At 50.4% G+C, this 57,671-nt stretch carries 51 protein-coding genes and 1 riboswitch (2 of these 52 only partly in view); of the genes, 50 read left to right on the forward strand and 1 reads right to left on the reverse strand.

Annotation, left to right across the window (positions count from 1 at the left end; all coding sequences use genetic code 11):
- From sucD to rny, 38 genes are all read left to right on the forward strand, one after another.
- On the forward strand, positions 1–765 hold the 3' portion of the coding sequence (gene sucD / locus J4760_RS01455; protein ID WP_237604550.1) for a succinate--CoA ligase subunit alpha. Its footprint begins 144 nt before the window's first position; the window shows 765 of its 909 coding nt (coding positions 145–909); its start codon lies beyond the left edge, outside the window; it ends in the stop codon at positions 763–765.
- Positions 766–919: 154 nt separating this feature from the next.
- The gene (gene dprA, locus J4760_RS01460) at positions 920–1,720 is read left to right on the forward strand and encodes a DNA-processing protein DprA (RefSeq protein WP_237604551.1); all 801 of its coding nucleotides are present in this window, start codon (positions 920–922) and stop codon (positions 1,718–1,720) included.
- 105 nt (positions 1,721–1,825) lie between these two features.
- Complete coding sequence (gene topA, locus J4760_RS01465) at positions 1,826–3,892, forward strand: type I DNA topoisomerase (protein WP_145285363.1); 2,067 nt, start codon at positions 1,826–1,828, stop codon at positions 3,890–3,892.
- Between the two features lie 203 nt (positions 3,893–4,095).
- Complete coding sequence (xerC, locus tag J4760_RS01470) at positions 4,096–4,977, forward strand: tyrosine recombinase XerC (protein WP_145285366.1); 882 nt, start codon at positions 4,096–4,098, stop codon at positions 4,975–4,977.
- A 4-nt stretch (positions 4,978–4,981) separates the two neighbouring features.
- Positions 4,982–5,521, forward strand: coding sequence for an ATP-dependent protease subunit HslV (hslV, locus tag J4760_RS01475; RefSeq protein ID WP_145285369.1), 540 nt, complete (start codon positions 4,982–4,984; stop codon positions 5,519–5,521).
- A 14-nt stretch (positions 5,522–5,535) separates the two neighbouring features.
- Positions 5,536–6,906 carry an ATP-dependent protease ATPase subunit HslU gene (hslU, locus tag J4760_RS01480; protein ID WP_145285371.1) on the forward strand — a complete coding sequence of 457 codons (1,371 nt, stop codon included), beginning with the start codon at positions 5,536–5,538 and terminating at the stop codon, positions 6,904–6,906.
- Between the two features lie 19 nt (positions 6,907–6,925).
- Positions 6,926–7,693, forward strand: coding sequence for a GTP-sensing pleiotropic transcriptional regulator CodY (gene codY, locus J4760_RS01485; RefSeq protein ID WP_145285374.1), 768 nt, complete (start codon positions 6,926–6,928; stop codon positions 7,691–7,693).
- 157 nt (positions 7,694–7,850) lie between these two features.
- On the forward strand, positions 7,851–8,615 hold the full coding sequence (gene rpsB / locus J4760_RS01490; RefSeq protein WP_237604552.1) for a 30S ribosomal protein S2: 765 nt from the start codon (positions 7,851–7,853) through the stop codon (positions 8,613–8,615).
- Positions 8,616–8,716: 101 nt separating this feature from the next.
- Positions 8,717–9,595 (forward strand): translation elongation factor Ts, encoded by an 879-nt coding sequence (gene tsf / locus J4760_RS01495; protein WP_145285380.1) that lies wholly within the window; start codon positions 8,717–8,719, stop codon positions 9,593–9,595.
- Between the two features lie 68 nt (positions 9,596–9,663).
- Positions 9,664–10,386 (forward strand): UMP kinase, encoded by a 723-nt coding sequence (gene pyrH / locus J4760_RS01500; protein WP_145285382.1) that lies wholly within the window; start codon positions 9,664–9,666, stop codon positions 10,384–10,386.
- A 15-nt stretch (positions 10,387–10,401) separates the two neighbouring features.
- Positions 10,402–10,959 (forward strand): ribosome recycling factor, encoded by a 558-nt coding sequence (gene frr, locus J4760_RS01505; protein WP_145285385.1) that lies wholly within the window; start codon positions 10,402–10,404, stop codon positions 10,957–10,959.
- A gap of 129 nt (positions 10,960–11,088) precedes the next feature.
- A complete protein-coding gene (locus J4760_RS01510) occupies positions 11,089–11,841 on the forward strand; it encodes an undecaprenyl pyrophosphate synthase (RefSeq protein WP_145285388.1) in 753 nt (250 codons plus the stop codon).
- 1 nt (position 11,842) lies between these two features.
- Positions 11,843–12,631 (forward strand): phosphatidate cytidylyltransferase, encoded by a 789-nt coding sequence (locus J4760_RS01515; protein WP_145285390.1) that lies wholly within the window; start codon positions 11,843–11,845, stop codon positions 12,629–12,631.
- Between the two features lie 21 nt (positions 12,632–12,652).
- Positions 12,653–13,777, forward strand: a complete 1,125-nt coding sequence (locus tag J4760_RS01520) for a 1-deoxy-D-xylulose-5-phosphate reductoisomerase (RefSeq protein WP_237604553.1) — start codon at positions 12,653–12,655, stop codon at positions 13,775–13,777.
- Between the two features lie 4 nt (positions 13,778–13,781).
- Complete coding sequence (gene rseP / locus J4760_RS01525) at positions 13,782–15,065, forward strand: RIP metalloprotease RseP (RefSeq protein ID WP_237604554.1); 1,284 nt, start codon at positions 13,782–13,784, stop codon at positions 15,063–15,065.
- Positions 15,066–15,076: 11 nt separating this feature from the next.
- Positions 15,077–16,765 (forward strand): proline--tRNA ligase, encoded by a 1,689-nt coding sequence (locus tag J4760_RS01530; RefSeq protein ID WP_145285400.1) that lies wholly within the window; start codon positions 15,077–15,079, stop codon positions 16,763–16,765.
- Between the two features lie 48 nt (positions 16,766–16,813).
- The gene (locus J4760_RS01535; RefSeq protein ID WP_255695214.1) at positions 16,814–21,103 is read left to right on the forward strand and encodes a PolC-type DNA polymerase III; all 4,290 of its coding nucleotides are present in this window, start codon (positions 16,814–16,816) and stop codon (positions 21,101–21,103) included.
- A 120-nt stretch (positions 21,104–21,223) separates the two neighbouring features.
- Complete coding sequence (gene rimP, locus J4760_RS01540) at positions 21,224–21,691, forward strand: ribosome maturation factor RimP (RefSeq protein ID WP_237604555.1); 468 nt, start codon at positions 21,224–21,226, stop codon at positions 21,689–21,691.
- A 16-nt stretch (positions 21,692–21,707) separates the two neighbouring features.
- Positions 21,708–22,757 carry a transcription termination factor NusA gene (gene nusA / locus J4760_RS01545; protein ID WP_145285410.1) on the forward strand — a complete coding sequence of 350 codons (1,050 nt, stop codon included), beginning with the start codon at positions 21,708–21,710 and terminating at the stop codon, positions 22,755–22,757.
- A gap of 19 nt (positions 22,758–22,776) precedes the next feature.
- Positions 22,777–23,064 carry an RNase P modulator RnpM gene (rnpM, locus tag J4760_RS01550; RefSeq protein WP_237605031.1) on the forward strand — a complete coding sequence of 96 codons (288 nt, stop codon included), beginning with the start codon at positions 22,777–22,779 and terminating at the stop codon, positions 23,062–23,064.
- A complete protein-coding gene (locus J4760_RS01555; RefSeq protein ID WP_237604556.1) occupies positions 23,061–23,369 on the forward strand; it encodes a L7Ae/L30e/S12e/Gadd45 family ribosomal protein in 309 nt (102 codons plus the stop codon). The genes rnpM and J4760_RS01555 overlap by 4 nt, the downstream gene beginning before the upstream one ends.
- Before the next feature lie 4 nt (positions 23,370–23,373).
- Complete coding sequence (gene infB, locus J4760_RS01560) at positions 23,374–25,533, forward strand: translation initiation factor IF-2 (protein WP_145285418.1); 2,160 nt, start codon at positions 23,374–23,376, stop codon at positions 25,531–25,533.
- A gap of 5 nt (positions 25,534–25,538) precedes the next feature.
- A complete protein-coding gene (gene rbfA, locus J4760_RS01565; RefSeq protein WP_145285421.1) occupies positions 25,539–25,874 on the forward strand; it encodes a 30S ribosome-binding factor RbfA in 336 nt (111 codons plus the stop codon).
- A 52-nt stretch (positions 25,875–25,926) separates the two neighbouring features.
- Positions 25,927–26,835, forward strand: a complete 909-nt coding sequence (truB, locus tag J4760_RS01570) for a tRNA pseudouridine(55) synthase TruB (RefSeq protein WP_237604557.1) — start codon at positions 25,927–25,929, stop codon at positions 26,833–26,835.
- 11 nt (positions 26,836–26,846) lie between these two features.
- Positions 26,847–27,788: a bifunctional riboflavin kinase/FAD synthetase gene (locus J4760_RS01575; protein WP_237604558.1), complete on the forward strand. Its 942-nt coding sequence runs from the start codon at positions 26,847–26,849 to the stop codon at positions 27,786–27,788.
- 100 nt (positions 27,789–27,888) lie between these two features.
- Entirely contained in the window at positions 27,889–28,158 is a 270-nt protein-coding gene (gene rpsO, locus J4760_RS01580) for a 30S ribosomal protein S15 (RefSeq protein ID WP_145285429.1), read from the forward strand.
- A 106-nt stretch (positions 28,159–28,264) separates the two neighbouring features.
- Positions 28,265–30,379, forward strand: a complete 2,115-nt coding sequence (pnp, locus tag J4760_RS01585; RefSeq protein ID WP_237604559.1) for a polyribonucleotide nucleotidyltransferase — start codon at positions 28,265–28,267, stop codon at positions 30,377–30,379.
- A gap of 2 nt (positions 30,380–30,381) precedes the next feature.
- Complete coding sequence (locus J4760_RS01590) at positions 30,382–30,639, forward strand: hypothetical protein (RefSeq protein ID WP_145285435.1); 258 nt, start codon at positions 30,382–30,384, stop codon at positions 30,637–30,639.
- A gap of 18 nt (positions 30,640–30,657) precedes the next feature.
- On the forward strand, positions 30,658–32,331 hold the full coding sequence (locus J4760_RS01595) for a ribonuclease J (RefSeq protein WP_145285438.1): 1,674 nt from the start codon (positions 30,658–30,660) through the stop codon (positions 32,329–32,331).
- Positions 32,332–32,389: 58 nt separating this feature from the next.
- Positions 32,390–34,804: a DNA translocase FtsK gene (locus J4760_RS01600; protein WP_145285440.1), complete on the forward strand. Its 2,415-nt coding sequence runs from the start codon at positions 32,390–32,392 to the stop codon at positions 34,802–34,804.
- Positions 34,805–34,814: 10 nt separating this feature from the next.
- Positions 34,815–36,080, forward strand: coding sequence for an EF-P 5-aminopentanol modification-associated protein YfmF (yfmF, locus tag J4760_RS01605; protein ID WP_237604560.1), 1,266 nt, complete (start codon positions 34,815–34,817; stop codon positions 36,078–36,080).
- Positions 36,067–37,350 carry an EF-P 5-aminopentanol modification-associated protein YfmH gene (yfmH, locus tag J4760_RS01610; protein ID WP_145285446.1) on the forward strand — a complete coding sequence of 428 codons (1,284 nt, stop codon included), beginning with the start codon at positions 36,067–36,069 and terminating at the stop codon, positions 37,348–37,350. The genes yfmF and yfmH overlap by 14 nt, the downstream gene beginning before the upstream one ends.
- Entirely contained in the window at positions 37,343–38,032 is a 690-nt protein-coding gene (locus J4760_RS01615; RefSeq protein ID WP_237604561.1) for an SDR family NAD(P)-dependent oxidoreductase, read from the forward strand. Before yfmH ends, J4760_RS01615 begins: the two co-directional genes overlap by 8 nt.
- 23 nt (positions 38,033–38,055) lie before the next feature.
- Positions 38,056–38,859: a DUF3388 domain-containing protein gene (locus tag J4760_RS01620; RefSeq protein ID WP_370637539.1), complete on the forward strand. Its 804-nt coding sequence runs from the start codon at positions 38,056–38,058 to the stop codon at positions 38,857–38,859.
- A 9-nt stretch (positions 38,860–38,868) separates the two neighbouring features.
- Complete coding sequence (locus J4760_RS01625) at positions 38,869–39,693, forward strand: helix-turn-helix domain-containing protein (protein ID WP_237604563.1); 825 nt, start codon at positions 38,869–38,871, stop codon at positions 39,691–39,693.
- 1 nt (position 39,694) lies between these two features.
- Complete coding sequence (pgsA, locus tag J4760_RS01630; RefSeq protein ID WP_145285459.1) at positions 39,695–40,282, forward strand: CDP-diacylglycerol--glycerol-3-phosphate 3-phosphatidyltransferase; 588 nt, start codon at positions 39,695–39,697, stop codon at positions 40,280–40,282.
- Positions 40,283–40,450: 168 nt separating this feature from the next.
- Positions 40,451–41,506, forward strand: coding sequence for a recombinase RecA (gene recA / locus J4760_RS01635; RefSeq protein ID WP_145285462.1), 1,056 nt, complete (start codon positions 40,451–40,453; stop codon positions 41,504–41,506).
- Positions 41,507–41,669: 163 nt separating this feature from the next.
- Positions 41,670–43,223 carry a ribonuclease Y gene (rny, locus tag J4760_RS01640; RefSeq protein ID WP_255695281.1) on the forward strand — a complete coding sequence of 518 codons (1,554 nt, stop codon included), beginning with the start codon at positions 41,670–41,672 and terminating at the stop codon, positions 43,221–43,223.
- Positions 43,224–43,267: 44 nt separating this feature from the next.
- Here the strand turns inward: rny and J4760_RS01645 are convergent, their stop codons facing one another.
- Positions 43,268–43,480: a hypothetical protein gene (locus J4760_RS01645; RefSeq protein WP_145285467.1), complete on the reverse strand. Its 213-nt coding sequence runs from the start codon at positions 43,478–43,480 to the stop codon at positions 43,268–43,270.
- Between the two features lie 87 nt (positions 43,481–43,567).
- Here J4760_RS01645 and J4760_RS01650 point away from each other — a divergent pair, with 87 nt between their 5' ends.
- The 12 genes from J4760_RS01650 to mutL form a co-directional block, all read left to right on the forward strand.
- Positions 43,568–44,326: a TIGR00282 family metallophosphoesterase gene (locus J4760_RS01650; RefSeq protein ID WP_237604564.1), complete on the forward strand. Its 759-nt coding sequence runs from the start codon at positions 43,568–43,570 to the stop codon at positions 44,324–44,326.
- Positions 44,327–44,426: 100 nt separating this feature from the next.
- The gene (locus J4760_RS01655) at positions 44,427–46,166 is read left to right on the forward strand and encodes a 2-oxoacid:acceptor oxidoreductase subunit alpha (protein ID WP_237604565.1); all 1,740 of its coding nucleotides are present in this window, start codon (positions 44,427–44,429) and stop codon (positions 46,164–46,166) included.
- Entirely contained in the window at positions 46,166–47,032 is an 867-nt protein-coding gene (locus J4760_RS01660; RefSeq protein WP_145285475.1) for a 2-oxoacid:ferredoxin oxidoreductase subunit beta, read from the forward strand. The genes J4760_RS01655 and J4760_RS01660 overlap by 1 nt, the downstream gene beginning before the upstream one ends.
- 113 nt (positions 47,033–47,145) lie before the next feature.
- Complete coding sequence (locus J4760_RS01665; protein WP_145287308.1) at positions 47,146–48,867, forward strand: ABC transporter ATP-binding protein; 1,722 nt, start codon at positions 47,146–47,148, stop codon at positions 48,865–48,867.
- Complete coding sequence (locus tag J4760_RS01670) at positions 48,860–50,683, forward strand: ABC transporter ATP-binding protein (protein WP_145285478.1); 1,824 nt, start codon at positions 48,860–48,862, stop codon at positions 50,681–50,683. Before J4760_RS01665 ends, J4760_RS01670 begins: the two co-directional genes overlap by 8 nt.
- A 48-nt stretch (positions 50,684–50,731) precedes the next feature.
- A riboswitch (TPP riboswitch) is annotated at positions 50,732–50,822 on the forward strand.
- A gap of 68 nt (positions 50,823–50,890) precedes the next feature.
- A complete protein-coding gene (locus J4760_RS01675) occupies positions 50,891–51,469 on the forward strand; it encodes an ECF transporter S component (RefSeq protein WP_145285481.1) in 579 nt (192 codons plus the stop codon).
- Positions 51,470–51,471: 2 nt separating this feature from the next.
- Positions 51,472–52,875, forward strand: a complete 1,404-nt coding sequence (locus J4760_RS01680) for an ABC transporter ATP-binding protein (protein WP_237604566.1) — start codon at positions 51,472–51,474, stop codon at positions 52,873–52,875.
- A complete protein-coding gene (locus J4760_RS01685) occupies positions 52,868–53,659 on the forward strand; it encodes an energy-coupling factor transporter transmembrane component T family protein (RefSeq protein WP_237604567.1) in 792 nt (263 codons plus the stop codon). The genes J4760_RS01680 and J4760_RS01685 overlap by 8 nt, the downstream gene beginning before the upstream one ends.
- A 138-nt stretch (positions 53,660–53,797) precedes the next feature.
- On the forward strand, positions 53,798–54,223 hold the full coding sequence (locus J4760_RS01690) for a YlbF/YmcA family competence regulator (protein WP_145285490.1): 426 nt from the start codon (positions 53,798–53,800) through the stop codon (positions 54,221–54,223).
- 69 nt (positions 54,224–54,292) lie between these two features.
- The gene (thiW, locus tag J4760_RS01695) at positions 54,293–54,790 is read left to right on the forward strand and encodes an energy coupling factor transporter S component ThiW (protein WP_145285493.1); all 498 of its coding nucleotides are present in this window, start codon (positions 54,293–54,295) and stop codon (positions 54,788–54,790) included.
- Between the two features lie 49 nt (positions 54,791–54,839).
- On the forward strand, positions 54,840–57,359 hold the full coding sequence (gene mutS / locus J4760_RS01700) for a DNA mismatch repair protein MutS (RefSeq protein ID WP_237604568.1): 2,520 nt from the start codon (positions 54,840–54,842) through the stop codon (positions 57,357–57,359).
- A gap of 4 nt (positions 57,360–57,363) precedes the next feature.
- A protein-coding gene (gene mutL / locus J4760_RS01705) for a DNA mismatch repair endonuclease MutL (protein WP_237604569.1) crosses the window boundary here: on the forward strand, positions 57,364–57,671 show its 5' portion. It continues 1,585 nt past the right edge of the window; only the first 308 of its 1,893 coding nucleotides appear in the window; its start codon is at positions 57,364–57,366; the stop codon falls past the right edge of the window.

Here is a 57,671-nt window from a genome sequence, read left to right on the forward strand (position 1 = left end):
GAAGGCGTGCCTGTATTCAATACGGTCGAAGAAGCAAAAGAGAAGACAGGCGCAAGTGTTTCCGTCATCTATGTGCCGGCACCATTTGCTGCAGATGCAATCGTCGAGTGTGCCGATGCTGAGCTTGACCTTGCCATCTGTATCACAGAGCACATTCCGGTACTCGATATGGTCAAGGTAAAGCGCTATCTTGAAGGCAAGAAGACCCGTCTTGTCGGACCGAACTGTCCGGGTGTCATCACAGCGGACGAGTGCAAGATCGGCATCATGCCGGGCTACATCCATAAGAAGGGCCACGTCGGCGTTGTCAGCCGTTCAGGCACACTGACTTATGAAGCGGTGCATCAGCTGACAGAAGCCGGAATTGGACAGACAACAGCTGTCGGAATCGGCGGAGACCCGGTAAACGGCACGGATTTCATCGACGCATTGAAGGCGTTCAATGAGGATTCCGAGACGGAAGCGGTCGTCATGATCGGCGAAATCGGTGGTACAGCTGAAGAGGAAGCAGCTGAATGGGTCAGAGACAACATGAACAAGCCGGTTGTCGGATTTATCGGTGGTGTAACAGCGCCCCCAGGCAAACGCATGGGTCATGCGGGCGCCATCATTTCAGGCGGCAAGGGAACTGCAGACGAGAAGATCAAGACGATGAATGCATGCGGCATCGAGACTGCAGACACACCATCCGAAATCGGAGAAACACTGATTGCACGCATCAAAAAAGAAGACGGACTCTATGAAAAGTGTCTGACTGTAAAGTAATTGTCATATAAGCTGATGAAACTGTTCAAAAGCACGGAATCCCGTTTGGGAATCCGTGCTTTTTTGCATTTATTTCCAAACGATTTAACTGGATGGTAAACAGCAGGCTGGCCAGTTTCTACTATAATTATTCTTATGAATAAGGAGGTGTCCCATGGACAGGATCTGTTTAAGTTTTGCAGGCGTGACTGCACATGAATATAAAGTGCTGAATGGAAAAATAAATGAAAAAATGACGGGCGGATTAAGACAGAAAGTATCCTATGCAAAAAGTCTGGAAGGCGAATTGCTCGCTCAAAGTCTGACGGACGAAGGAATCGGGTATATGACCATTGAAGATGAAAATTATCCGGTCCTGCTCAAGGAGATCCACGATCCGCCATACATCCTGTACTACCAGGGAGACGCTGCTCTCATGCAGAGGCGGATGCTCGGTATTGTCGGCAGCAGGAAGGCGACCTGCTATACCGGAACCGGACTCAAAAGCATTCTTCCGGAACTGGACAGGGATATCGCAATTGTCTCCGGGTTGGCACATGGTGCGGATGATCTGGCACACTTGAAAGCGATGGAGAATGGCTTGGCAACAATCGGTGTGCTTGCATTCGGCCATGGGACCCATTATCCTCGGAGCACATGGAATACCAGACTCAAAATGGAGGGCGAAGGGCTCGTCATCAGTGAATATCCGCCAGCCGCACAGGTCGCAAAGTGGCGCTTTGTTGCACGCAACAGAATCATAGCGGGACTGTCGGAAGGTGTCCTCGTCACTGAAGCCGAGGCCAGAAGCGGCAGCCTGATTACGCTTGATATGGCGCTCAATGAGAACCGGCATGCCTACTGCATGCCGGGGAATATCCATGCCCTGCAGTCGAAAGGGACGAACTTGAGAATCCAGGAAGGTGCCAAAATGGTGCTGTCCGGTGCGGATATAATGGAGGATTTCAACAGCTAGTTTTCAGGGAAACATGAAAATTTAAAATATATTATAGTTGACAAACAATTTTACTTCACTGTATTATTTGGATTTGAAAACACAACAGAAGGGGGCAATCGGGCTGTGGCAGATAATCTGGTCATTGTAGAATCACCTGCGAAAGCAAAAACGATAGAGAAGTACCTCGGCAAACGATACAAGGTTGTTGCGTCGATGGGTCACGTTCGTGATTTGCCTCGCAGTCAAACGGGGATAGATACTGAAAACAATTATGAGCCTAAATATATTACAATTCGCGGGAAAGGGCCTCTACTCAAGGATTTGAAGAAAGAAGCCAACAAAGCGAAGAAAATATTCCTGGCGAGTGACCCGGACCGCGAAGGTGAAGCAATCGCATGGCACTTGAGCCATGCACTTGGAGAAGATAAGGAATACTACAGGGTAGTGTTCAATGAAATAACAAAGGATGCAGTAAAGGACAGCTTCAAGCACCCGGGGGAGATCAACCAGAAGCTTGTGGATGCACAGCAGGCACGCCGCATACTCGATCGTCTGGTCGGCTATAATATCTCACCTGTATTATGGAAGAAAGTGAAAAAAGGGCTGTCTGCCGGCCGTGTACAGTCTGTTGCGCTCAAGCTGATCATCGATCGTGAAAATGAAATCAGATCGTTCAAACCGGAAGAATACTGGACGATCACCGGACAGTTCAAGTATGGCAAAAGCACTTTTGAGGGCAAGTTCAACCGTCTGGCTGATGAGAAGGTCAAGCTGAAGACGAATGAAGATGTCAAATACGTCCTGTCCAAGCTCGATGGTGATGCATTCAATGTTGATTCTGTTGAAAAGAAGGAGAAGAAGCGTTTCCCGGCCAAGCCGTTCACGACTTCCTCCCTCCAGCAGGAAGCAGCGAGAAAGCTCAACTTCAAAGCAAGGAAAACAATGATGGTCGCCCAGCAGCTCTACGAAGGGATAGACATCAAGAAGGCTGGTACAATCGGTCTGATCACTTATATGAGAACCGATTCCACGCGGATCTCTCCTGTCGCACAGAAGGAAGCGACCGATTATATCGAGAATGAATACGGCAACAGCTTTGTCGGTCCAAAGCCATCCGGCAGGAAGACTGAAGGCAGCCAGGATGCCCATGAGGCAGTCCGTCCGACTTCAGCAAACCGGACGCCTGAGAATATGAAGCAGTATCTGACACGGGACCAGTACAGACTGTACAAACTCATCTGGGACCGTTTCATCGCCAGCATGATGGCACCTGCAATACTGGATACTGTACGTATGGAAATGTCGAATAACGGCGTAATCTTCAGAAGCAATGGCCAGACGATCAAGTTCAAGGGCTTCATGCAGATCTATGTGGAAAGCAAGGATGACGAAGAGGAGGAGCTCAACAACCGTCTGCCGGAAATCGCGGAAGGCGAAACGACAAAATCCGAACAGATCGATCCAAAGCAGCACTTTACACAGCCACCGCCGCGCTTTACTGAAGCCAGGCTCGTCAAGACACTTGAAGAAGTGGGCATCGGCCGTCCATCGACCTATGCACCGACGCTTGATACGATCCAGAAGCGGAACTATGTCAAAGTCGATCAGAAGCGTTTCATACCGACAGAACTCGGAGAAATCGTCAACCAGTCGGTGACCCAGTACTTCCCGGATATCATCGATGTCGATTTTACACGGACGATGGAGAAGAGCCTTGATGATATCGCTGAAGGCGATGCGTCATGGGTTGCCGTCATCGACGAATTCTATAAAGGTTTCGAACCCCAGGTATCCCGGGCCGACGAGGAAATGGAGAAGATAGAGATCAAGGATGAACCGGCCGGTGAGGACTGCGAAAAATGCGGTTCGCCGATGGTCTACAAAATGGGCCGCTACGGCAAGTTCATGGCATGCTCCAATTTCCCCGACTGCCGCAACACCAAGGCGATTGTCAAATCGATCGGCGTCAAATGCCCGAAATGCAACGAAGGAGATGTCGTCGAACGCAAGTCGAAGAAGAACCGGATCTTCTACGGCTGCGACCGCTATCCGGAATGCGACTTCATCTCATGGGATCGTCCGATCGGCAGAAATTGTCCGAAATGCGAGCACTATCTGGTCGAGACCAAAAAAGGCAAGAAGGCAAAAGTGAAATGTACCAACTGTGATTATGAAGAAAAGGCTGAATAATTAAGGCATCCATATTTCTATATGGGCCTTTTTATTGGGTCCGGGCAAAATATTATAAATATTCGTATTATTTTGTGCAAAATAGAATCAAATGGTTTAATATGTATTATTGGATACAAGAAATAAGTGCCCTGTAACAGCGGCGGTATCCCGAATGTTCAAGTGTTTCTGCAGAGAAATACAAAGGTGAAGGCGGGGGTTTTATGGATCATCTTGAAAAGTTCTTGCAGCAGCTCACATACCAGCGGAATCTTTCTGCGCATACAGTCGACAACTACAGGAGGGATATTTCGGAGTTCCTTCTTTTCCTCGGCGAGGAGGGCCTGAGCATTGAGACCTTCAAGTACATGGATGCAAGAAACTACCTCAACATGCTGTATCGGAAGCAGTTGAAGAAATCCACAGTATCCAGAAAAATATCAGCTTTACGAAGCTTCTATAATCATCTGATCGACAAGGGTGCCATTTCTTCCAATCCATTTACAAGCCTGCCGAATCCCAAGAAGGAAAAGCCGCTCCCCGGCTTCCTCTACGAAAATGAAGTACGGGGACTTTTCGATTCCCTGGATCGGAACGCGAAAATGCATGAGCGGGATCTGGCCATTCTGGAGCTGTTCTACGCGACAGGCATGCGGGCTTCCGAGCTGCTTGGCCTGACATTGTCGCGCATCGATTTCGACCATGGTCTGCTTAAAGTCGTCGGCAAGGGAAATAAGGAAAGAATATTGCCCTTCGGGACACATGCTTCCGATGCATTGAAGTGCTACATCGACAAGCATCAGGACAGGATCGAAGCGGATGGCCCTCTGTGGATCAACCACCGGGGTGGCCCTCTGACAGATAGGGGTCTGAGGTATGTCATCGACATGCTGGTCAAAAAAAGTGCCAGTGATCTTCATCTGCATCCGCATAAGATCAGGCACACCTTTGCGACGCATATGCTCAACAACGGGGCTGACCTCAGAGCCGTGCAGGAACTGCTCGGCCATGAATCACTGTCGACGACCCAGAAATATACCCATGTGTCCAAGGAGCAGCTTAGAAAAACCTATCTTGAGCATCATCCAGCTAATCAGAAGAGGTGAAACAATGGCAATAAAAGGTACAACGATATTTGCCATCCGTCATAACGGTAAGATGGCGATGGCAGGCGACGGACAGGTGACACTCGGCAACCAGGTCGTCATGAAGCATACCGCACGAAAAGTCAGACGCCTGTTCGATGACAAGGTCGTCGCAGGGTTTGCCGGCAGTGTAGCGGATGCATTCACACTATTCGAGAAGTTCGAAGCGAATCTCTACGCGTACAACGGCAACATGACGCGGGCAGCTGTAGAGCTTGCCAAGGAGTGGAGAGGCGACAAGATCCTAAGGCAGCTCGAAGCCATGCTTATTGTCATGGACAAGGAGACACTGCTGCTTGTCAGTGGCACAGGGGAAGTCATCGAACCGGATGACGGCATCCTTGCCATCGGCAGCGGCGGGAACTTCGCACTCAGTGCAGGTCGTGCCATGAAACGCCATGGAGATGCGCTCAGTGCCGAGACGATTGCCAGGGACAGCCTGCTCATTGCAAGCGAAATCTGTGTCTTTACAAATGACCATATCACTGTGGAAACGATCGAATAAAAGGAGCGTTTGAATTGAGACAAAATCTTACTCCAAGGGAGATTACTGCGAAGCTTGATGACGATATCATCGGTCAGCAGGAAGCGAAACGCAAAGTGGCGATCGCAATGCGCAACCGCTATCGCCGCATGCTGCTTGACCCTTCACTGAAAGATGAAGTCATCCCTAAAAATATACTCATGATCGGCCCGACCGGCGTCGGTAAGACGGAGATTGCCAGAAGGATGGCCAGATTGACCGGCGCACCGTTTTCAAAAGTGGAAGCAACAAAGTTCACTGAAGTCGGCTATGTGGGCCGCGATGTCGAAAGCATGGTGCGTGACCTGGTTGAAGCCAGTGTACGCATGGTCAAGGAAGAGAAGATGAAGTTCGTGGAAGATGATGCCGAGCAGCTTGCCGAGGAACGGCTTGTCGGCCTCCTTGCACCAGGGGAGAAGCGCCGGCAGACGAGCTCGAATCCTTTTGAAATGTTCATGAACCAGCAGTCTGAAGATGAGCAGGAAGAAGTCACTCCTGAAGTAAAGGCCAGGCGCATGAATCTCAGGGAGAGGCTCAAAGCCGGGCTGCTCGAGGATACGGATGTGACGATCGAAGTCGAGCAGGAACAGAATCCGATGGGCATGATGCCACCGGGAATGGATGCCGGGGGCATGCAGGATATGCTGAAGCAGTTCATGCCGAAGAACAAGCATAAGCGCACCATGCCGGTCAAAAAGGCCCGTGAGTACCTGAAGCGCGAAGAGGCCGAAAAGATTGTAGACACCGACAATGTCAATGATGAGGCCATTACGCTTGCCGAGACGATGGGCATCATCTTCATTGATGAGATGGACAAGATCGCCAAAGGCGGCCAGAACTCGGGCGATGTCTCAAGGGAGGGTGTCCAGCGCGATATTCTGCCGATTGTCGAAGGCAGCACTGTCCAGACGAAGTACGGTCCGATAGATACCGAGCACATTCTGTTCATCGGTGCCGGCGCTTTCCACGTTGCCAAGCCGAGCGACCTGATTCCTGAACTTCAGGGACGCTTCCCGATCCGTGTCGAACTCGACAAGCTCAAGGCCGACGATTTCGTCAGAATACTCAAGGAGCCGAAAAGCTCCCTGCTCAAGCAGTACGAAGCGCTGCTTCGAACAGAAGAGGTATCCATTTCATTCACCGACGAAGCAATCGGGGAAATTGCATCCATTGCCTTTGAAGTGAATAATGATACGGATGATATCGGCGCAAGAAGACTGCATACCATACTTGAAACACTGCTTGAAGAGCTTCTGTTCGAAGCGAGTGGCATGCAGGGTGCCCATGTGGAAATTACAAAGCAGTACGTGGAATCGAAACTGAACAACATCAAGTCCGATAAGAACTTGAGTGCATTCATACTATAAACCTAAAGGAGATTTACTGATGAACCTACTACAGAAAACAAGAGAGATCAATAAGCTTATACAAAGCAACCACGGCGTTAAAGTCGACTTCAAGGAAGTATCCGAAAAAGTGAGCCGGGTGCTCGAGTGCAACGTATTCATCGTTTCAAGACGCGGCAAGCTGCTTGGATATGGCATCAATCAGAAGATTGAAAATGATCGTATCGTCGACATGCTGGAAGAAAGAAGATTCCCTGACGAATATGTGGATAAAATCATGAGAATCAGCGAAACACAGGAAAATATCGAGTTTGAAGATGAACTGACGGTATTCCCGACGGAAGATTCCTTCCAGGACTCCGAAACTTGCATCGTACCGATATTCGGTGGCGGCGAGCGGCTTGGTACACTCGTCCTCGGCCGTGTATCCAAAGCCTTCCATGAAGATGATCTGGTACTTGCAGAGTATGCCGGCACAGTGGTAGGCATGGAGATTCTCCGCGAGAAGCAGGAAGAGATCGAGCAGAAAGCGCGTGACAAGGCGAGCATCGCCATGGCGATCCGTTCCCTGTCCTATTCCGAAAGGGAAGCAATCGAGCATATCTTCGATGAGCTGGATGCGGATGAAGGTCTGCTTGTAGCGTCAAAAGTTGCTGACCGGGTCGGCATTACACGTTCCGTCATCGTCAATGCACTGCGTAAACTTGAAAGTGCCGGTGTCATCGAATCCCGTTCCCTCGGCATGAAAGGGACATTCATCAAGGTCAAGAAAGAGGACTTCCTGCCTGAACTCAGAAAAGAAAGCTAAACAGCAATCTGGGGGTTTGATTTACAGGACTATATATGTTATAGTATTAAACGGCTGAAAACAGCCCACTACACACAGTAGAGTGAAATGGAGACTGGTGCCTTGCGGTCGTTTCCAAAGCTGTACTGGAGGAAAAAACCAGAGGAGGAAATTAATCATGGCAGTAATTACTATGAAGCAACTGCTTGAAGCTGGTGTACATTTCGGTCACCAGACACGTCGTTGGAATCCTAAGATGAAGAGATACATCTTCACGGAAAGAAACGGCATCTACATCATTGATCTGCAGAAGACAGTCAAAAAAGTAGGGGAAGCTTACGATTTCGTTAAAAGCATCTCTGAAGAAGGCGGAAAAGTTCTGTTTGTTGGTACTAAGAAACAGGCTCAGGACGCAATTAAAGAAGAAGCGGAGCGCGCTGGTCAACTCTACGTCAACCAAAGATGGCTCGGTGGTATTCTGACGAACTACAAGACAATTTCAAAGCGTATCAAACGCATCAATGAAATTGAAAAGATGGAAGCTGACGGCACATTTGAAGTACTTCCTAAGAAAGAAGTCATGGAACTTCGCAAAGAATACGATCGTCTGATCAAATTCCTCGGCGGTATCCGTGACATGAAGGAAATGCCTAAAGCACTCTTTATTGTAGACCCTAGAAAAGAACGCAATGCAATCATGGAAGCTAAAAAACTCAACATTCCGATCGTCGCAATGGTTGATACCAACTGTGATCCGGATGAAATCGACTACGTTATTCCTGCAAACGATGACGCTATCCGTGCTGTCAGACTCATGACGAGCAAGATGGCTGACGCAGTCCTCGAAGGACAGCGTGGCGTATCTGATGAAGAAGTCGCTGCAGAACAGAACATCAATATGGACGAAAGTTCAGAAGAGACTGTAGAAGCAGGCGAAAGATAATAAAGTGTTTGACAATGGTGATAAGTAGCTTATTCTTATCACCATTTTTAAAAGATGGGAAGCTTTTCCCGGTCAATAATACGATTCCAGGAGGATGAAAAATGGCTATTTCTGCAAAATTGGTTAAAGAACTGCGTGAAAAAACAGGCGCTGGCATGATGGATTGTAAAAAGGCGCTTCAGGAAACTGATGGTGACCTCGACAAAGCGGTAGACTATCTCCGTGAAAAAGGGATCTCGAAAGCTGCTAAAAAAGCAGACCGCATCGCTGCTGAAGGTATCGTCCATGTGGCATCCAAAGGCAATGACGGTGTCATCGTGGAAATCAACTCTGAAACCGACTTCGTTGCACGCAACGTCGAGTTCCAGCAGCTTGTCAAAGATATCGCAGATCACATCCTTGAAACTAAACCTGCTGATATTGAAGCACTCAACGCTTCTGAAATGAATGGCAAGAAGGTTGAAGATGTCATGAACGAAGCAGTCGCTAAAATTGGTGAAAAGCTCACTCTTAGAAGATTCGCTCTTGCTGAGAAGACGGATAACGACGCATTCGGCGAATACCTCCATATGGGTGGACGCATCGGTGTGCTTACACTTGTTGAAGGTTCAACTGATTTCCAGGCAGCAAAAGATGTTGCTATGCATGCTGCAGCACTGAATCCTAAATATGTCTCCAAAGACCAGGTATCACAGGAAGAACTTGAGCACGAAAGAGAAGTTCTGAAACAGCAGGCCCTTAATGAAGGCAAGCCTGAGAAGATCGTCGACAAGATGGTGGAAGGCAGAATGCGCAAGTATCTCGAAGAGATCTGCATTGTGGACCAGCCATTCGTCAAAGATGCTGACCAGACTGTTGAACAGTTCCTGAAATCAAAAGGTGGAGAACTCAAAAACTTCATCCGCTTTGAAGTGGGCGAAGGCCTCGAGAAAAGACAGGAAAACTTCGCAGACGAAGTTATGGGTCAAGTGAATAAATAATAAAAAGACACTTCGGTGTCTTTTTTTCTAAACAGATAGAACATTAAATTATGTAAGGATGGAGACATATGCCTGAGACTTCCAAATATAAACGTATTGTACTGAAACTGAGTGGAGAGGCCCTGGCTGGAAACGATGGTTTCGGCATCAACCCGGTCGTAATCAAGAATATTGCAGAGCAGGTTGCAGATGCCAAAAGTCTTGGTGTAGAGATTGCCGTCATCGTCGGTGGCGGCAACATATGGCGCGGCAAAGTAGGCAGTGATCTTGGTATGGACCGTGGGACTGCGGACTATATGGGAATGCTTGCGACAGTAATGAATTCCCTTGCGCTGCAGGATAGTCTGGAGCAGCTGGGCTGTGAAACACGCGTGCTTACATCGATCGAGATGAAACAGGTTGCTGAACCCTATATCAGAAGGCGTGCAATCAGACACCTTGAAAAGGATCGCATCGTCATTTTTGCAGCCGGCATCGGCAACCCGTACTTCTCCACCGACACTACAGCTGCGCTCCGTGCAGCTGAAGTGGAGGCGGATGTCATCCTGATGGGTAAAAACAATGTGGATGGTGTCTATTCAGCTGATCCGAAGCTCGATACGACTGCCTTCAAGTACGATACACTGACGTATATGGAAATGCTGCAGGAGAATCTGCAGGTCATGGATGCGACTGCTTCATCCTTCTGCATGGACAATGATATACCGCTTGTGGTATTTTCGATTACAGAAGATGGCAACATCAAACGTGCTGTTTCAGGTGAGACGATCGGTACGGAAATCAAAAAGTAATGGGAGAGAACTAGTATGAGTGAATCTGTCTTGAAAGATACGAAATCGAAGATGCAGAAATCTTTGGACAACCTGAGCCGTGAACTGGCTGCAATCCGCACAGGCCGGGCGAATGCGAACATGCTCGACCGTGTAACGGTCGACTACTACGGTGCTCAGACACCAGTCAACCAGCTTGCAGGCATTTCGGTGCCGGAAGCACGGATGATCACAGTGACACCTTACGACAAAGGTTCCGTGGATGATGTATTGAAAGCCATCCAGCAGGCAGACCTTGGTGTCAACCCGACAAGCGATGGTACGATGATCCGCATCACTGTCCCTCAGCTGACTGAAGAACGCCGCAAGGAGTTCGTCAAAGATGCACGCAAGGAAGGCGAGAATGCCAAAGTTGCAGTGCGTAATGTCCGTCGCGATGCCAACGATGAACTGAAAAGCCTCCAGAAGGATGGGGAGCTCACAGAAGATGATCTGAAAGGCTACACGGAGGATGTCCAGCAGCTGACGAACGACTATATCGTGAAAATCGACAAGATGTGTGATGAAAAAGAAAGCAATATCATGGAAGTCTGATTCATTATCCAAAGGGCAGGATTTTCCTGCCTGTTTTTTTATGTCCTCTATTCTGTGGTAGAATAAAGTGATTGAGGACTCCATATTATCAATGTATACTAATAATTATAATGCTTCAGGAGGATTGTTATGTTTGGTTGGAAGAAGCACAAGAAGACCGATTCCGATAAAGCGCTGCCCGAACATATCGCCATCATCATGGATGGAAATGGAAGGTATGCCAAAAAGAAAAATAAACCAAGAGTGCATGGTCACTATGAAGGCATGCAGAATGTAAAGAGCATTACAAGGCATGCTTCGGATCTCGGTATAAAGTATCTGACACTATATGCTTTTTCCACAGAGAACTGGTCCCGGCCAAAGAGTGAAGTAAGCTATCTGATGAAACTGCCGGGAGATTTTCTAGGGACATTCCTGCCTGAGCTCATCGAGAAGAACGTCAGGATAACGACCATCGGAAACCTGGATGGCCTGCCCATACATACGACGAAAGCAGTACGGCATGCAGTGGAGAAGACGGCTCACAACACGGGGCTCAATCTCATATTTGCACTCAACTATGGTGGGCGTGATGAACTGATACAGGCTTTCCAGGTGATGGCCGAGCAGGTATCCAATGGAGAACTTGCAGCACGTGAAATTACACCAGAGATGGTGGACAGCCATCTGATGACATCCAGTGTACCTGATCCGGAAATGCTCATACGCACCAGCGGAGAATACAGATTGAGCAACTTCCTGCTGTGGCAGTCATCATACAGCGAACTTTTTTTCACAAATACGCTGTGGCCGGAATTCACAACAGATGAACTCGACCATATGATTTCCCAATACCGCAAACGTGAGAGAAGGTTCGGGGGACTTAACCAGGAGGAGGAATGACATGAAGACACGGACAATCACTGCAATACTCGCACTGTTGATTTTTGTACCTATTGTTGTCCTTGGTTCATGGCCGCTGCTCATCGCAGTCTTTCTTCTGGCCTATACTGCCCTGTATGAAATACTCAAGATGAACCGGATCCATATATTCTCCATACCGGGCATGCTGTCGATGGTGGCACTCTTCATCATCATGATGCCGCAGGACGCCTATATGCCCCATATATCGGTCTTCCAGGTGGATCTCATCATTGTCATGGCACTGCTGATGCTGAGCTTTACGGTAATCAGCAAGAACAGGTTTTCTTTTGTGGATATGGGTTTCTGCGTCCTTGCAGTCGCCTATGTCGGCATCGGCTTCATGTATTTCTATGAAACGCGGGAAGCCGGCATCATCTACATACTATATGGCCTTCTGATCGTCTGGGTGACGGATACCGGTGCCTATCTTTTCGGACGCGCCATGGGAAACCGGAAACTCTGGCCCCAGATCAGCCCGAACAAGACAGTGGAAGGATTCCTTGGCGGCATCTTCTGCAGTGTCCTGCTGGCCTTGATCTTCTATTTTACAGGCTGGATTGATGAAATAAACATATTCCTGCTCCTTGTACTTACCATGATCCTCAGCATGTCGGGCCAGCTCGGAGATCTCGTCGAATCCGCTCTGAAACGCCATTTCGACATCAAGGACTCAGGTCAGCTCCTACCCGGACACGGCGGGGTTCTGGACCGTTTCGACAGCTTCATTTTCGTTCTGCCGCTGATGAACATCCTGCCGCTGATAAACTAAACCGAAATACAGGTGAACTCAATGAAAACAATTTCCATTCTAGGGGCAACAGGCTCCGTCGGTACCCAGGCCCTGACGGTGATAGCGAATAATCCCGATCATTTCAGACTTGGCAGCATCTCAATCGGCACCAATACAGCTCGTCTTGAGGAGATCCTTGAAATATTCACCCCTGCGCTTGTCAGCGTCGGCAATGACGCCGATCGTTCTCGCCTTGCGGCCAAGTATCCGCATATCGAATTCACTTTCGGCCCTGGCGGGCTGCTTGAAGTGGCGAGGGATGATTCCGACCTTCTCCTTACAGCCATCATGGGGAGCGTCGGACTTGAGCCGACACTTGCTGCAATCGAGTCCGGCAAGGATATTGCACTTGCCAACAAGGAGACGCTTGTTGCTGCCGGTGAGATTGTCATGGCAAAAGCGAAAGAGAAGAATGTATCGATAATTCCGGTGGATTCGGAGCACTCTGCGATATTCCAGTGCCTGCGTGGCGAGAATAGAAGTGAGATGAAGCGTATTATTCTGACAGCAAGCGGAGGGTCATTCCGGGACCTGTCACGGAGCCAGCTCTCTGATGTGACGCTCGAACGGGCCCTTGACCATCCGAACTGGTCGATGGGACGCAAGATCACCATCGATTCGGCAACGATGATGAACAAGGGTCTTGAAGTCATTGAAGCGAAATGGCTGTTCGATGCGGAAGTCGACCAGATTTCCACCATTCTGCATCGCGAAAGCACCATCCATTCCATGGTGGAATTTGTCGACAACAGCATCATGGCACAGATGGGCACGCCGGATATGAAGACAGTCATCCAGTTCGCCTTCAGCCACCCGGAGCGGCTGCCGACAAACCAGCAGCTGGATCTCGATGCACTCAGCCAGCTGAATTTCAGGCCGATGGATCTCGAGCGCTTCAGGATGCTCGCACTTGCCTATGATGCCATCCGCACGGGCGGCACGATGCCGGCTGTCATGAATGCAGCGAATGAATACGCAGTGAACCGTTTCCTGAATGGAGAGATTTCGTTTCTTGAAATAGAAGAGATTGTCGAATCCCGTATGCAGAGCCATGATCCGGTAAAAAATCCGGATCTCGATACGATTCTATACTATGACCGGCTGTACAAGTCTGATATGAGGTGATTGAATGACCGGTATTCTAGCTTTTATTGTTGTTTTTGGTGTGCTTGTGACAGTACACGAACTGGGGCACCTGATTTTCGCCAAACGGGCAGGAATCATGTGCCCTGAATTTGCTATCGGCATGGGACCCAAAATCTTTTCCTACAAATATAATGACACACTCTATACTGTAAGATTGCTTCCAGTCGGCGGCTACGTCAGGATGGCTTCAGAAGAGATGGAGATCAATCCGCTGAACGCCGGCATGCGTGTGCAGCTGAAGACGAACGAAAGCAATGAAATTACGCACATCATCCTCGATGATAAGCATAACTTCACACAGATCGAAGAAGTGGAAGTCATCGATTCGGATATAACTAAAGACATGTTCATCCGTGCGAGCCGTCTGCATGATGGCGAAGAGGTGACATACCCGTTCTCGCACGAAGCGTATTTCGTCGAGAATTCCCAGCTTGAACGCATTGCACCGAGAGCCGCACGATTCGAATCCAAGTCGGTATCGCACCGTTTCATGACATTGGCTGCCGGTCCGCTGATGAACTTTGTCCTTGCCTTTGCACTGTTTACAGTGCTGTTCTACATCAACGGCAAACCTTCCGAGGAGCCGGTCGTCGGTCTAGTTGCCGAGGATACACCCGCTGAGGAAGCAGGCCTTCGGGCAGGCGATCGACTGGAAACGATCAATGGTGAACCGGTGGAAAGCTGGGGCAACATGACGTCGATCATACAGGAAGAGGGCGGCCAGCCGCTTGATATCACCGTGTCAAATGATGGCGGGGAACGCCAGGTCGAACTGACACCGGTAGTGGATGTTACCGAACTGCCTGACGGCACGACGAGTGAACGGCTGATCATCGGCATCGGGCAGGACATGGAACATGGTGTCATATCCCCGATACTGTGGGGAGCCGAGCAGACCTATGAGATGGGGACGATGATATTCCGACTTGTCGTCCAGATGTTTGCAAGTATTGTCGACGGCACGTTCTCGTTCGATATGCTGAACGGTCCGGTCGGCATCTATAAGGTGACGGAACAGGTCGCGGCCCAGGGGCTGATCACACTGATCAACTTTACCGCAATACTCAGCGTCAACCTCGGCATCATGAATCTGCTGCCGATTCCGGCACTGGATGGGGGACGCATCCTGTTTGTCCTATATGAAGGCATCTTCAGAAAACCGCTGAATAAGAAAGTCGAACTGAACATACAGCTTGTCGGTGTCCTGTTCCTGCTTATGGTCATGATTCTTGTAACATGGAATGATATAAAGACATTTTTCCTTTAGGAGTGAAATGAATGAGACAATCCAGAATGTTTATACCTACAATGAGAGAAACCCCTCAGGACGCAGAAAGTCTGAGTCATCGTCTGATGCTGAAGGCGGGCATGATCAAGCAGATGGCGAGTGGCATATACACGTATCTGCCGATCACAAAGCTCGTCCTCAATAATATCGAGCAGATCGTCAGGGAAGAGATGAACGCCATCGGCGGTGTGGAGATCCACATGCCGGTGCTGCATCCGAAGGAGCTGTGGCAGGAATCCGGACGCTGGGATGCCTACGGCAGGGAGCTGATGCGGATGAAGGATCGCCACGATCGCGACTTCGCACTCGGACCGACACATGAGGAGATCATTACGGCACTTCTGCGCGATGAGCTGAAAAGCTATAAGAAGCTGCCGCTGACGCTGTTCCAGATCCAGACCAAGTTCCGCGACGAACTGCGCCCGCGCTTCGGGCTGCTGCGCGGCAGGGAGTTCATCATGAAGGATGCATACTCCTTCCACAGCGACGAAGCATCACTCGATGAAACGTATCATGACATGTACAATGCCTATTCGAACATCTTCTCTCGTCTTGAGCTGAACTACCGTGCGGTTGAAGCGGATTCCGGCGCCATCGGCGGCAGCCATACACACGAATTCATGGCACTCGCCGACATCGGTGAGGACACGATCGTCTATACGGATGGCAGCAACTATGCCGCCAATATAGAAAAGGCGGGATGCCCGGTTCCTGATCATGCTGAAATCAGCAGCAGCAAGGAAATCGAGAAGGTGGAGACACCGGGCGTTTCAAGCTGTGCCACTCTCGCTGAACATCTTGGCATCGAACTGGAAGAGACGACAAAGACGATGATCATGCGCATCGGCAATGACTACGCAATGATACTGCTCCGTGGCGATCACGAGCTGAACGACATCAAAGTGAAGTCGTATTTCAAGACGGACGATGTCGACTTTGCGACGGACGAGGAGATCAGCAATCTGCTCGATGCCGCACCAGGCAGCCTCGGTCCCGTCCACACCGATCTTCCGGTCTATCTGGACCACCAGGTACGGAACATGCAGGACTACCCGACAGGTGCCAACGAAAGCGGCTACCACTTCATCAACGTCAATCATGAACGGGACTACGAAGTCGAGGACTATGACGACTTCCGCTTCATCACTGAAGGCGAGATGGCGCAGGATGACAGCGGTCCTGTCAAGTTCATGAAAGGCATCGAAGTCGGCCAGGTGTTCAAGCTCGGCACGAAGTATTCTGAAGCAATGAATCTGAATGTCCTTGATGAGAATGGACGCAGTACCCCTGTACTCATGGGCTGCTATGGTGTCGGTGTATCACGGACACTCTCCGCCATCATCGAAAGCCATAATGATGACCGGGGCATCATCTGGCCGAAGGCAGTGACGCCATTCGATATTCATATCATTACCGCCAACCCGAAGGATGAGGAAGGTGTCAGAATAGCCGAGGAGCTCTACGAATCACTTGGAAAAAGGTACCGTGTGCTCTATGATGACAGAAAAGAGCGTGCAGGCGTGAAGTTTGCCGACTCCGATCTGATTGGACTGCCCTACAGGGTGGTCATCGGCCGGGGCGCCAAGGAAGGTAAAGTGGAAGTGAAGGCGAGAAACAGTGAAGAATCGATGGATCTGTCCATTGATGATGTATTGCAGTATCTGGAAGTAAACTATTAGAAGAAGTCATGCGCGTAAATCAGAGATTTACGCGCTTTTATAGGAGTGTTGCAAGTGAAGGGCAAGGATCAGTTCAATATACTGCTCCAGCAGGCAGGCATAAAGGGCAACGAAAACTATCTATCGACCGGTACACTGAAAAAAGTCGTTTCGGATGATGACAGGCGGCTGTGGGAATTTCATCTTCATTTTGAAAATATGATCCCTGCTTCCCTGCGCGCCATGATGGAAGATAGTATCAGCAAGGCTTTTTCGAACATTGCGGATACGAAGCTCTTCATTTCCGCAGATCATTATACGGATAAGGACATTCTGGACTATCTCGAATATGCACTGACCGATATCAGCGTCAATGAAAACATCCGTTTCCAGCTGCTCAACTGTGACAAGCAGTTCAAAGGCGGCACACTGATGTTTTCTGTTCAGAACGATATCGAAGTCGCGCATTTCAATAAACATATCAACGGCAATCTGACGTCCGCCTACAGTGTGTATGGCATGCCGATCAAAGGCATCGAGTTCCATGTCGACAAAGCACTTGATTCCGACAGACGGACAAAACTCGAGGAACGCCTGAAGGAAGAGAAGACCGAGCTTGTTCAGGGCTTCATCGAACAGCGCAAGGATATGGAAGCGGATATGAAGCAGCAGCAGGAAGATGTCGTCAAGCAGATCGGGAAACCCATGAACATGAATGATATCAGACCACTTGAAACCGTTGTGGATGAAGAGTTCAATGTCAAAGTGGAAGGGGTCATCTTCAGCAGTGAAGTGAGAGAGCTCAGAACCGGACGTAAAATACTCCAGCTCAAACTCACCGACTATACGGATTCCATCGCCGCCAAAATGTTCTCAAGGCATGGCAAAAATGACGATGCCGTATTTGATGCACTATCCAAAAACGACTGGGTCATCATTGAAGGCAATGTGGAATACGACGAGTTCTCAAGAGATATGGTGCTCATGATCCGCAACCTCAATGTCATCCAGAAGCCCAAGAAGACGGATAAAAGTGCTGAAAAGCGTGTCGAGCTCCATCTCCACTCTGAAATGAGCCAGATGGACGGGTTGCGCAATATCGGCGAATATGTCAAACGGGCAAAGGATTACGGGCATACGGCAATGGCTGTAACCGACCACAATAACGTCCAGGCTTTCCCGGATGCCTATCATGCAGCAGAGAAGCACGGCATCAAAATGATATATGGCATGGAAGGGCTGCTTGTCGATGACGGTGCGCCGATCGCCTACAAGCCTCAGGACATCGTGCTCGAGACCCACGACTACGTCGTCTTCGACGTTGAGACGACCGGTCTGTCATCAAAGTATGACCAGATCATCGAACTTGCCGGTGTCAAAGTGAGAAACGGCGAGATCGTCGACCGTTTCGAGCGGTTCAGCAACCCGCATGAGCCATTGACCGAAACGATCAAGGAGATTACCGGCATTACGGATGATATGCTCGTTGATGCACCGCCGATATCCGAAGTCATCAGGGATTTCGAGGCCTGGGTGGAGGATGCGATATTCGTCGCCCATAACGCAAGCTTCGATATGGGCTTCATTGAAGCGGCCTACAAAAAGGAAGGGCTTGAACCTTACACCAATGGGGTCATCGATACACTCGAGCTTTCCCGCGCGATCAACAAGGATTTCAAGAAGCATGGTCTCAATATACTGGCCAAAAAGTACAATGTCGAACTGACCCAGCACCACCGGGCGATCTATGATGCAGAGGCGACAGCGTATATTTTCATCAAGATGCTCTCGCAGATAAAAAAGCTCGGCATCGACAACCACAACCACATCAATGAAAAGCTTGCCGATGCCGACTCATACAAGCGCGCCATGCCGACGCACGTCACCATTCTGGTCAAGAACCAGGAAGGCCTGAAAAATCTGTTCAAGATCGTCTCCGCATCATTGACCGACCATTTCTACAGGACACCCCGCATCAGAAAGCAGATGCTCGAGAAGCACCGTGCCGGACTGCTGATCGGCAGCGCGTGTGATTCCGGCGAAGTGTTCACAACAATGATGCAGAAATCATATGAGGAGGCAAAGAAGGTGGCAGCCTTCTATGACTACCTCGAGATTCTGCCGAAGGCACTCTACAGCCGGCTGCTCGACCGTGAAATCGTGCGGGATGAATCGACGCTCGAGGAGATCATCACAAACATCATCACGCTGGGTGAGGAACTCGATAAGCCGGTGGCAGCGACCGGCAACGTCCATTATCTGGATGAATCCGACAAGCTGTGCCGGGATATCCTTGTGAAAAGCAATCCGGGTAATCCGCTCAGCCGCGGTCGGCTGCCGGACGCACAGTTCAGAACGACCGATGAGATGCTTGATGCATTTTCATTCCTCGACGAATCCGTCAGAAGGGAAGTTGTCATCAATGCACCGAACCGGATCGCCGACAGCATCGACACGGTTGTGCCTGTCAAAGATGAGCTGTATACACCGAATATCGAAGGTGCCAACGACCAGATACGTGAACTCAGCTACAGCAATGCGCGTGCGCTCTACGGCGAGGAGCTGCCCCAGGTCGTCGTCGACCGTCTGGAGAAGGAGCTTGACAGCATCATCGGCAACGGCTTTGCGGTCATCTATCTGATCAGTCAGAAGCTCGTGACGAAATCGCTTGAAGATGGCTACCTTGTCGGCTCACGGGGGTCGGTCGGATCGAGCTTTGTAGCGACAATGACCGAAATCACCGAAGTCAATCCGCTGCCGCCGCACTATGTTTGTCCGGAATGCAGAACGAGCGAGTTCTTCATGGACGGCAGTGTGAGCTCGGGCTATGACCTTCCGGACAAGAACTGCGGCACATGCGGCAGCACCCTCATCAAGGAGGGGCAGGATATTCCATTTGAGACTTTCCTGGGCTTCAAAGGGGACAAGGTACCGGATATCGACTTGAACTTCAGTGGCGACTACCAGCCGGTGGCGCACAACTATACGAAGGAGCTGTTCGGTGAAGACAAGGTGTTCCGTGCAGGCACCATCGGTACAGTCGCAGAGAAGACCGCATTCGGCTACGTCAAAGGCTACTTGAATGATAATGGCCTGCAGCGCAGAGGTGCAGAGATCGACCGTCTCGTTCTCGGCTGCAGCGGTGTCAAACGGACGACCGGACAGCACCCGGGCGGCATCATCGTTGTGCCCGACTATATGGATATATACGACTTTACACCGATCCAGTATCCGGCTGACGATGTGGAGTCGGAATGGAAGACGACGCATTTCGACTTCCACTCCATCCATGACAACCTGCTCAAGCTGGATATACTCGGACACGATGACCCGACGATGATCCGCATGCTGCAGGATCTCTCGGGCATCGATCCGAAGACTGTTCCTGTGGATGACGCGCGGACCATGTCGCTCTTCAGTTCACCGGAAACACTCGGGGTGACGGAAGAGGACATCAACTGCCGCACCGGAACACTCGGTGTACCGGAATTCGGAACCGGGTTCGTCAGGCAGATGCTTGAAGACACGAGACCGTCGACATTCAGTGAACTCGTCCAGATTTCAGGACTGTCGCACGGGACGGATGTCTGGCTCGGCAATGCCCAGGACCTCATCAGAAGCGGTACATCGGACCTAAAAAATGTCATCGGCTGCCGGGATGACATCATGGTCTACCTGATGTACCAGGGCCTTGAACCCTCTCTCGCATTCAGCATCATGGAGAAGGTCAGGAAAGGGAAGGGCCTCTCTGAGGAGCATGAATCGGCAATGCGGGAGCAGGGTGTACCGGGCTGGTATATCGACTCCTGCAAGAAGATCAAGTACATGTTTCCGAAAGCCCACGCCGCAGCCTACGTGCTGATGGCGGTGAGGATCGCCTACTTCAAAGTGCACCATCCACTCTTCTACTACGCCAGCTACTTCACTGTGCGTGCATCGGACTTCGACCTCCTCACGATGGTCAAGGACAGCACGACAATCAAGCACAAGGTCAAAGAGATGAACCAGCGTTTCCAGGAGCTGAGCAAAAAGGAGAAGGACACGCTCGTCGTGCTGGAGCTTGCCAATGAGATGGCACAGCGCGGCTACAAGATCAGACCCGTGGACGTCGAGAAATCCGACAGCACCGAGTTCAAAATCGAAGGCGACGCGCTCTACCCGCCATTCCTTGCCGTACCGGGCCTTGGTGCCAGTGTGGCACGACGCATAGTCGAAGCACGGGATGAAGAGCCGTTCATATCGAAGGAGGATCTGAACAAGCGTGCCGGTGTCTCCCAGAAGATCGTCGACTATCTGACCGAACTCGGCAGTCTCGATCACCTGCCCGACAAGGCGCAGCTCTCCATTTTCGACATGTAGGTTCAAGTTGCAGGCATAATGGCTGTGTGATATAATTATTATGATATTAAATACCCAGTCACAAGGAGAAGAACGGGCGCGCCCGTTCTTCTCTTAGTTTTGAAGGAGGGGAATGGACATATGAATCGTACTGAACAGAAGGTCATGACACACGCACAGCCACTCGTCGAAGAAATGGGATACAAGCTTATTGAAGTGGAGTACGTGAAAGAAGGTCCTGACTACTATCTGAGACTCTATCTCGATAAGAAGGGCGGCATCACACTCGAGGACTGTGCCCGGGCAAGTGAAATGCTGAGTGAAAAGCTGGATGAATGGGAAATCATCGAGGGCGGCTATTTCCTGGATGTCTCTTCTCCCGGTGCCGAGCGTCCGATCAAGAATGACGATGATCTGGAGATGACACTGGACCAGGGCATATATGTCAAAACGTATCAGCAGATTGAAGGCAGCAAGGAATGGACCGGTATACTGAAACACTTTGATTCTGATACTGTATCCATCGAGTATAAGGACAAGACCCGCACAAAAACAGTGGTCGTCAGCCGCGACAAGATCGCAACGATAAGAAAAGCGGTAATATTATGATTGGAGGCGCTTATAAGTGAACCAGGAACTATTGAATGCAATAGAATATCTTGAAAAAGAAAAAAGCATTCCGAGAGAGGTGCTCATCGAAACAATTGAAGCAGCGCTTCTTACAGCATACAAAAAGAACTACTCCCAGCATCGGAATGTTACGGTCGACCTGAACATGGAAAACGGCACATACCGTGTCATCTCGAGGAAGGACGTTGTGGAGGAGGTCGAAGATTCCACAGCGGAGATCGACCTTGGGACGGCCCGTACGGTCAACCCGGCATATGAAATCGGCGATCCGTTCGATGAGGACGTGACACCGAAGGACTTCAACCGCGTTGGTGCGCAGGCTGCCAAACAGGCTGTCATGCAGCGTCTCCGTGATGCTGAGCGGGGCATTCTCTACAATGAATTCATCGACAAGGAGGATGAGGTGATGACCGGCCTGATCGACCGTGTCGACCATCGCTTCGTCCACATCCAGCTGGGTCGTACAGATGCGGTACTGAGCGAATCCGAAAGAATGCCGAATGAAGTCTACCGTCCGAATGACAGGATCAAAGTCTATGTCAATAAGGTCGAACAGACGACAAAAGGACCTCAGATATTCGTATCGAGAACCCACCCTAATCTGCTGAAGCGCCTTTTTGAGAAGGAAGTACCTGAAATCTATGATGGTACCGTCGAAATCATGAGTGTCGCCAGAGAAGCTGGGGAGCGCTCCAAGATCAGCGTATTCGCCAAAAACCCGGACGTGGATGCAGTCGGTTCATGTGTCGGTGCACGCGGTGCCAGAGTGGAAGCGATCGTCAATGAACTCTCAGGCGAGAAGATCGACATCGTCCTATGGAATGAAGATCCGAAGGTCTTTGTCAAAAATGCACTCAGCCCGTCCCAGGTCGTCGATGTCATCGTGGATGCAGACAACCAGTCCACAATGGTCATCGTGCCGGATAACCAGCTGTCGCTGGCCATCGGTAAAAGAGGACAGAACGCACGTCTGGCTGCAAAGCTGACCGGATGGAAGATCGATATCAAAAGCGAATCGGATGCGAGAGAAGAAGGCGTCCTATAATAAGATATGCGGGTGATATATCATGAAGAAGAAAGTACCACTCAGGAAATGTATCCTGACCAATGAAATGCATCCCAAAAAAGACCTCCTGCGCATCGTCGTCACCAAGGAAGGCGAAGTGGCGGTCGATCCGACCGGCAAGAAGAACGGCCGTGGCAGCTACGTGGTCAAAAATCTTGAAACGGTGGAAAAAGCACGCAAGGGCAGGAAGCTTGAAGGCAGACTCGGCTTTGACAGTGACACACTCGGTCCTGTCTATGATGAGATCATCCGCCTGATCTACCGTGAGGATATCCCTAAAAGATGACAGATAAGATACTGAATCTTCTGGGGCTGGCCAAACGTGCAGGCATGCTGACGACCGGGGAAGACAAGACGATAGAAGCCATCCAGCACAAGAAGGCTAAAGTGGTCTTCATTGCAAGCGATGCAGGAGACAGCACAGCGAAAAAAGTCAGGAATAAATGCAGCTACTACAACGTACCGTTGATTGATGACTATACCAACGAGAACCTCAGTATTGCGACGGGCGCACCAAACCGCGTGGTATTGTCAGTGACAGATTCAGGTTTCAGCCGGAAGATGCTGCAGCTTAAAGAGAAAGGAAAGTGATTCGATGAGTAAAATCAGAATCTATGAATATGCAAAAGAGAGCGGAGTCGCAAGTAAAGAAGTGATCGAGTTCCTCCAGGCGAGAGACATTGAAGTCAAAAGCCACATGAAGTCGTTGGAAGACAACGAAGTTGAGCTTCTGAACAAGGAATTCAGGAAATCCAATGCTTCCAGCAACTCCGGTTCAAACAGGAAGCCGGCGAACCAGGGCGGCCAGAAACAGTCCGGCAGCCAGAACCAGGGCAGCCAGAGACAGAACAACAATACGAACCAGGGCGGCGGCCAGAGACAGAACAACAACCCGAATCAGAGGAACAGAAACAACAGGAACCAGAAGCCAGGGGCCGGCGGCAGACCGAAGAACAGAAAGCAGAATAATGCTCCGAAACAGAAACCGGTTCAGAAGGAAGTCGAAATTCCTAAGGAATTCAAGTATCAGGAAGGTATTACAGTAGGCGAACTGGCTGAAAAGATGGGTCTTGACTCATCCAAGATCATCAAGGATCTGTTCATGGTCGGTACAGTGGCGACCATCAACCAGCCGCTTGATAACGATTCAGTGGAACTGATTGCAAGTGACAATGGATTCACTGCCGAGCTTGAAGTCATTGTCGATGACACGGATCTCGAAAACTATTTCGAACTAGGTGACGACCTGACGGAAGAGAGACCAAGTGTTGTAACAATCATGGGACACGTCGACCATGGTAAGACGACCCTGCTCGACTCCATCCGCAACACGAAAGTGACACAAGGTGAAGCGGGCGGTATCACGCAGCATATCGGTGCCTACCAGATCGAATCCGATGGCAAGAAGATCACATTCCTCGATACACCGGGCCACGCAGCGTTCACGACAATGCGTGCACGCGGTGCCCAGGTGACGGATATCACTGTACTTGTCGTTGCAGCTGACGATGGTGTGATGCCACAGACGATCGAAGCCATCAACCACGCCAAAGCGGCGGAAGTACCGATCATTGTGGCTGTCAACAAGATGGACAAGCCGACAGCGAACCCTGACCGTGTCATGACGGAACTCGGCGAACATGGACTCTTCCCTGAAGACTGGGGCGGTGACACGATTTTCGTACAGCTTTCTGCCCTGAGCGGTGATGGTATCGATGATCTGCTTGAAATGATTACACTCGTCGGTGAAGTTGCAGAACTGAAGACGAAAAGCGACAGACCAGCTGTAGGTACCGTCATCGAAGCGGAACTCGACAAATCAAGAGGTCCGGCAGCATCCCTGCTTGTCCAGCATGGTACACTGCAGGTCGGTGATTCCATTGTTGTCGGCAATACTTTCGGTAAAGTCAGAGCAATGGTCGATGACCTCGGCCGACGCATCCAGAAGGCAGGGCCTTCGACACCAGTTGAAATCACCGGTCTGAATGATGTACCGCATGCGGGTGACCGCTTCGTCGTCTTCAAGGATGATAAGACAGCGCGGAGCATCGGTGAGGCAAGAAGCGAGCAGCAGGTGATCAATGACCGTGAACAGCCTTCAGCAGTCAGCCTCGACAACCTGTTCGAGCAGATGAAGGAAGGCGAAATGAAAGACCTCAACATCATCATCAAAGGGGACGTCCAGGGTTCTGTCGAAGCTTTGAGCGCTTCACTGATGAAGATCGATGTTGAAGGCGTCAACGTACGCATCATCCACACGGGTGTCGGTGCCATCAATGAATCCGATGTGACACTTGCGTCAGCTTCACAGGCGATTGTCATCGGCTTCAACGTCCGTCCGGATGTCAATGCCAAGAAGGCGGCAGAGCGTGAAGGCATCGATATGAGACTCCACCGCATCATCTACAACGTCATTGAAGAGATCGAATCTGCGATGAAGGGCATGCTTGACCCTGAATTCGAAGAGAAGGTCATCGGCAATGTGGAAGTGCGCCAGACATTCAAAGTGTCCAAAGTGGGCACGATTGCCGGTTCCTATGTAACGGACGGCAAAATCACCAGAGATTCAGGTGTAAGAGTCATCAGAGAGGGTATAGTCATCTATGAAGGTGAACTGGATACTCTGAAACGTTTCAAGGACGATGCGAAGGAAGTGACTGCCGGCTACGAGTGCGGCATCACAATCAAGAACTTCAACGACCTTAAAGAGGGAGACCAGATTGAACCTTATATCATGGTTGAAATTGAAAGGTGATGACTATGAGCAACAGACACGAAAGAGTTGCAGAAGAAATCAAGAAAGTTGTAAGCGAGACGATACGTACTAAAGTATCAGATCCCGATATCGGAATGATCACTGTGACGGATGTCGAGCTGACGAAGGAGATGGAAGTTGCAACCATCTATTTCACTTCCCTCAACGAAAATCGCGAGGAAGTGGAAGCGGCACTTGGACGTGCCAAAGGACTGGTCCGCTCCGAAGTGGCCAGGGAGATCAGAATCAGAAAAGCGCCGGAACTTCAATTCAAGTACGACACTTCCATTGAATACGGCAACAAGATTGAAAATCTGCTCAATGAAATCAAAGATAAATAGACCTGAGGGGGTTTCCCCCCAGGTTTTTATTTTTATATGGAGGCATATGGATATGCACGGTGTAATACCCATCAACAAACCAAAAGGACTGACAAGCCATGACGTTGTCATCCGCATGCGCAGAATTCTACATATGAAGAAAGTGGGCCATACCGGCACGCTCGATCCGGAGGTGACCGGTGTGCTGCCGATTGTCATCGGGGATGGCACCAAACTGACCGAATACATGCAGACGAAGAAGAAGCGGTACCAGGCACAGGTGACACTCGGCTTTTCCACAGATACGGAGGATCAGACCGGAGCGGTGGAAGCGAGGACCGAAGATCTGTCCGGTATTACGGATGCGTCGATCGACCAGGTGGTTGCAGGTTTCCTCGGCAGCTACCGCCAGCAGGTGCCGAAATATGCCTCCGTCAGAGTGGATGGCAGGAAGCTCTATGAATATGCACGTCAGGGCATCGAGGTCGAGCGCCCGGTGAGGACAGTGCACATCCACAGTATCAGCCGCACGAGCGATATCGAAAGGGAGGATGGTCTCATCACCTTCGACATTGACGTGGAGTGCTCTAAGGGGACGTATATCCGTACGCTGGCTGTCGATATCGGCCGTGCACTCGGTGCACACGCACACATGTCCCGTCTCGTACGCACGGAATCATGCGGCCTCACCCTCGACCGGACAGTGACGCTTGAAGTACTGAAGGATTCAGACCCTGCAGACTACATTGTACCGATTGCAGAGATCATCGAATCACTGCCGACCATTGAGATTACCGATCAGGACTTCCTTTTCAGAATCCGCAATGGGCAGAAAGTGGACAAATCTGATATCATGGACAAAGTAGACATGGAGAATGTCGAAATGGTGGCATTGAGGCATGAGGGCGTACCGATCGGAATATACTACGATCACCCTGAACGAGAAGACTTGATGAAACCATACCAAATGTTCAATTTATAAGAGGCGATGAAATGAAAATCTACAGACTTCACTATCCACATGAACAGCAAGCGCTCGACCTGGAACCTTCTGCGGTGGCAGTCGGTTTCTTTGACGGTCTCCATAGAGGCCATCAGAATGTCATAAATAAAATGGAAGAGATTGCCGAATCGGAAGGATTGAAAAAGGCAGTGATGACCTTCGATCCCCATCCTTCAGTTGTATTGAGTCCGAAAAAGCAGCGGACAACCTATCTGACACCGCTCGATATAAAGCTTGGCATGCTCGAGGCACGCGGCATCGACTACTGCTTTGTGATCAATTTCTCCAGTGCACTGGCAGGACTTTCACCTGATGAATTCGTCCAGCAGTACATCATGGCGCTTGATATCAAGGAAGTGGTGGCAGGCTTCGACTTTACATATGGAAAGCTTGGCAAGGGCAATATTGATACACTCTCCCGCTATGAATCCTTCAATACGACAGGGGTCGGCAAGATCACTGAAGGCGAGGAGAAGATTTCGACCACCCGCATCCGGGAGGATCTGGCCGCACACGACCTCGCGCATGCCAATCTCATTCTCGGTAGACCATATGAAGTGAAAGGTGTCGTCGTACAGGGGGAGAAGCGCGGGCGGACAATCGGTTTCCCGACGGCCAACATAGAACCGGAATACCGCTATCACCTTCCGGCCAAAGGTGTCTATGCAGTCACCATGCAGCTTGATAATGAAGGGACCGTCCATAGGGGGGTATGCAACGTCGGTGTCAAACCGACCTTCCATGACAATTTGGAGCGTGTTTCGATTGAAGTGCACCTCTTCGATTTTGACGAGAGCATCTATGGAGAGAACGTGACTGTCCACTGGCACCACTTCATCCGTCCGGAGTGGAAGTTCAATGGGATAGATGAACTGAAGGCACAGATTGCAAAAGATAAGCAAAAAGCCATCGGCCTACTTGAAAATGCATGACGATTCAAGTATAATGAGCGAAGTGCCCTAGTCTTGGCAGAGCGAAACTCCGACATCTGCTCGGATAGTGGTGAACAATAATAACAAGGAGGCGTTTCTATTGGCAATTACACAAGAGCGCAAAAATGAACTGATTCAGGAATACCGTACACACGAATCCGACACTGGATCTCCGGAAGTACAGATCGCTGTACTGACAGCTGAGATTACAGCATTGAACGATCACCTGCGTACACACAAGAAGGACCACCATTCAAGAAGAGGACTTCTCAAAATGGTCGGACGCAGAAAAAACCTGCTCACTTACCTTCGTGAAAAAGACATTCAAAGATACCGCGAACTCATTCAGAGACTCGGTCTCCGCAGATAAGAAATGGTCTGGCATATCCTATGGATATGCCCTTTTTTTATGTATATTTTTTTGCAAAAGTGATATGATTGAAACAAGTAGCCTTACTAAGGAGAGTAGACAAATTATGACAGAATCAACGAAAAAAGTGTACGAAACAGAATGGGGCAGACATAAGCTCACTGTCGAATATGGTGAAATGGCGAAGCAGGCAAACGGTGCTGTTCTCATCCGCTATGGCGAGACGGTGGTACTCAGTACCGCAACAGCATCCAAAGAGCCGAAGGACCTGCCATTCTTCCCACTGACAGTAGCATACGAGGAGAAGCTGTATGCAGCAGGTAAAATTCCTGGCGGCTTCAACAAGCGTGAAGGCAGACCGAGTGAGGAAGCAACCCTTACAAGCCGTCTGATCGACCGCCCGATCCGCCCGCTATTCCCTGATGGCTACAGAAATGATGTACAGGTCATGTCCATTGTGCTGTCTGTCGATCCCGATGCATCGCCCCAGATGGCTGCCATGCTCGGATCATCCCTTGCGCTTGGCGTGAGTGATATCCCGTTTGATGGACCGATTGCAGGTGTAACTGTCGGACTGATCGACGGAGAATTCGTCATCAACCCATCGACGGACGAACTGGAACACTCCGAAATAGACCTTCAGGTGGCCGGCACGAAGGATGCCGTCAACATGGTCGAAGCGGGTGCGAAGGAAGTGTCAGAGGAAACGATGCTCAAAGCAATCATGTTCGGACATGAGAGCATCAAGGAAATGGTATCTTTCCAGGAATCCATCCTGAGCGGGCTGGATGTGGAAAAGCGTCCTTTCCAGCTGCCTGAGACGAATGATGAACTCACACACCAGATGGAAGAGAAAGCACTGTCCATGGGACTGTATGATGCCATCCAGGATCCGGACAAGCAGGCGCGCGAAACAGCTATCAATGATGCTAAAAAGCGTATTCTCGACACATTCGACGAGTCTCTGGAGAACTATGAGGAAATCCGTTCGGAAGCATCCGGCATCCTCGAAGGGCTTCTTAAGAATGAAGTCCGCCGACTGATCACTGAAGAGAAGGTCCGTCCGGATGGCCGTGAACCTTCAGAAATCAGGCCACTCGATTCACAGGCAGGTCTGCTGCCGAGAGCCCATGGTTCCGGACTATTCACACGTGGTCAGACACAGGCACTGTCGATCTGTACGCTCGGTGCGCTTGGCGAACATCAGATCATCGACGGTCTTGGTGTGGAAGAGAACAAACGCTTCATGCACCACTACAACTTCCCGAATTTCTCTGTAGGGGAAACAGGTCCGATCAGAGGACCGGGACGTCGTGAAATCGGACACGGGGCACTTGGTGAGCGTGCGCTGCTTCAGGTCATCCCTGATGAAGTCGCATTTCCATACACGATCCGTCTTGTTTCGGAAGTGCTCGAATCGAACGGCTCCAGCTCCCAGGCTTCCATCTGCGGATCCACATTGGCACTGATGGACGCAGGTGTACCGATCAAGGCGCCTGTTGCCGGCATTGCTATGGGGCTTGTCATGAAGGATGACCAGTATACGATCCTTTCCGACATACAGGGCATGGAGGATGCACTTGGTGATATGGACTTCAAGGTGGCCGGTACCGAAAATGGCATCACTGCCATCCAGATGGATATCAAGATCGAAGGTCTGAGTGAAGACATTCTGCGTGAAGCACTGGAGCAGGCAAGAAGCGGTCGTGCCCAGATTCTCGACAACATGCTGGCGACACTCAGCGAGCCACGTGCAGAAGTCAGCAAGTATGCCCCTAAAGTCGAAGTCATGCACATCAAACCGGACCAGATCAGAGACGTCATTGGACCCGGCGGCAAGAAGATCAATGAAATCATCGATGAGACAGGTGTCAAACTGGATATCGAACAGGATGGTACGGTATTCATCGGCCATACCGATGCCGACATGATTGCACGTGCAAAACAGATCATCAAAGATCTGACACGTGTCGCCGAAGTTGGAGAGGTCTATATGGGAGAAGTGAGGCGCATCGAGAAGTTCGGTGCATTCGTCCAGCTCTTCCCGGGCAAGGACGCACTCGTCCATATTTCACAGCTCGATACTTCAAGAGTTGCCAAAGTCGAGGACGTTACGGAAGTCGGGGACAAGTTCCTTGTCAAAGTAACAAACATCGACAACCAGGGCAGAGTCAATGCCTCCCGCAAAGTACTGCTCGAGGAAGAAAAAGGAGAGAAGTAGCGATGATTTTTGATAAAGTTGAACTTGATGAAGTGACTTATGATGTCACGGGTCAACTGAGGATCAAAGATGACGATGAAGTAAAGATCATTTTTGAAGATCTGATGTTTGGTAATGCACTCAAGGATCTGAATGCCAAGGAAAAGACAATCGATCATCTTGCGCTGAAGAACAGCGAAGAGACAAGATACGATACAAAGAAAGTCAAAGTATCCCACCTCACAATAGATGGGAAGTTCTACCACGCCACTTTCAAGTAGGCTTTAGGAGGAAATAATTTGAACGAAGCAAAAAAGAATGAAGCGAAAGTCAAAATCATACCGCTCGGTGGCGTCGGCGAGATTGCTAAGAACATGTACGTCGTTGAAGTGGAAGACGAGATGTTCATCCTCGACGCGGGACTCATGTTCCCGGAAGATGAAATGCTCGGCGTTGACATTGTCATTCCGGATATCACCTATATCCAGGAGAACAAGCAGAAGCTGAAGGGCATCTTCCTTTCCCACGGCCATGAGGATGCAATCGGTGCAGTGCCATACATCATCGATTCCCTGAACGTGCCGGTCTACGGCTCAAAACTCACGCTTGCACTCGTCAAAGACCGCCTCAAGGCGAAGGGCGTCAACAAGAAAGTGAAGTTCTATACAATCAACAGCCAGTCGCGCATGAAGTTCAAGAATGCTGAGATGGTGTTCTTTGAAACAAGCCACAGCATTCCGGATTCCTATGGCGTGAGCCTTGAGACAAAGTATGGCTCCATCGTCTACACAGGGGAATTCAAGTTCGACCAGAGCCTGAAGAACGGCTATGGCTACAACATGGCGAAAATGTACGATATAGCCAAAAAGGATGTTCTGGCGCTCATCAGTGACTCCACCGAGGCGGAAAGAAGGGGCTATAACACCCCTGAGAACATGATCGAGGAGCATATTCTGGACGGTTTTGCCAGAGCACGCGGACGCATTATCGTATCGTGCTATGCCTCGAACTTCGTGCGCATCCAGCAGGTGCTGACGAACGCAGCGAAGACACGCAGGAAGGTTTCATTCCTCGGCCGCACTCTGGAGAGCTCCTTCAAAGTAGCCCGCAACATGGGATACTTCGATATTCCGGAAGGTCTGCTTGTGCCAAGCCATGAAATCGGCGACTATCCCGACAATGAAGTGGTCATCATAGCGACAGGCTCACAGGGTGAACCGATCGAAGCACTTGGCAGAATGTCACGCGGCCAGCATGAAGTGACGAACATCAAGGAAGGCGATATCGTCTATATACTGACGACACCTTCTTCGAATATGGAAGTCATCCTCTACAGCACCATGAATGAACTGGTCAAAGCAGGTGCCGAGGTGGCAACACCGGAGCGCAGCATCCATGCATCGGGCCATGGCATGAGCGAGGAACTCAAAACCATGCTCAATGTAATGAAACCGAAGAATTTCATCCCGGTACAGGGAGAATTCAAAATGCAGATTGCACACGCCAAGCTTGCTGCTGAAACGGGTGTGGAACCTGAAAATATCTTCCTTCTGGAAAAAGGCGACGTTGTCACCTATGATGGAGAGAAGATGATCAGTGCCGATAAGGTCACTGCAGGAAATGTGCTGATTGACGGCAGCGGTGTTGGTGACGTCGGCAATATCGTCCTCAGGGACCGCAGACTGCTCAGTGAGGATGGCATCTTCATCGCCGTCATCACCATCGATCCGAAAAAACGCAGGATCATGGCCGGTCCGGAAATCCAGTCGCGGGGCTTCGTCTATGTGAAGGAGAGCGAAGACCTTCTGAAGGAAGCAGAGGAACGTGTGCATAAGATCGTACTTGATTCGATGGACGAGAAGAAACTGGAATGGAGTACGCTTAAACAGAGTATTAGAGATGATCTCGGCAAGTATCTGTATGATAATACAAAACGTCGCCCGATGATCATTCCGATCATATCCGAAATATAAAACAGGAATGAGACTGCCAGTTCTGGCAGTCTCATTGTAAATAGGAGGGACGCAGACGATGGCAAAGAAAACCGGGAAGTCGAGGCAGACAAGGAAGAAGAAAAAGAAGGATAATAGAACCTATTATTCGATTTCCGCCTTTATTCTCATCGTCATTTTGTTCATCACCATTTTTCAGCTCGGTGTCATAGGTACATACACCGATGCATTTTTTGCCTACCTCTTCGGTACAAGCAGGTATTTTACATATCTTATGCTTTTTCTCACAAGCATATATCTGGCAGCTGAGCAGAAAATACCACTTACCCGCAGAATGGGCGGATATATGCTGATGCAGTTCGGACTGCTGTTCTTGTTCCATACACTGCTTTATATTGTAGACAGAGCAAGAATAGAAGATTTCTACACTTTTCAGCAGACTGTTGAAACGATACAGACCGTCGGAATCATGGCCTTCTTCGGTGGCGGCATCATCGGCCAGGTGCTGTTTTCATTTTCATCCACAGGCATCTCCATGGTGGGAACGCTGCTGCTCGGATTGATCTTCCTTTATATCAGCTATCTGCTGATCACTTCGAAAGACATCGAGCAGTCCATATCCCATGATATGGTGAAGACATCAAAAGTGCTGAAAGGAATCGCCAATGCGGTCATCAGAGGTCTCGGGGCGCTTTACGAGCAGCTGGCCAGGCTTTTTTCAAGACTGGTTGAAAAGGCATCGGACAGAAAGAAAGCAGATGACAGGATCAAGACCCCTGCTGCAAAGAAACAGCCTGCAAAAACCATGATTGCAGCTGAAAAAGGGGCGGCGCCGAAGCAGCCCGCCGAGTTTGAAGCAGATGAGTCCATCATCGAGACGATGCATGAATACGATCGGACGGAAGCTGCAACGCAGCAGGAAACGACTGCACAGAAAGCATCAGACTCCGGTACAACAGCTGAAATCGAGAAGGAAAGCACTGAGGCGACAGAAATAGAGTATGAAAATGAAGACTACCCCGATGATTATGAGGCAGCGGATGAGAGCAGTGATGGGGAACCGGCGACATTCGATGAGGAAGAGATCAAGCAGCTGAAGCAGTATGAGCTGCCGTCCATCACCATGCTGAAGGATGCAGAAGTGTCCGAGACGGTCAGCAATAAGGAAGTGCTGAAGCAGGGCAAGATTCTTGAAGAGACGCTCAAGAACTTCGGGGTCAATGCCAAAGTTTCGAAAATCCGTATCGGCCCGGCCGTCACCCAGTTTGAAATCCAGCCGGATATCGGTGTAAAGGTCAGCAAGATCATCAATCTCCAGAACGATATCGCACTCAGTCTGGCAGCCAAGGATATCCGTATAGAAGCACCGATTCCAGGAAAATCCGCAGTCGGCATCGAGGTGCCGAACTCCGTCATCAGCATGGTGACGCTGCGCGAGGTGCTCAAACGGAGAACAAGTGACAATCCGCTTGAAGTGGCGCTCGGCAAGGATATATCGGGCAGTCCGATATCAGCGGAGCTCAACAAGATGCCGCACCTCCTTGTTGCGGGCTCCACAGGCAGCGGTAAATCTGTCTGCATCAACGGCATCATCATCAGCCTGCTGATGAATGCAAAGCCGCACGAAGTCAAATTGATGATGATCGACCCGAAAATGGTCGAACTGAATGTCTATAATGGCATTCCGCATCTGCTCAGTCCTGTGGTAACCAACCCTCAGAAGGCGAGCGATGCCCTGAATAGGATCGTCAGCGAGATGGAGCGGAGATATGACTTGTTCTCCCACTCCAATACACGTAACATTGAAGCATACAACCAGTATCTGGAACGTGAAAGCGAAACACCTGAAAAGGTTCAGAAACTGCCATATATTGTTGTCATCATCGATGAACTTGCCGATCTGATGATGGTTGCTTCGAAGGACGTTGAAGCCTCCATCACCAGAATCGCGCAGATGGCACGTGCCGCCGGCATCCATCTGATCATCGCGACCCAGAGGCCATCAGTCGACGTCATCACAGGTATCATCAAAGCGAACATACCATCAAGAATCGCCTTCAGCGTCAGCTCCCAGACGGACTCGAGGACCATCATCGATTCACAGGGGGCAGAGAAGCTGCTCGGCCGGGGCGACATGCTCTTCCTGCCATCCGGCAAGTCCAAGCCGATCCGTGTGCAGGGGGCATTCCTCTCCGACAATGAAGTCAGCGATGTCGTCCATTATATTACAAGCCAGATGAAGGCCAATTACGAAAAATCGATCATGAACAAACCGGTTCAGAAAGAGCAGCAGGAATCCGAGGATGCGCTCTACCCGGATGCCAAATGGTTTGTCATCGAAGAGCAGCGTGCAAGTGCATCCCTTCTGCAGCGCCAGTTCAGGGTAGGCTACAACCGGGCAGCCCGGCTGATCGATGATCTTGAAGCAAATGGGGTCATTGGACCGAGCAGCGGCAGCAAGCCGAGAAATGTACTTGTACAGAATGAAGAATAAGGAGTAATACATGTATACAGCAGACCGTACAGAAGTGAACAATATTCCGGCAGTCATCATCGAAACGAACAAGTTCAAGACCATAACGATCCAGCTCCAGTTCAGAAGCAGGCTCGAAAGAAGCCGTGTGACGACAAGAAACATACTGTCCAGAATGATGATCAAAAGAACCCTCCAGTTCAGAAGGGAGGCGGATCTACTGAAGCACCTCGCCCATTACTATGGTGCACATCTGACATCGAATGTCGGCCGTAAAGGGGAGGATCATATCGTCACCCTGAGCATGGAGTTCGTCAATGACAGGTTCATCAAGGAGAATCTTGATGTGGCAGGGGAGATGTGCCGCCTGCTGCGGGATGTACTTGAAACGCCATCCCATTACGACGATTCATATGAGGAGTTCTTCAAAAAAGAGAAGCGGCTCTATAAGAACCGCCTCAAGAGCATGAAGGATAACCGGGCACAGTCGAGCTTCCAGTCGATGATCGACGTCATGTTTGAGGATGAGGACTATAAATACCTGTCCCACGGCGTCCTCGGAGACATCGACTCAATCACTCTGGAGGATATAAGAGCAGAGCACGAACAGATGATGTCGGGCGATGACATGGCCATACTGGTTGCCGGTGCAGTGGATGAAGACATCAAACAGGATCTCTCCACAATCTGTTCACGTGAAGCACCGGTCGTGATCGAACACAGGCCATACCCATACCGTCCAGTGGAGAAGGTCAAGAATGCGAAGGATACTCAGCAGATCGAACAGGCAAAGCTGAACATGGGCTTCAGAGTGGACGTCAGAAACCTGCAGGAGCAGATGGCATTCAATGTCATGAACCAGATGTATGGCGGTTCCGCCTCCTCCCTGCTGTTTCGGAACATACGCGAAAAACTGAGCCTGGCCTACCAGATCCATTCCCAGGTCGACGTCAGGAACGGCTATCTGTTCGTCATGGGCGGTATCGACCCCGCCAACGTAGAGACAGCGGAATCTGCGATACTTGCGGAGCTTGACGCCATAAAGAATGGTGCATTCGAAGCAGAGTTTGTCGAAGAGGTAAAGAGAATGATGAGAGTAAACAGGCAGGAGATCATGGACAAGCCGAAAGGCCTGATCACCATGGAATACAACCGGCTGATCCAGGGTGTACAGGATCGTTCATGGGAAGAGCGGCTCCAGGCAGTGGACAGCGACATGATCAGAGAGATCTCAAGCCGTGTAGTCCTCGATACTGTATATGTACTGACAAGGAGTGACGAAGATGAAAAGAATTGACTATCCTGAAATTGATGAAAGTGTATACCAGCACAAGTGTGCCAATGGCCTCGACGTGTTCATCGTCCAGAAGCCCGAGTACAGCAAGAAGTTCGTCACCTATACGACGAAGTACGGCTCGATGGATGACCATTTCAACGTGGATGGGGAGTCCTTCAGAGTGCCTGAAGGCATCGCGCACTTTCTTGAGCACAAGATGTTCGAAAAGGAGGATGGGGACGTCTTCAACCTCTTCTCCAAATATGGCGCCAGCGCCAATGCATTCACTTCATATGATCGGACGTCCTACCTTTTCAGTACTACAGAGTCCTTCGATAAGAATCTGAAGCTGCTCATGGATATGGTCGAAAAACCGTACTTCACAGAAGAGACGGTCGAGCGGGAAGTCGGCATCATCGGTGAGGAAATAAAGATGTACCAGGATAACCCGGGGTACAAGCTCTATTTTGAAACATTGAACCAGATGTACCATAACCTGCCGGTGAAGGATGACATTGCCGGTACCGAGGCGTCGATCGGTGAAATAACAAGCGACCATCTGTTCCTGTGCCACAGGACATTCTACCATCCATCCAATATGGTGCTCATCCTTGTCGGCGAATTCGATGTGGATGCTGTCATGGCCGCCATCGATCAGCACCAGTCGGAACGGGGCGTCATGGATGCGCCCAGGATCGAAAGAGTGCTGCCGGAAGAACCACGGGAAATCGTCAAGCCGCACAGTGTGCTTGAGATGGATGTCGAGGAGACGCGCATCATGCTCGGTTTCAAGCATCATCAGGATAAGAGGGATGCCATGGAACGTCTGAAAAGGGACCTGTCGATGATGTTCGCACTGGATATGGTATTCGGCGAGCAGTCGAAGTACTATTATGAACTGATGGAGAAAGGGCTGATCGATGATTCTTTCAATTTCAGCCATATCGAAGAAGTTTCCTTCTCCCATCTGCTGTTTGCATCCAATACGGAAGCGCCGGAACGGTTTACAGAGGAGATTACGTCTATAATAGAGACAGTCAAGGACAGTAATTTCTTCACAGACGAAAAACTGAAAGTCCAGAAAAGGGAGATCATCGGCGACTATCTCTCCAGTCTCAATTCACCGGAGTATATCGCCAACCAGTATACAAAGTACTATCTGGACGGCTATGATCTCTATCAGCTGCCTGAAGTCATAGACAGCATTACAATCAATGATGTAAAGCAGCACTTTGCTGATGTACTGGATACCCGGTACATGGTGGAGTGCGTACTGAAACCGCATGACTAGGCACATCATCGTCGGTAGTACCGGCGATATCGGCAGTGCCATTCATGCAGGCCTCGAAGGTAATGCCGAAATCTGGTCTTTTTCCCGGTCGCAGACGCCGGACTACGACAGCATCCATCATTTTCTTGATCTGTCCGAGCCGTTGGATGCATCGGCAGTGGAAAACATATTCAAGGATATCGACCATGTGGACAGCCTGATCTGGTGCCCCGGGGAAACACTTTTCGAGATGCTTGAGGACACGCCACTCGAAAAAGTGGATGCACAGTACAATATTTCCCTCCGCTCACTGATCACGTTCATCAAAGTACTCCTTCCGAAGCTCAGGAAAAGTGGATGCGGACGGATCATCATCATCACTTCGATCTGGGGGCGTCACGGAGCGAGCTTCGAGAGTGTCTACGCTGCCATGAAAGGCGCCCAGGAGGCGCTCATCAAATCGCTTGCCAAAGAGCTTGCGGGTACCACCATTACAGTGAATGGCATTGCTCCAGGTGTTGTTGAAGGAAAAATGACCAGTGAGCTGTCCCAGGAGGACCAGGCGTTTCTGATCCAGGAACTGCCGCAGTCGCGCTTTGTCGCACGGGAGGAAGTGATGCATGCTGTCGCTTATCTGCTGAGTCCAGGCGCCCGCTCTGTTACAGGTGAGATTATGAATATCAATGGGGGATGGTATACATGAGTGATACTGGAAAAGGGAAGCCGATGTATCCCGAGAGAAACATTGAACAGTATATGGAATATGAAATTCTGAACAACCGGCCCGGCCTGCTCGGCGACATCTCCTCACTGCTCGGCAACCTCGGCATCAGCATCGATACGATCAACGGGGTGGAGAACAGAAGGCGCGGACTGCTGGTCCGCACGGATGAACTCAACAAATTGAAACGCTTCGAATATATGAGTGCCTATATCGATGACATCCAGATACTCAAAATAAGAAAGCCGCAAGTGCGCGATCGTCTTGCTGTCAGGCACGGACGTTTCATCAAAAGAGATGAAGAAGACAAGAAGGTTTTCCGGTTCACCCGGGAGGAAATCGGTATCCTGGTGGATTTTCTGGCTGAAATATTCAAGGAGAAGGGCCATAAGCTCATCGGTGTCCGCGGCATGCCGCGCGTCGGCAAGACGGAGTCCATCGTCGCCGGCAGTGTGACAGCCAAAAAGAAATGGCTCTTCCTCTCCTCGACACTGATCAAGCAGACGGAACGTACAAGCCTGCTCAAAGGCGAGTACGATGAGAATAATGTGTTCATCATCGATGGGGCGGTGACCATGAAATCCACCGAGGAGGCGCATAAGCAGCTGATCAGGGAGATCATGAGCTATCCTGCCGTCAAGGTGATCGAACACCCGGATCTCTTTATTGAAGGCATGCAGTACAAACTCGAAGATTTCGACTATATCATTGAACTGAGAGAAGATGAGAACCAGGAAATCACCTATGAGAAGCATAAGAAGCAGCACTGGTTCGAAGATGAAGATACGAACTTCTTTGGTGGAATGTAGGGAGGACCCATGAAACTCGGTGCTTATTTGAAAAATAAAAGAGAACAGTCAGGAATCACCCTGAAGGAGATGCAGGAGAAGTCCGGCATCAGGAAAGAAATCATCAGACTGATTGAAAGCGATGACCTCGGCGCATTGCCGGAACCGGCTCATGCACCTTTCCTGCTGCAGCAGTATACAAGAGCGGTCGGGCTCGATTCCAACGCCATCATGGAAAGGTATGCGGATGCACTTCCTGATGACAACTTAAATGAAAGAAAGCGGCATCAGTCGCAGAATGAGGACTATCAGTATTTCAAAAAGGTGCTGATCAGTTTCCTCGTCCTGGTCGGTGTCCTTTTCGTCGGCTGGATGGTACTGCTCCAGGTCGGTGCACAGACGGACCTGTTCGAGAAGAAGCCGATCTATAGTGTGAAGGAGGACCTCATCGTACAGCCGGATGAAAGCGAAACGGCATCTTCGGAACCGGCAGAGCAGACAGTGGAGGCGCCGACCGAGGAACCGACAGAAGCGCCTGCGACCGACTATTCCTATAGTGGTTCCGAAGGCAGTACGTTCTATTATGATCTTCATGTCGTGGAACCGCTGGTCATTTCACTTGCAGGCGAGGACACATCCTGGGTGACGCTGACAGATGATGCAGGCAATACGTATGCCTATGAAAATCTGACTGAAGGGGAGTTTGAAATCTCTCCGGAGGCCTCGATCGTCTATCTGACACTCGGTGATTCGACCGGCTTCAATGTCCGCATTGACGGCGAACCTCTTGAAAACCCTGAAGCCGGAAGCGCTGTCACCGTCTATTATGAATTCAATCTGGTAAAGGAGGAATGACATGAATATACCCAATCAGCTGACTGTGTTCAGAGTACTTCTGATCCCGGTCTTTCTAATATTTGCACTTGTGGATTTCGGCTGGGGTTCCTTGAGTGTGCTCGGCGGAAATGAAATTATCGTCAGCCAGATGATCGGTGCCATCATCTTCATCGTGGCTGCCCTAACAGACTTTCTGGACGGATACCTGGCCCGGAAGTGGAACCTCATCACCAACATGGGCAAGTTTCTCGATCCTCTGGCCGACAAGCTGCTGGTGACGACCGGCCTGATCGTTCTGGTCGAGCTGCAGGTCATCTCCTCATGGATTGCGGTCGTCATCATTGCCCGGGAGTTCGCAGTCACCGGTTTGAGATTACTCCAGATCGAACAAGGGTATGTGAGTGCTGCAGGGCAGCTCGGCAAAATAAAGACCGTGTTCCAGATGATTGCACTGGTACTCCTTCTGTTCGGTGATATGTTTACACAGTATCTGCCATTTTCTCCTGGAATCGTAACGATGTACATTGCTGTATTCTTCACGATACTGTCCGGCATCGAATATTTCCATAAAGGCCGGGCAGTGTTCCAGGGTGATGGCTCGAAATGATTTCTGCGCGTGTTTCGGACAGTTGTGCCATAACTGCGAGCCTGATCTGCAGTTGATTGATAACCGTTTGGGCAATTTGCGAAATGGGGATAAAAAGCGAACATATATTCGCTTTTTATCGTCCGGTATGGTATAATATATTACGAAGTGAATTAATGGAGGGTAATTATGGACGAGAGACAAAAAGCGATAGATACAGTGATAAAGAACATGGAAAAGTCATTTGGCAAAGGCGCCGTAATGAAACTTGGAGATGATGCTGGACGCAAAGTTTCTACAGTTTCCACCGGATCCATCACGCTGGATAAGGCACTTGGTGTCGGCGGGTATCCTAAAGGCAGAATCATCGAAATTTATGGTCCAGAGTCTTCCGGTAAGACGACCGTAGCGCTTCACGCAATAGCAGAAGCACAGAAGAATGGCGGAATTGCAGCGTTCATCGATGCAGAGCACGCGCTTGACCCCGACTATGCACAGAATCTCGGTGTGGATATAGAGAACCTCTACCTGTCCCAGCCCGATACAGGGGAACAGGCATTGGAAATTACAGAAGCATTCGTCAGAAGTGGCGCTGTTGATATTGTTGTCGTCGATTCCGTCGCAGCATTGACACCGAAAGCGGAAATCGAAGGTGAAATGGGGGATGCCCACGTCGGCCTCCAGGCACGACTCATGTCCCAGGCGCTGAGAAAGCTTTCCGGTGCAATTTCCAAGAGTAATACGACAGCGATCTTCATCAACCAGATTCGTGAGAAGGTCGGCGTCATGTTCGGTAACCCGGAAACAACATCCGGTGGCCGTGCCCTGAAGTTCTACAGCTCCGTCCGTCTTGAAGTCAGACGTGCTGAACAGCTCAAGCTCGGTACGGACATCGTCGGTAACCGCACGAAGATCAAAGTGGTCAAGAACAAGGTTGCCCCGCCATTCCGTGTGGCAGAAGTCGATATCATGTACGGTAAAGGCATCTCGAAGACGGGTGAGATGATCGACCTCGGTGTTGAGAACGATATCGTTGAAAAGAGCGGTGCATGGTACTCCTATGAAGGCGAGCGCCTCGGCCAGGGCAAGGAGAATGCCAAGGAGACGCTTACCAACAACCCGGCACTTCTTGAGGAGATAGAAGGGAAGCTGCGTAACGCACTCGGATTCGGCAAGGAGAAGAACGTGGATGTGCCTGAAGAGGAAACAGCTTCAGACAAGCTGTTTGACGAGGATGAACTATAAACGAATAAGTGTATGACCAGATGGCACCAGAATGCAAATAAGACGTTCTGGTGCTTGCGTTTTCCTGTGTTTATCTTTAGAATTGTATATATATAATATTGGTTATGCATGATATTATATACAACAATAGCTAGAGCCTGTTGGGGAGGTGTTTATTGTGGACATGATAGACATTTTCTTAATCTTGCTTGGCATTTTTCTAGGTGTTGTAATCGGATATTTTATCGTCAGAAACACTATGACTAAACGGCAGCAAGAGGCACGGACTTCTGCTGAGCACATCATCAATGAAGCGCAGAAGCAGGCGGACAGCCTCAAGAAAGAAAAGCTGCTCGAGGCAAAAGAGGAAAATCAGACTCTCAGGGAGACGTTCGAACGCGAATCCGGTGAGAAGAGAGATGAACTCAAGGCACAGGAATCCAGATTGCTGAACCGTGAACAAGTTCTTGACAGGAAGAGTGAAGTTCTGGACAAGAAGGATGAGGCGCTGGAGCACAAAGAAGCCAAAATTGAAGAAAAACAGCAAATGGTTGATGCCGAGGATCATAAGATTAAAGAAATTATCAGTCGGCAAGAAGAAGAACTCACTCGCATCTCCGGACTTACGCGCGAAGAGGCGCGTAATGAAATCTTCGCAGAAGTGGAGCGGGAACTGTCACATGATATGGCTGTAATGGTCAAAGAGAAAGAGAACCAGATGAAGCTCGAAGTGGATAAGAAAGCGAAGGAATTGCTCGCCGTGACTGCCCAGCGTTATGCAGCAGAATATACAAGTGAATCGACAGTTTCAGTCGTTACATTACCGAACGACGAAATGAAGGGACGCATCATCGGCCGTGAAGGCCGTAATATCCGTACATTGGAAACATTGACGGGGATCGACCTCATCATCGATGATACACCTGAAGCGGTCATCCTTTCCGGTTTTGATCCCATTCGTCGGGCAATTGCCAAAAATGCACTTGAAGACCTTGTGCAGGACGGCAGAATCCATCCAGGACGTATTGAAGAAATGGTGGATAAGGCCAAGCGCAATATGGAGACGAATATTCGCGACGCAGGGGAGGCAGCTGCCTTTGAACTTGATATCCACAATCTGCACCCTGAACTCATCAAGCACCTCGGTAAGATGAAATACCGACTCAGCTACGGCCAGAACGTGCTCAAGCACTCTGTCGAAGTCGGGTATCTTGCCGGCATGCTTGCCAGTGAGCTTGGTGAAGATGTGCAGCTGGCAAGAAGAGCAGGACTCCTTCACGACATCGGCAAGGCCATCGACCACGAAGTGGATGGCAGCCACGTCGAGATCGGAGTGGAACTTGCCAAACGCTACAAGGAGCATGGTACGGTCATCAACGCCATCCATTCCCACCATGGCGATGTCGAGCCGACAAGCATCATTTCGATTCTTGTTGCTGCAGCCGATGCGCTGAGCGCAGCAAGACCGGGTGCAAGAAGAGAGACGCTTGAGAATTATGTGAAGCGTCTTGAAAGACTCGAAGCCATCGCTGAAGGATACAGTGGCGTAGAGAAGACATTCGCCATCCAGGCAGGACGCGAAATACGCGTCATGGTCAAGCCGGATGAATTGGATGATCTGAAAGCGCACCGTCTCGCAAGGGATATCAAGAAGCAGGTCGAAGAAGAGCTGCAGTATCCTGGACATATCAAAGTGACAGTCGTCCGAGAAATGCGAGCAGTAGAATATGCCAAATAGAAAACCAGCAGGATATCCTGCTGGTTTTCTTATTTTGGCTGATATTACATGTTGATGTCGATATCCCTGATGCTGTTGAAAGCTTCGCTTGTTTCCTGGGTGGTGTTGGAAAATCTTGCGTACTTCTCAGCAAGCTTGTAGGCGCTCAAGTAGAGCTCGAGGCTGTCTTTCGCCTTATCCTCAACGCTTTCGCTGTTTGAAGGATTCGCCATGAGGGCCAGTTTTGCAAATTCTTTCGGATCGATGGATAATGTCAAATTATTCACTCCTAAGTATTTTATAAAATATAACTTCCCTAAAACATGTATAATAAACATCAAAATGAATTTAAAGGATGAAATCGAATGCGCATTCTATTTATTGGAGATATCGTAGGAAAAGTAGGCAGAAGAATGCTGTCGGAGCATCTTCTCGGACTGAAGCGGGAGCACGGTGCACAGGTGGCCATTGTGAATGGTGAGAATGCCGCCCACGGCAAGGGCATCACCGAAAAGATCTATAAGGAGATTCTGACGAGTGGAGCGGACTTCATTACACTTGGAAATCATGCATTTGCCAAGCGGGATGTCTATGAATTCATGGAACAGGATATCCGCATGGTCCGCCCAGCCAACTTTCCAATAGGGGCGCCCGGCAAAGGACATGGCATCATCAATGTCAATGGTGTGAAGCTGCTCATCATGAATCTGCAGGGGCGGAGCTTCATGGATGCCATCGACTGCCCGTTCAGAAAGGCGGACGCGATACTTGAAAGCGTCGAAGCGGATGAGATTTTCGTCGACTTCCATAGCGAGACGACGAGTGAAAGTCTTGCCATGGGCCATTATCTGGATGGCAGGGTGGATGCGGTCGTCGGCACGCACACGCACGTCCAGACGAATGACGAACAGGTGCTGCCAGGAGGCACTAAATATATTACCGACGTCGGCATGACAGGATACAAGGATGGCATACTCGGCATCCGCAAGGAGGAAGTCATCGAACGGTTCATCCATCAGCTGCCGGTCCGCCATAACGTACCTGAGGAAGGTGCCGGCATTCTTTCCGGTGTCATCATCGATACTGGTACCAGTAAAATAGCCAAAATCCGCATCGAGGAATAGCGGTCATCCGATAGGCTGATTTTCATTTTGGACACGTCCGGATGATCGAAATATGGCTCTGATTTTGGTATATTAGCATAAGGACAAGGAGGCAATGTGTATGAATGGACAATTGTCATGGAAAGTCGGTGGCCAGCAGGGTGAGGGCATTGAATCGACTGGAGAAATATTTTCAACCACACTGAATAGAATGGGCTACCACCTATACAGCTACAGGCACTTTTCAAGCCGTATCAAAGGTGGCCATACGAATAATAACGTCAGAATTTCCACAAAAGAAGTACGGGCGGTCAGCGACAACATCAATATTCTTGTTGCGTTCGACCAGCAGACCATAGATCTGAACAGCCATGAGCTTGTTCAGAACGGCATTATTCTTGCCGACAGCAAATTCAGTCCGAAAAAAGATGAAGGCCTGGATGTACAGCTTGTATCCATTCCATTTACTGAAACTGCCAAAGCACTCGGCAGCCAGCTGATGAAGAACATGGTTGCAATCGGTGCCAGCGCAAGGCTGATGAACCTTGAACTGCAGCCTTTCAAAGATATGATCTACACGATGTTCATCAGAAAAGGGCAGGAGATCGTCGATGCCAACCATGAAGCGCTGATCCAGGGCTACCAGCTGATGGATGATGAGATGGGGCATATCAAGGGCGACTTCGAAATGCTGCCATCGGACAGTGAAGCACGCCTGTTTCTGATCGGCAACGATGCCATCAGTTTCGGTGCGCTGAATGCAGGCGTCAGATTCATGGCGGCATATCCGATCACGCCGGCAAGTGAAATTATGGAATACATGATCACCAACCTGCCGAAAGTGGGCGGTACCGTCATCCAGACGGAGGACGAGATCGCAGCAGTGACCATGGCGATCGGATCCAACTATGCAGGTGCAAGAAGCTTCACCTCATCTGCCGGACCGGGCCTGTCACTCATGATGGAGTCGATTGGTCTTTCAGGCATGACGGAAACACCACTCGTCATCGTCGATACGATGCGCGGCGGCCCATCGACAGGTCTGCCGACAAAGCAGGAGCAGTCGGACCTCATGCAGATGATCTACGGTACACATGGAGATATTCCTAAAATCGTACTTGCACCTTCCGATGTTGAAGATGCATTCTATACGACAATAGAGGCATTCAACCTGGCCGAGTACTATCAGGTGCCGGTCATCCTGCTATCCGATCTGCAGATGTCACTCGGCAAGCAGTCATCTGCGCCGTTCGACGTTTCCCGGGTGGAAATCAACCGTGGCAAGACGATCACTGAAGATATTGAAGATCAGGCGGACGAGTACTTCGAACGCTATGGTGACGAGGCGGACGGTATTTCGCATCGTCCGATTCCGGGCATCAAAGGCGGCATCCACCATGTGACGGGCGTCGAGCACAGCCCGACCGGCACACCGAATGAGGGTCCTGAGAACCGCCAGGTGCAGATGGACAAGCGGATGCGCAAGCTGAAGGATTTCACGATGGAGGAGCCGTTCAAAGTCCAGGGCAGCGTGGACAGCGATCTCCTGGTACTCAGTTTCCTGAGTGTCAACGGTGTCGCCAGAGAAGCAGCCGAGCGGATCGATGCGGACGTGACGACAGTCAACCTCAAGCAGATCCATCCGTTCCCGATCGATGCGTTGAGACCCTACCTCGATGGCGCCAAGGAGATACTCGTCATAGAGCAGAACTACAGTGCACAGCTTCAGAGCGTCCTGAAGATGAATTATCCTGGACATGAAAGAATCCGTTCCTACGTCAAATATGATGGTACGCCTTTCAGACCCGAAGAAATTGAAACGCATATCAATTCGATTCTTAAAATAAAGGAAGTTATGTAATGGCGACATTCAAAGACTTTAGAAATAATATCAAACCGAACTGGTGCCCAGGCTGCGGTGACTTCAGTGTCCAGGCGGCCATACAGAAAGCGTGCGCGGCCAACGGACTTGAACCGGATGAACTTGCTGTCATCACGGGGATCGGCTGCAGCGGACGCTTGAGCGGCTATATCAAGTCATACGGTTTCCACTCCACACATGGGCGCAGCCTCCCGGTGGCACAAGGTGTCAAGATGGCGAATGATGATCTTACAGTCATCGCCTCCGGTGGTGATGGTGATGGCTTCGCCATCGGCATGGGGCATACAGTCCACGCACTGAAAAGAAACATCGATATCACCTATATCGTCATGGACAACCAGGTGTACGGCCTGACCAAAGGACAGACTTCTCCGTCCTCCGGCAAAGGGTTCGTTACAAAAACAACTCCGGACGGCTCCAAGGAGAACCCGATACAGCCGATCAGAACGGCATTGGCAAGCGGTGCAACCTTCGTTGCCCAGAGTGTCAGTTCCGACATCAAACAGCTGACGGCAATCATCCAGCAGGCGATGGATCACAAGGGTTTCAGCTTCATCAACGTGTTCAGTCCATGTGTGACATACAACAAGGTCAACACTTATGACTGGTTCAAGGAGAACCTGATTGCTGTCGAGGATATCGAGGACTTCGACCATACAGATGCAAAGAACGCGATGCAGAACGTCATGGAGTACGACGGTCTTCTGAAGGGCATCATCTACCACGACCAGGAAGCAAAATCCTACCAGGAGAACATCGATGGATACCTTGACCAGCCGCTCATCAAGAAGAAGATGACGCTGGAAAACGAAACATTCGATGAACTGATGGCGGAATTCCGCTAGGTCATATGCCTGAAGCTTCGAGCTTCAGGTTTTTTATTTTACCTATTAAAATAGTTTGAATTATGTCATAATTGACATAATACTTCGGTAACCGAAAGAAATGGGTGGAACAATTGCTGACAGTCTACAAATACGCGCTCAAGTATAAATGGTTCATCATAGTGGCTCTCTTCTTCATGTTCATTGAACTGGCTGTAGAGCTGCTTCAGCCTTATCTGATTTCAAAAGTCATCGATGACGGCATCGTGGCAGAGGACATAGATGCTGTATGGTTCTACCTGCTGATCATGTTCGGCATCAGCATGGCCGCCTTCATCAGCGGCATCATCAATTCCTACTTCTCAAGCCAGGTCGCCACAAGCTTCAGCTATGATATACGGACAGCACTGTTTCGGAAAGTGCAGTACTTTACGCTTGCGACGCTGTCCAAATTCCCGACATCAAGCCTCATCACAAGGATGACGCAGGATGTGCTGCAGACGGAAATGCTGCTCTATATGTCATTGCGCATCATTTTAAGAGCACCGCTGCTTGTCATCGGATCACTCATCATGTCGTTCGTCGTCAATCCGACGCTCGGCTTCTACCTGTCATTTCTGACGCCGGTTCTACTTATTTTCCTGATTATCACTGCACGCAAGGGTGGACAGATCTTCCTGCGTGTCCAGAAACGTCTGGATAGGATCAACCGCTTCATCCAGCAGAATCTCGAAGCGGTCAGGCTGATCAAGGCCAATGACCGGGAAAACTTTGAAATCAGCAAATTCAGCAAGGTGGCAGGGCGCCTGAAGGATGATACGATCTATGCATTGAGACTGATGGAATCGATCATGCCTGTGCTGCTTCTGATCATCAACGGCAGTCTGCTTGTCGTGTTGTGGATGGCGTCCGACCTGCTGCAGAACAACAATGTCGAAGTAGGTGAAGTGGTTGCGGTCATCAATTATGCCCTTCGCATGCAGGGCGGCTTCTCCATGTTCGCCTTCATCATCATTGCATTCAGCCGTGCGAAAGCATCCAGTGAACGGATGGAGGAGGTGCTCGTTGCACCAATCACATCAAACAACAATGAAGAGATCAGGAAGGTGGACCAGGCCGGCACGGTGAAGTTCGAAAATGTGTCCTTCAAATATCCCGGTTCGACACGTTATGTCCTCCGTGATATCAACTTCGAAGTCAAAGAAAATGAAACACTCGTCATCATGGGTGGCACAGGTTCCGGCAAGAGTACGCTGCTCAGCCTGATTCCGAAGATGTATGATGTGAAGGAGGGCGATGTCTATATCAACGGCATCAATGCCAAAGACTGGAACGAGGATGATCTCAGGGAGACCATCGGCTACGTGCCGCAGTCCGCGGTACTGTTCTCGGGCAGCATCTTCGAGAACCTGCTGTGGGGTGATCTCGATGCAGGCGAGTCGGAAGTGTTCACTTCCACCCAGAAGGCGCAGATCCACAATTCGATCAATACTTTCGATCATCGCTACGAGACACGCGTCGGCCAGAGGGGTGTGACACTGTCCGGTGGTCAGAAGCAGCGTCTGTCGATTGCACGTGCGCTTGTCCGCAGGCCGGGCATACTGATTCTCGACGACAGCACTTCGGCGCTTGATATCCGCACCGAGTCCGCATTGTGGGACGCGATCAAAGAAGAGAATACAACACAGATCATCGTCACCCAGAAAGTGGTCACCGCCAAAATGGCGGACCGTATCCTCATACTGGATGGCGGGGAGATCAGTGCACTCGGTCCCCATGACACACTGATGCAAGAGTCATCACTATACCGCTCCATAGTTCAATCGCAGACGGAAGGGGGTCAGCTGGATGATTGATTTTATCAGAAGACCATTCGGCAATGAACCGGTCCTTCAAAAAGAGGAAATCGGACGCAGAAAAAAGAAGGAAGACCAGCGGGCCAACGATATATGGGGCACGCTGAAGAGAATGTGGCGCTTCATCAATGAAGAGCGTGTGCTTCTGTATGCGATCATTTTCCTCGTCACACTGACCAGCCTGCTCAGCATCACCGGGCCGTTCCTCGTCGGCTACATCGTCGATAACTATTTCGTCCAGCAGCAGATGGATGGGCTCGCCAGAATACTCCTGCTTCTGCTCGTCGTCTATGTACTGCTGTCATCGACACAGTACCTTGCCGCCTTCATGATGGTCGGGCTGTCGCAGCGCACGGTGTACAAGCTGCGCTCGAGACTGTTTTCGCATATGCAGAAACTGCCGGTACGCTTCTATGACAAGCGCCAGCACGGCGAACTGATGAGCCGGATGACAAATGATATCGAGACCATTTCACAGACGCTCAATACATCATTCATCCAGTTCACGACAAGTGTCGTCACACTCATTGGGACCATCAGCGTCATGATCTATCTGAGTCCATTGCTGACCCTGCTCACGGTGCTGATCATTCCTGTACTGATATTCGCTGTCGGCTTCATCACACGGCGCACCGGTCCGCTCTATAAGAAGCGGCAGCGTGCCACAGGTGAACTGAACGGCTACATCGAGGAGATGGTCTCCGGCCAGGAGATCGTCAAAGTGTTCTCCCAGGAGGAGACGGCGATCAAGAACTTCAACGAAAAGGCCGGCAGTCTTCGGGACATTACATTCTGGGCATTCCTGTATGCCGGGTTCATTCCTAAAGTGATGAATATGCTTAATAATATCAGCTTTACGATTGTTGCGGGTGCCGGCGGGCTGCTGGCGCTCTCGGGCACTGGCCTCGTCACCATCGGAACCATTGTGGTATTCGCCGAGTATGCGAGGCAGTTCACCCGTCCGCTTGCCGACCTGTCCAACCAGTTCAATCAGGTGCTGTCGGCCATCGCCGGTGCTGAGCGTGTATTCGGCATCATGGATTCCGAAACCGAGAACGACCATGGAAAAATTGAAGATAAGACCATCAAAGGCGAAATCGAGTTTGACGATGTCTCCTTCTCCTATGATCCAGAGCAGAAGACACCGACGATCAGAAATCTAAGCTTTAAGATAGCAGCCGGTGAATCCGTGGCACTGATAGGTGCCACAGGCGCAGGAAAGACGACTGTCATGCAGCTGCTGGCCCGGTTCTATGAAACGGATTCCGGCCAGGTGCGGATCGATGGAGAGGATATTCTCGACTATGCCCGTGCCACTGTACGCTCCCAGACGGCATTCGTCCTGCAGGACCCATATCTCTTCGAGTCGACCATCCGGGAGAACATCCGCTATGGGAAGCTCGATGCGACGGATGACGATGTTGTTGAGGCCGCCAGGCTCGCCAATGCCCATGACTTCATCGTCGAGCTTGAAAACGGCTATGACACCATCCTTGAAGCGGATGAAGGTTTCATTTCACAAGGACAGAAGCAGCTGATTTCGATTGCCCGCGCACTGATCACGGATCCCGCCATTCTGCTGCTGGATGAAGCGACGAGCAGCATCGACACTGTGACGGAGCTGAAAATCCAGGAGGCACTGGAACGGCTCATGAAGGACCGCACAAGCATCATCATCGCCCATCGGCTCAATACCATCAAGGCGGTGGATCGGATCTTCGTCATGGATCTCGGTGAACTGGTCGAAAGCGGCTCTGAGCAGGAACTTCTCCGACAGGAGGGGCGCTACTACCAGATGGTGTCAGATAATAAATAGCTTCACAAATCATCAGAAGTGTATTACCATGGATACAACCGAATAAGAAACGACCACTAGGGGTGTCCGTTTGGACTGAGAATCACCCTCATTACCTGATCTAGATCATACTAGCGTAGGGAAGTGGCATATTTTCCTATAAATATGCACACCACTCCGCTAGTGGTGTGTTTTTTATTTGGAAAATAATGTCTGGAGGGTTTTACCATGGTAAGAAAAAACGGATTGACATTGACCGATGTACTGGTCACGGTCGTCATCGCACTCGTGTTTGCATTCATCTACTCGATATGGGGTGGTGTCTATACGGCACTCGAACCCCTTGGTCTGCATCTGAACCAGCTGCTTTACGGCATGTGGTTCATCGCAGCAGTCGTCGCCTACCTGATCATCAGAAAGCCAGGTGTGGCACTGATTGCTGAATTCGCAGCCGCGTCAGGGGAGACGATCGTCATGCTGCAGTTCGACGTCATGCTGATCGTCTATGGATTGATCCAGGGACTGGCGTGTGAAATTGTCTTTGCAGTCGTGAAGTATAAGAGCACTTCGCTGATGGTGGCAGTTGCGGCTGGTGTGGCAGCGGCGCTTTCAACATTGCCGCTCGACTGGTATTACGGTTATCTTGGACAGCTTGCAACGTGGAATCTGCTGCTCATGTTCGGCTTCAGAGTGCTGAGTGGTGCACTCATTGCCGGCGGACTTGCCCATCTGCTGTACCAGGGGCTGAAAGGAACCGGCGTACTGAAACTGGTCGGACAGAAGGCCACAGCCGATGAAGGACTGTAGGAATGGCCATCGCAGTCAAAAACCTCAGATTGAAGTTCCCGGAGGCACAAGCGCGCCTGTTTACAGACCTTGAACTCACAATAGAGGATAAGGAAAAGGTGCTGATTGTCGGACCGAGTGGCTCAGGCAAGAGTACTCTGCTCAACGTTCTCGGGGGACTCATTCCGAACGTCATCGATGTACCGATGAAGGCCGATCAGCTGGAGCTTCCGAATTCCGGTGCCTATGTCTTCCAGGATCCGGATTCCCAGTTTACGATGCCCACGGTGGCAGAGGAGCTTGCATTCATCATGGAGAACAGGCAGGTCGAAAGAGAGGATATGGACCAGAGAATCGTGCAGATACTCAGTACGGTCGGTCTTGATATCGATCCCGCTGCAGCCATCCACACACTGTCCGGCGGCATGAAGCAGAAGCTTGCCATCGCAAGTGCACTGCTGCAGCAGGCGGACACGCTGTTCCTGGATGAACCGACGAGTATGCTCGATGAGGGGTCTGCCGAACATTTGTGGGAAACCATCCAGCAGATGTGGGACGGCCGCACGGTAGTAATCATCGAGCACCGCGTGGAGAATATATGGGATAAGGTCGACCGTGTCATACTCATGGATGACCAGGGCCGGATCGACAGGATAGGGCCGCCGGATGAAATGCTCGAAAACCACCGGGATGCACTTGATGCGTTCGGCGTATGGCATCCTGAATCCTGGCACAATGCTCCACGTCTTCCTGAAATAAAAGCACAGTCGGATGTACTGCTAGAAGCCCGCGACCTGGTGGTCAGAAGAGGGAAAAGGCAGCTTCTGACCATCGATGCACTTGATATATGGAAAGGGGAGTGGATCACTCTTGAAGGGGATAATGGCACAGGAAAGACAAGCCTGCTCCTGGCATTGATGAAGCTGATTCCGTCAGACGGGGATATACAGTTCAAAATTAAAAAAGTGAAGAAGCAGAAGCATTATAACGGAGCGCTCTATCCGGTATTTCAGAATCCCGAACTGCAGTTCATTACAAACACTGTTTTTGACGAAGTGTTCATCAATCTCGAGCTGCACTTTGACAGGGAGGAAGCAAAGCAGAAAGCGGACGCACTGATAGAAAGACTTGGTCTCGGTAAAGTCCGCCATCTGCATCCGCTCGAAATTTCGACAGGGCAGAAGCGCCGTCTGAGTGTGGCGACGGCAGCCGGCGGCATTCCCGAAATCATCATTCTGGATGAACCGACTTTCGGCCTCGATCAGCGGCACGCATTCCGGCTGCTTCAAATGCTGCATGATATGGTCAAGTCGGGCACGACCATCATCATGATCACACACGATGAAGAAATCAAAATACGCTATCCTTCAAGAAGACTGCGGATAGAGGACGGGACGCTGATGGAAGGAGGCGGGTCTGATGATTGAAGCAATCAGACATTACAGTACACCTGCAGACCGGGTCAACCCGATCACCAAGATTCTGGTGGCGGTCGGCCTGTTTCTCGCCGTCGTACTCATCCATGATCCGAACCACCTGTTCCATCTGTCGCTGCTCATGCTGGTTCTGCTGATCGTATTGAGCGGCGTCAAAATCCGCTACCTCGTCCTGCTCACTGCGACCATCCTGTTTTTCGGTCTGATCTCAAGCCTGTACATGATCTTCTACGGGGAAGGAACGTCCACGCTCCTCCGCTTCGGTATCGTCCACATCACTGAGGAGAGCACTGTGCGCGGTGTTCATATCATGATGCGTGGTGTCGTACTGTCGTTCTTTGGGGCACTGGTCGTGTTCACAACGAAATTGACGGACGTCTTCTACAGTATGATGCAGCAGGGGGGTCTCAGGCCGAAGTTCGCCTACGCGTTCATGGCCGCGATCCGCATGGTGCCGATCATCGCCAATGAGTATATGACACTCAGGCGTGCGCGCAAAGTGAGGCGGCCTTTGATCCACAGGAAATACATCAGCGGCTATAAGGGATTTTCCACGACCATCATCACGCTTCTGAGCCAGAGCATCCGCCGGGCATACCGGCTCGGCATCGCGATGGAATCGAAGGGATTCGATGATGGACCGAGGACATACTACCACCGGACTTCATTTTCCATCATCGATCTCCTTTTCATCATGCTCATCATCCTGACAGTCATTTTTTCATATCAGCTGGGTCAGTGGTACAGCCCTTTTGCCACTACCGATGCAAGATGAAATGACAGCCAAATAGTTTTGAATTATGCGGTGAAAACGTATATACTGATATAAGATTTGATTCACCGATGATTCATGCGGATGATGAGAGAATATTGCCGGGCCACCGGTGTCAAAATAGGAAAAGGTGGAAGCGCTATGTATACGAAAGATGAAATTGTAAAAGAAGCCAAGGCACTTGGCAGCATGATTGCAGAAACTGAGCAGGTCGACTTCTTCAAGAAAGCTGAAGCGAAAATCCATGAGAACAAGGATGTCCGCGAAAAGATGGCGAGCCTGAAGAGTCTGCAGAAGCAGGCTGTCAACTTCCAGAACTATGGCAAGGAACGTGCCTACCAGATGACCGAGGAGAAAATAAAGAAGGTTGAGGCGGAACTAGATGAGATGCCGATCGTCAACCAGTTCAAGGAATCCCAGGGACAGGTCAACGAGCTGTTGCAGATGGTCTCCCATGCCATCAGTCAGACGGTGACCAACGAGGTCATCACTTCTACAGGTGGAGATATTCTTGAAGGTGAAACCGGAGCGGCAATGAGAAACATGCCGAATCGTAAACAGGATTAGACAAAAATATAAAAGGGCTGTGCATCTCTAAAGGATGTACAGCCCTTTTTTCGGAAGGAAGATGTATCAATGGACAGGAAATTAACCAGAAAATTGACCATGACAAGTGTACTTGTGGCACTGAACGTTGTACTGAGCACTTTTATCGTCATACCACTCGGCCCAGTCAGAGCTGCGCCAGTGCAGCACCTCATCAATGTAGTCAGCGTAGTACTCACCGGCCCCTTTGCCGTAGTGCAGGCGTTTCTTTCATCGACAATACGGATCATGATGGGAACCGGATCGCCTTTTGCGTACCCTGGCAGCATGATCGGGGCACTGGTTGCGTTTCTGTTATACCGGAAGTTCAAGAAGCTTGGGCCGACTGCTGCCGGGGAGATGCTCGGCACTGGTATTCTTGGTTCGCTCGCCACGCTGCCTCTGATCGCAGTGCTTGGCCTGGACCTCGATTTTTTCTTTGTGCTGGCTCCTGCATTTCTGGCAAGTACAATGATCGGATCGCTGATCTCATGGCTTCTTCTTGGCCAGCTTGACAAAAAAGGAGTTCTAAAGGAATTCAACATATGATGAGCTGCATGATATAATGCAATTATATTTTAGTAATGGAAGTGTTTAGATGACTACAGTAACACCAATGATGCAGCAGTATCTGAATATAAAGGCGGAACATCCGGATGTTCTGCTCCTCTACCGGATGGGGGACTTCTACGAGCTGTTCTATGAAGATGCCGTCACGGCGAGCAAGCTGCTCGAGATCACCTTGACATCACGGGACAAGAAGAAGGATCCGATTCCGATGTGCGGCGTGCCCTACCATTCTGCGAAGAGCTATATCGAGCGTCTGATCGACCAGGGTTATAAGGTAGCGATCTGTGAACAGCTCGAGGATCCGAAGCAGACGAAGGGCATGGTGAAACGTGGCGTGGTGCGTGTCATCACACCGGGTACTCTGATTGACGATTTCGGTATGGATGACGGCCGCAGCAACTACATTCTTGCACTGGACGAACAGGGTGGCGTTTTCAATGCTGCCTATTCGGACATATCGACAGGGGAGATCTCCGCATTCTGCACGGACGATATGACGGTGCTGAAAAGCGAGATCGACCGGATCGGTCCGAGGGAGATTGTCATCGAGGAGAATATCCAGGGGGTCCTGTCGGAACTGTATGCCGATCCGCCGGTCAATACGCCGTTCACAAACGATGTGCATCACCCGCTCGACTACGACCCGGCAATCACTGCAGGGGAAAAGCAGGCACTTGATCTGCTGATCAGCTATATCCGCGCCCATAACATGCGCGATCTGAAGCATTTCAGAACAGTGGCGAAGCACCGCATCAAGGAGACGATGCAGCTCAACTATGCCGCCCTGTCGAATCTCGAGCTGCTGGAGAGCCTGCAGACCAAGAAGACAAAAGGCTCTCTCTTCTGGTACATGAACAGGACGGAGACACCGATGGGCAAGCGCAAGCTGAGAAAATGGATCGAGCGGCCGCTGCTCAGCCAGGATGCCATTCATGTGCGTCAGAACGTGGTGGCTGTATTACTCGAGAACTTTCTGGAGAGGGAAGATATCCGGGGGCTGCTCAATAATGTCTACGACATTGAGCGGCTCGTCGGCCGGCTCAGCTTCGGCAACATTGATGCAAAGGACCTCGTCCAGATGCGGGATTCGCTGGCAGGACTGCCGGCAATCGAAAATATGCTCAGCCGGATCGGTCTGATGGATACTACCCTGTTCAGCGATTTCGATACGCTCCATGATGTCCATCAACTGCTCGATTCAAGCCTCGATGATACGCCGCCGAAGACAGTGCGGGAAGGCGGCATCTTCAAGGAAGGGTACAACGAGAAGCTTGATGAATACCGCTACCTGTCAAACAATGGCAGGATATGGCTCGATGACTATATCGAGCGGGAACGGGAACGCACAGGCATCCGCAATATGAAAGTCGGATTCAACAAGGTGTTCGGCTACTATATCGAAATCTCGAAAGGCAATGCCGTAAACTTCGATGCCGACCATTTCGAATACCAGCGCAAGCAGACGCTGACCAATGCGGAGCGCTTCATCACCCCTGAACTGAAGGAGATGGAATCGAAGCTGCTTGGTGCGCAGGATGAAAGCATCATTCTGGAGTACAATCTCTTTGTCGAGCTGCGCCAGCAGATGGAGCAGTTCATTCCACGGCTCCAGACGACCGCCGACATCATCAGCACCCTCGACTGCCTCATCTCATTTGCAACTGTGGCGAATGAATACCGCCTGGTGCGTCCCGAATTCAGCGACAGCACGCTGTCCATAAAGGAGGGCCGCCACCCGGTGGTCGAGAAGGTGATCGGCGAGAACACGTATGTACCGAACTCCCTCGACATGGACCAGGAGACATTCATCTACCTGATTACAGGACCGAACATGTCCGGTAAGAGTACTTACATGCGGCAGACGGCGATCATCAGCATCATGGCACAGATGGGCATGTATGTGCCGGCAGAAAAAGCCACACTGCCCATCTTCGACCAGATTTTCACCCGCATCGGGGCGAGCGATGACCTGGCAAGCGGCAAGTCGACTTTCATGATTGAAATGATGGAGGCCAATGAAGCACTGCAGAACGCGACCGAAAACAGCCTGCTGATCTTTGATGAGATCGGGCGGGGGACATCCACCTACGACGGCCTGTCGCTTGCCCAGTCGATGCTCGAGTACATCCACCATCATATCGGTGCGAAGACACTCTTCTCGACGCATTATCATGAGATGACACGGCTTGGAAATGAACTGGACCATCTGAAGAATGTCCATGTCAAGGCGACCGAGTATGACGGCAAGCTGATATTCCTCCACAAGGTGAAGCCTGGTCCGGTGGAGCGGAGCTACGGCATCCATGTGGCACGCCTTGCCGAACTGCCGGATGAAGTGACGAAGCGGGCTCACGAACTGCTCAAAGGATTCGAGCAGGACGGACATGTCATCGGCAGCCGGCAGCTGTCCCTGCCGCTCGATGATACGGAGACGTATGAAACCCATCCGGTCATCGACCAGCTCAAGGCTGTTGATATCAATGCGATGACACCGCTCGATGCAATGATGAAGCTGCAGGAACTTAAAAACGAGCTTGAAGGCGAGTGATGATATGGGTTCAATAAAAGTACTGGACAGTGCAATACAGAATAAGATAGCCGCCGGAGAAGTGGTCGAACGGCCGAGTTCCGTAGTCAAGGAGCTGCTTGAGAACTCGATCGACGCCAACGCCAGGCAGATCGAAGTATTTATAGAGGAATCGGGAATGAAGCAGATCCGCATCGTTGATGATGGCGACGGCATCCACCATACCGATGGACCACTGCTGTTCCAGCGGCATGCAACAAGCAAGATTGATATGGACTATGATCTGTTCCAGATCCGCTCACTCGGCTTCCGCGGCGAGGCGCTGGCGAGCAT

The organism is Salinicoccus sp. ID82-1, assembly GCF_021991715.1.
In the GTDB taxonomy this organism is placed as follows: domain Bacteria; phylum Bacillota; class Bacilli; order Staphylococcales; family Salinicoccaceae; genus Salinicoccus; species Salinicoccus cyprini.

Coding starts and splice junctions, on each gene's coding strand:
- pgsA (WP_145285459.1), top strand. CDS start 39,695: ATGAATATACCCAATCAGCTGACTGTGTTCAGAGTACTTCTGATCCCG.
- J4760_RS01685 (WP_237604567.1), top strand. CDS start 52,868: ATGATTGAAGCAATCAGACATTACAGTACACCTGCAGACCGGGTCAAC.
- infB (WP_145285418.1), top strand. CDS start 23,374: ATGAGTAAAATCAGAATCTATGAATATGCAAAAGAGAGCGGAGTCGCA.
- J4760_RS01555 (WP_237604556.1), top strand. CDS start 23,061: ATGACAGATAAGATACTGAATCTTCTGGGGCTGGCCAAACGTGCAGGC.
- pnp (WP_237604559.1), top strand. CDS start 28,265: ATGACAGAATCAACGAAAAAAGTGTACGAAACAGAATGGGGCAGACAT.
- mutS (WP_237604568.1), top strand. CDS start 54,840: ATGACTACAGTAACACCAATGATGCAGCAGTATCTGAATATAAAGGCG.
- J4760_RS01650 (WP_237604564.1), top strand. CDS start 43,568: ATGCGCATTCTATTTATTGGAGATATCGTAGGAAAAGTAGGCAGAAGA.
- J4760_RS01600 (WP_145285440.1), top strand. CDS start 32,390: ATGGCAAAGAAAACCGGGAAGTCGAGGCAGACAAGGAAGAAGAAAAAG.
- J4760_RS01680 (WP_237604566.1), top strand. CDS start 51,472: ATGGCCATCGCAGTCAAAAACCTCAGATTGAAGTTCCCGGAGGCACAA.
- rbfA (WP_145285421.1), top strand. CDS start 25,539: ATGAGCAACAGACACGAAAGAGTTGCAGAAGAAATCAAGAAAGTTGTA.
- thiW (WP_145285493.1), top strand. CDS start 54,293: ATGGACAGGAAATTAACCAGAAAATTGACCATGACAAGTGTACTTGTG.
- rpsB (WP_237604552.1), top strand. CDS start 7,851: ATGGCAGTAATTACTATGAAGCAACTGCTTGAAGCTGGTGTACATTTC.
- J4760_RS01510 (WP_145285388.1), top strand. CDS start 11,089: ATGTTTGGTTGGAAGAAGCACAAGAAGACCGATTCCGATAAAGCGCTG.
- yfmF (WP_237604560.1), top strand. CDS start 34,815: ATGTATACAGCAGACCGTACAGAAGTGAACAATATTCCGGCAGTCATC.
- J4760_RS01530 (WP_145285400.1), top strand. CDS start 15,077: ATGAGACAATCCAGAATGTTTATACCTACAATGAGAGAAACCCCTCAG.
- codY (WP_145285374.1), top strand. CDS start 6,926: ATGAACCTACTACAGAAAACAAGAGAGATCAATAAGCTTATACAAAGC.
- J4760_RS01660 (WP_145285475.1), top strand. CDS start 46,166: ATGGCGACATTCAAAGACTTTAGAAATAATATCAAACCGAACTGGTGC.
- J4760_RS01590 (WP_145285435.1), top strand. CDS start 30,382: ATGATTTTTGATAAAGTTGAACTTGATGAAGTGACTTATGATGTCACG.
- xerC (WP_145285366.1), top strand. CDS start 4,096: ATGGATCATCTTGAAAAGTTCTTGCAGCAGCTCACATACCAGCGGAAT.
- J4760_RS01515 (WP_145285390.1), top strand. CDS start 11,843: ATGAAGACACGGACAATCACTGCAATACTCGCACTGTTGATTTTTGTA.
- frr (WP_145285385.1), top strand. CDS start 10,402: ATGAGTGAATCTGTCTTGAAAGATACGAAATCGAAGATGCAGAAATCT.
- J4760_RS01625 (WP_237604563.1), top strand. CDS start 38,869: ATGAAACTCGGTGCTTATTTGAAAAATAAAAGAGAACAGTCAGGAATC.
- tsf (WP_145285380.1), top strand. CDS start 8,717: ATGGCTATTTCTGCAAAATTGGTTAAAGAACTGCGTGAAAAAACAGGC.
- J4760_RS01575 (WP_237604558.1), top strand. CDS start 26,847: ATGAAAATCTACAGACTTCACTATCCACATGAACAGCAAGCGCTCGAC.
- recA (WP_145285462.1), top strand. CDS start 40,451: ATGGACGAGAGACAAAAAGCGATAGATACAGTGATAAAGAACATGGAA.
- truB (WP_237604557.1), top strand. CDS start 25,927: ATGCACGGTGTAATACCCATCAACAAACCAAAAGGACTGACAAGCCAT.
- J4760_RS01620 (WP_370637539.1), top strand. CDS start 38,056: ATGTATCCCGAGAGAAACATTGAACAGTATATGGAATATGAAATTCTG.
- rny (WP_255695281.1), top strand. CDS start 41,670: ATGATAGACATTTTCTTAATCTTGCTTGGCATTTTTCTAGGTGTTGTA.
- J4760_RS01615 (WP_237604561.1), top strand. CDS start 37,343: ATGACTAGGCACATCATCGTCGGTAGTACCGGCGATATCGGCAGTGCC.
- pyrH (WP_145285382.1), top strand. CDS start 9,664: ATGCCTGAGACTTCCAAATATAAACGTATTGTACTGAAACTGAGTGGA.
- J4760_RS01690 (WP_145285490.1), top strand. CDS start 53,798: ATGTATACGAAAGATGAAATTGTAAAAGAAGCCAAGGCACTTGGCAGC.
- hslV (WP_145285369.1), top strand. CDS start 4,982: ATGGCAATAAAAGGTACAACGATATTTGCCATCCGTCATAACGGTAAG.
- rseP (WP_237604554.1), top strand. CDS start 13,782: ATGACCGGTATTCTAGCTTTTATTGTTGTTTTTGGTGTGCTTGTGACA.
- J4760_RS01670 (WP_145285478.1), top strand. CDS start 48,860: ATGATTGATTTTATCAGAAGACCATTCGGCAATGAACCGGTCCTTCAA.
- rimP (WP_237604555.1), top strand. CDS start 21,224: ATGAATCGTACTGAACAGAAGGTCATGACACACGCACAGCCACTCGTC.
- J4760_RS01675 (WP_145285481.1), top strand. CDS start 50,891: ATGGTAAGAAAAAACGGATTGACATTGACCGATGTACTGGTCACGGTC.
- J4760_RS01655 (WP_237604565.1), top strand. CDS start 44,427: ATGAATGGACAATTGTCATGGAAAGTCGGTGGCCAGCAGGGTGAGGGC.
- yfmH (WP_145285446.1), top strand. CDS start 36,067: ATGAAAAGAATTGACTATCCTGAAATTGATGAAAGTGTATACCAGCAC.
- J4760_RS01520 (WP_237604553.1), top strand. CDS start 12,653: ATGAAAACAATTTCCATTCTAGGGGCAACAGGCTCCGTCGGTACCCAG.
- dprA (WP_237604551.1), top strand. CDS start 920: ATGGACAGGATCTGTTTAAGTTTTGCAGGCGTGACTGCACATGAATAT.